Annotated in this window: 49 protein-coding genes (1 of these 49 running past the window's edge); 8 read left to right on the forward strand and 41 right to left on the reverse strand. The window is 46.8% G+C overall.

From position 1 onward, the window contains the following. Positions 1–141: 141 nt before the first annotated feature. The 7 genes from ACMN7X_RS11930 to metK form a co-directional block, all read right to left on the reverse strand. The gene (locus ACMN7X_RS11930) at positions 142–1,233 is read right to left on the reverse strand and encodes a LacI family DNA-binding transcriptional regulator (protein WP_418747686.1); all 1,092 of its coding nucleotides are present in this window, start codon (positions 1,231–1,233) and stop codon (positions 142–144) included. Between the two features lie 154 nt (positions 1,234–1,387). Continuing rightward, entirely contained in the window at positions 1,388–2,176 is a 789-nt protein-coding gene (locus ACMN7X_RS11935) for an ABC transporter ATP-binding protein (RefSeq protein ID WP_418747687.1), read from the reverse strand. Between the two features lie 12 nt (positions 2,177–2,188). Further along, positions 2,189–2,986 (reverse strand): ABC transporter permease, encoded by a 798-nt coding sequence (locus tag ACMN7X_RS11940; RefSeq protein ID WP_418747688.1) that lies wholly within the window; start codon positions 2,984–2,986, stop codon positions 2,189–2,191. A 15-nt stretch (positions 2,987–3,001) separates the two neighbouring features. After that, positions 3,002–3,472 carry a pyridoxamine 5'-phosphate oxidase family protein gene (locus ACMN7X_RS11945; protein WP_418747689.1) on the reverse strand — a complete coding sequence of 157 codons (471 nt, stop codon included), beginning with the start codon at positions 3,470–3,472 and terminating at the stop codon, positions 3,002–3,004. 11 nt (positions 3,473–3,483) lie between these two features. Continuing rightward, complete coding sequence (locus ACMN7X_RS11950; protein ID WP_418747690.1) at positions 3,484–4,746, reverse strand: radical SAM protein; 1,263 nt, start codon at positions 4,744–4,746, stop codon at positions 3,484–3,486. A 20-nt stretch (positions 4,747–4,766) separates the two neighbouring features. Beyond that, a complete protein-coding gene (locus ACMN7X_RS11955; RefSeq protein ID WP_418747691.1) occupies positions 4,767–5,810 on the reverse strand; it encodes an ABC transporter substrate-binding protein in 1,044 nt (347 codons plus the stop codon). Further along, on the reverse strand, positions 5,807–7,012 hold the full coding sequence (metK, locus tag ACMN7X_RS11960) for a methionine adenosyltransferase (RefSeq protein ID WP_418747692.1): 1,206 nt from the start codon (positions 7,010–7,012) through the stop codon (positions 5,807–5,809). The genes ACMN7X_RS11955 and metK overlap by 4 nt, the downstream gene beginning before the upstream one ends. A 317-nt stretch (positions 7,013–7,329) precedes the next feature. Between metK and ACMN7X_RS11965 the strand changes: the two genes are divergently transcribed. Further along, positions 7,330–8,514: a DNA polymerase Y family protein gene (locus ACMN7X_RS11965; protein ID WP_418747693.1), complete on the forward strand. Its 1,185-nt coding sequence runs from the start codon at positions 7,330–7,332 to the stop codon at positions 8,512–8,514. 106 nt (positions 8,515–8,620) lie between these two features. Here ACMN7X_RS11965 and ACMN7X_RS11970 read toward each other — a convergent pair whose 3' ends face one another. The 6 genes from ACMN7X_RS11970 to ACMN7X_RS11995 form a co-directional block, all read right to left on the reverse strand. After that, positions 8,621–9,208: a flavin reductase family protein gene (locus ACMN7X_RS11970; protein ID WP_418747694.1), complete on the reverse strand. Its 588-nt coding sequence runs from the start codon at positions 9,206–9,208 to the stop codon at positions 8,621–8,623. Positions 9,209–9,217: 9 nt separating this feature from the next. Then, positions 9,218–10,864 carry a putative manganese-dependent inorganic diphosphatase gene (locus ACMN7X_RS11975; RefSeq protein WP_418747695.1) on the reverse strand — a complete coding sequence of 549 codons (1,647 nt, stop codon included), beginning with the start codon at positions 10,862–10,864 and terminating at the stop codon, positions 9,218–9,220. A 15-nt stretch (positions 10,865–10,879) separates the two neighbouring features. Continuing rightward, positions 10,880–12,601: a putative manganese-dependent inorganic diphosphatase gene (locus tag ACMN7X_RS11980; RefSeq protein WP_418747696.1), complete on the reverse strand. Its 1,722-nt coding sequence runs from the start codon at positions 12,599–12,601 to the stop codon at positions 10,880–10,882. A 177-nt stretch (positions 12,602–12,778) separates the two neighbouring features. Further along, a complete protein-coding gene (locus ACMN7X_RS11985) occupies positions 12,779–14,128 on the reverse strand; it encodes a glucose-6-phosphate isomerase (RefSeq protein WP_418747697.1) in 1,350 nt (449 codons plus the stop codon). An 83-nt stretch (positions 14,129–14,211) separates the two neighbouring features. Next, positions 14,212–14,934, reverse strand: coding sequence for a hypothetical protein (locus tag ACMN7X_RS11990; RefSeq protein WP_418747698.1), 723 nt, complete (start codon positions 14,932–14,934; stop codon positions 14,212–14,214). Between the two features lie 120 nt (positions 14,935–15,054). Next, complete coding sequence (locus ACMN7X_RS11995) at positions 15,055–15,753, reverse strand: 5'-methylthioadenosine/adenosylhomocysteine nucleosidase (RefSeq protein ID WP_418747699.1); 699 nt, start codon at positions 15,751–15,753, stop codon at positions 15,055–15,057. A 178-nt stretch (positions 15,754–15,931) separates the two neighbouring features. Here ACMN7X_RS11995 and ACMN7X_RS12000 point away from each other — a divergent pair, with 178 nt between their 5' ends. Next, complete coding sequence (locus tag ACMN7X_RS12000) at positions 15,932–16,192, forward strand: TIGR03905 family TSCPD domain-containing protein (RefSeq protein WP_418747700.1); 261 nt, start codon at positions 15,932–15,934, stop codon at positions 16,190–16,192. Between the two features lie 3 nt (positions 16,193–16,195). Then, positions 16,196–17,287: an undecaprenyldiphospho-muramoylpentapeptide beta-N-acetylglucosaminyltransferase gene (locus ACMN7X_RS12005; protein ID WP_418747701.1), complete on the forward strand. Its 1,092-nt coding sequence runs from the start codon at positions 16,196–16,198 to the stop codon at positions 17,285–17,287. A 95-nt stretch (positions 17,288–17,382) separates the two neighbouring features. On the opposite strand, the gene ACMN7X_RS12010 is transcribed toward ACMN7X_RS12005, so the two are convergent. Then, a complete protein-coding gene (locus ACMN7X_RS12010) occupies positions 17,383–18,060 on the reverse strand; it encodes an ATP-binding protein (RefSeq protein ID WP_418747702.1) in 678 nt (225 codons plus the stop codon). 229 nt (positions 18,061–18,289) lie between these two features. On the opposite strand from ACMN7X_RS12010, the gene ACMN7X_RS12015 reads away from it, so the two are divergent. Both ACMN7X_RS12015 and ACMN7X_RS12020 read left to right on the forward strand, forming a co-directional pair. After that, on the forward strand, positions 18,290–18,709 hold the full coding sequence (locus ACMN7X_RS12015) for an HIT family protein (RefSeq protein WP_418747703.1): 420 nt from the start codon (positions 18,290–18,292) through the stop codon (positions 18,707–18,709). A gap of 19 nt (positions 18,710–18,728) precedes the next feature. Continuing rightward, positions 18,729–19,985, forward strand: a complete 1,257-nt coding sequence (locus ACMN7X_RS12020; protein ID WP_418747704.1) for an iron-containing alcohol dehydrogenase — start codon at positions 18,729–18,731, stop codon at positions 19,983–19,985. On the opposite strand, the gene ACMN7X_RS12025 is transcribed toward ACMN7X_RS12020, so the two are convergent. The 20 genes from ACMN7X_RS12025 to ACMN7X_RS12120 form a co-directional block, all read right to left on the reverse strand. Beyond that, entirely contained in the window at positions 19,982–21,073 is a 1,092-nt protein-coding gene (locus ACMN7X_RS12025) for a DUF6382 domain-containing protein (RefSeq protein WP_418747705.1), read from the reverse strand. The two genes, ACMN7X_RS12020 and ACMN7X_RS12025, sit on opposite strands and share 4 nt — an antisense overlap. Beyond that, positions 21,063–21,542 (reverse strand): TadE/TadG family type IV pilus assembly protein, encoded by a 480-nt coding sequence (locus ACMN7X_RS12030; RefSeq protein WP_418747706.1) that lies wholly within the window; start codon positions 21,540–21,542, stop codon positions 21,063–21,065. The genes ACMN7X_RS12025 and ACMN7X_RS12030 overlap by 11 nt, the downstream gene beginning before the upstream one ends. Then, positions 21,539–21,958, reverse strand: coding sequence for a hypothetical protein (locus tag ACMN7X_RS12035; RefSeq protein ID WP_418747707.1), 420 nt, complete (start codon positions 21,956–21,958; stop codon positions 21,539–21,541). Before ACMN7X_RS12035 ends, ACMN7X_RS12030 begins: the two co-directional genes overlap by 4 nt. Position 21,959: 1 nt before the next feature. Beyond that, positions 21,960–22,838: a TadE/TadG family type IV pilus assembly protein gene (locus ACMN7X_RS12040; protein WP_418747708.1), complete on the reverse strand. Its 879-nt coding sequence runs from the start codon at positions 22,836–22,838 to the stop codon at positions 21,960–21,962. Between the two features lie 17 nt (positions 22,839–22,855). Beyond that, positions 22,856–24,400: a DUF5702 domain-containing protein gene (locus tag ACMN7X_RS12045; RefSeq protein ID WP_418747709.1), complete on the reverse strand. Its 1,545-nt coding sequence runs from the start codon at positions 24,398–24,400 to the stop codon at positions 22,856–22,858. Next, positions 24,397–24,576 carry a Flp1 family type IVb pilin gene (locus tag ACMN7X_RS12050; RefSeq protein ID WP_418747710.1) on the reverse strand — a complete coding sequence of 60 codons (180 nt, stop codon included), beginning with the start codon at positions 24,574–24,576 and terminating at the stop codon, positions 24,397–24,399. The genes ACMN7X_RS12045 and ACMN7X_RS12050 overlap by 4 nt, the downstream gene beginning before the upstream one ends. A gap of 15 nt (positions 24,577–24,591) precedes the next feature. Beyond that, on the reverse strand, positions 24,592–25,806 hold the full coding sequence (locus ACMN7X_RS12055; protein ID WP_418747711.1) for a hypothetical protein: 1,215 nt from the start codon (positions 25,804–25,806) through the stop codon (positions 24,592–24,594). An 11-nt stretch (positions 25,807–25,817) separates the two neighbouring features. Continuing rightward, positions 25,818–26,564 (reverse strand): type II secretion system F family protein, encoded by a 747-nt coding sequence (locus ACMN7X_RS12060; RefSeq protein ID WP_418747712.1) that lies wholly within the window; start codon positions 26,562–26,564, stop codon positions 25,818–25,820. Continuing rightward, positions 26,561–27,850 carry a CpaF family protein gene (locus tag ACMN7X_RS12065; RefSeq protein ID WP_418747713.1) on the reverse strand — a complete coding sequence of 430 codons (1,290 nt, stop codon included), beginning with the start codon at positions 27,848–27,850 and terminating at the stop codon, positions 26,561–26,563. The genes ACMN7X_RS12060 and ACMN7X_RS12065 overlap by 4 nt, the downstream gene beginning before the upstream one ends. 12 nt (positions 27,851–27,862) lie before the next feature. Further along, positions 27,863–28,732 carry a hypothetical protein gene (locus ACMN7X_RS12070; RefSeq protein WP_418747714.1) on the reverse strand — a complete coding sequence of 290 codons (870 nt, stop codon included), beginning with the start codon at positions 28,730–28,732 and terminating at the stop codon, positions 27,863–27,865. A gap of 241 nt (positions 28,733–28,973) precedes the next feature. After that, positions 28,974–29,249 carry a pro-sigmaK processing inhibitor BofA family protein gene (locus tag ACMN7X_RS12075; RefSeq protein WP_418747715.1) on the reverse strand — a complete coding sequence of 92 codons (276 nt, stop codon included), beginning with the start codon at positions 29,247–29,249 and terminating at the stop codon, positions 28,974–28,976. Positions 29,250–29,300: 51 nt separating this feature from the next. Next, positions 29,301–31,496, reverse strand: a complete 2,196-nt coding sequence (gene glgB / locus ACMN7X_RS12080) for a 1,4-alpha-glucan branching protein GlgB (RefSeq protein WP_418747716.1) — start codon at positions 31,494–31,496, stop codon at positions 29,301–29,303. A gap of 10 nt (positions 31,497–31,506) precedes the next feature. Beyond that, positions 31,507–32,853 carry an alpha-amylase family glycosyl hydrolase gene (locus ACMN7X_RS12085; RefSeq protein ID WP_418747717.1) on the reverse strand — a complete coding sequence of 449 codons (1,347 nt, stop codon included), beginning with the start codon at positions 32,851–32,853 and terminating at the stop codon, positions 31,507–31,509. Then, complete coding sequence (locus ACMN7X_RS12090; protein WP_418747718.1) at positions 32,853–35,063, reverse strand: tetratricopeptide repeat protein; 2,211 nt, start codon at positions 35,061–35,063, stop codon at positions 32,853–32,855. Before ACMN7X_RS12090 ends, ACMN7X_RS12085 begins: the two co-directional genes overlap by 1 nt. Positions 35,064–35,983: 920 nt before the next feature. Then, positions 35,984–40,372: a hypothetical protein gene (locus ACMN7X_RS12095; protein ID WP_418747719.1), complete on the reverse strand. Its 4,389-nt coding sequence runs from the start codon at positions 40,370–40,372 to the stop codon at positions 35,984–35,986. Continuing rightward, positions 40,359–41,078, reverse strand: a complete 720-nt coding sequence (locus ACMN7X_RS12100; protein WP_418747720.1) for a DUF6063 family protein — start codon at positions 41,076–41,078, stop codon at positions 40,359–40,361. The genes ACMN7X_RS12095 and ACMN7X_RS12100 overlap by 14 nt, the downstream gene beginning before the upstream one ends. After that, entirely contained in the window at positions 41,078–42,601 is a 1,524-nt protein-coding gene (locus tag ACMN7X_RS12105; protein WP_418747721.1) for a hypothetical protein, read from the reverse strand. Before ACMN7X_RS12105 ends, ACMN7X_RS12100 begins: the two co-directional genes overlap by 1 nt. Positions 42,602–42,616: 15 nt before the next feature. Then, positions 42,617–43,153, reverse strand: coding sequence for a hypothetical protein (locus ACMN7X_RS12110; RefSeq protein WP_418747722.1), 537 nt, complete (start codon positions 43,151–43,153; stop codon positions 42,617–42,619). Positions 43,154–43,204: 51 nt separating this feature from the next. After that, complete coding sequence (locus ACMN7X_RS12115; protein ID WP_418747723.1) at positions 43,205–44,275, reverse strand: PTS transporter subunit IIC; 1,071 nt, start codon at positions 44,273–44,275, stop codon at positions 43,205–43,207. A 15-nt stretch (positions 44,276–44,290) separates the two neighbouring features. Continuing rightward, on the reverse strand, positions 44,291–44,812 hold the full coding sequence (locus tag ACMN7X_RS12120) for a transcription repressor NadR (protein ID WP_418747724.1): 522 nt from the start codon (positions 44,810–44,812) through the stop codon (positions 44,291–44,293). A gap of 152 nt (positions 44,813–44,964) precedes the next feature. On the opposite strand from ACMN7X_RS12120, the gene ACMN7X_RS12125 reads away from it, so the two are divergent. The 3 genes from ACMN7X_RS12125 to ACMN7X_RS12135 are packed head-to-tail and all read left to right on the forward strand — an operon-like array spanning position 44,965 to position 46,921. Continuing rightward, positions 44,965–45,234, forward strand: coding sequence for a hypothetical protein (locus tag ACMN7X_RS12125; protein ID WP_418747725.1), 270 nt, complete (start codon positions 44,965–44,967; stop codon positions 45,232–45,234). Positions 45,235–45,240: 6 nt separating this feature from the next. Next, positions 45,241–46,161, forward strand: coding sequence for a calcium/sodium antiporter (locus ACMN7X_RS12130; protein WP_418747726.1), 921 nt, complete (start codon positions 45,241–45,243; stop codon positions 46,159–46,161). A gap of 55 nt (positions 46,162–46,216) precedes the next feature. After that, positions 46,217–46,921 (forward strand): polysaccharide deacetylase family protein, encoded by a 705-nt coding sequence (locus tag ACMN7X_RS12135; protein WP_418747727.1) that lies wholly within the window; start codon positions 46,217–46,219, stop codon positions 46,919–46,921. A gap of 2 nt (positions 46,922–46,923) precedes the next feature. On the opposite strand, the gene ACMN7X_RS12140 is transcribed toward ACMN7X_RS12135, so the two are convergent. From ACMN7X_RS12140 to mfd, 7 genes are all read right to left on the reverse strand, one after another. After that, complete coding sequence (locus tag ACMN7X_RS12140) at positions 46,924–48,363, reverse strand: TrkH family potassium uptake protein (protein ID WP_418747728.1); 1,440 nt, start codon at positions 48,361–48,363, stop codon at positions 46,924–46,926. A gap of 2 nt (positions 48,364–48,365) precedes the next feature. After that, a complete protein-coding gene (trkA, locus tag ACMN7X_RS12145) occupies positions 48,366–49,745 on the reverse strand; it encodes a Trk system potassium transporter TrkA (RefSeq protein ID WP_418747729.1) in 1,380 nt (459 codons plus the stop codon). 32 nt (positions 49,746–49,777) lie between these two features. Continuing rightward, positions 49,778–50,608, reverse strand: a complete 831-nt coding sequence (locus ACMN7X_RS12150) for a purine-nucleoside phosphorylase (protein ID WP_418747730.1) — start codon at positions 50,606–50,608, stop codon at positions 49,778–49,780. 77 nt (positions 50,609–50,685) lie between these two features. Beyond that, on the reverse strand, positions 50,686–51,978 hold the full coding sequence (locus ACMN7X_RS12155) for a homoserine dehydrogenase (protein WP_418747731.1): 1,293 nt from the start codon (positions 51,976–51,978) through the stop codon (positions 50,686–50,688). Between the two features lie 107 nt (positions 51,979–52,085). Continuing rightward, a complete protein-coding gene (locus tag ACMN7X_RS12160; protein ID WP_418747732.1) occupies positions 52,086–52,766 on the reverse strand; it encodes a DUF554 domain-containing protein in 681 nt (226 codons plus the stop codon). A 196-nt stretch (positions 52,767–52,962) separates the two neighbouring features. Beyond that, positions 52,963–54,123 carry a peptidylprolyl isomerase gene (locus tag ACMN7X_RS12165; RefSeq protein ID WP_418747733.1) on the reverse strand — a complete coding sequence of 387 codons (1,161 nt, stop codon included), beginning with the start codon at positions 54,121–54,123 and terminating at the stop codon, positions 52,963–52,965. A 51-nt stretch (positions 54,124–54,174) separates the two neighbouring features. Then, positions 54,175–57,671, reverse strand: partial view of a transcription-repair coupling factor gene (gene mfd, locus ACMN7X_RS12170; protein WP_418747734.1) — the 3' portion only. Its footprint extends 28 nt past the window's final position; only the last 3,497 of its 3,525 coding nucleotides appear in the window; its start codon lies beyond the right edge, outside the window; the stop codon is at positions 54,175–54,177.

The following is a 57,671-nucleotide window of genomic DNA, read 5'->3' on the forward strand; positions in this document are numbered from 1 at the left end:
GTTTGTGAAAGTGCGCTTTTTCATCAAAAATCCTGAAGTTATCCACCATATAGTACCGAAAATACACATAAAGATGCCGCCGCATCTATGATTTATAAAACCATTGATGCGACGGCTCCCATTAAAGAAATAAAACAAAAATCATATATAATAATCACACCAGCGGCTTTCGCTGGCCGGCGTGCAGCTTTCCCTGACCATCAGTTTTCCCTCCAGTTCAACACGCACCGCTCCTTTATGCCCGCCCCGCATATGATCCAGCAATAGAAAAAGCGCAAATCTTCCCATTTCCTCTTTCGGGAGACGAACAGTTGTCAGCATCGGCCTGGAATACTGCGCATCCTCAATATCATCACAGGAAATGATCGAAGGCATAAAGTATCGTTTTTTATGATAAGCCAGGCATTTTAACATACCGATAGCCGTAATATCATTGGCACAATAGATACCCGTTGGGCAATCTTCGGATTTCAATAAATTTTCCATCGCCTCATAGCCCTCCACCTCCGTCTGTTTTGTCTCGATCACACATTCCGGGGCTAATTCAATATTATGTCTGTGCAGTGCATCAAGAAATCCCAGATAACGCGGCTCATTATGGTACCTGCCGACATAAGCTATCCGTTTATGTCCAAGCTGAATCAAATATTCAACAGCCATAGAGGCCACTTTACGCCCATCGCAGACAACCTCATCCACACCATAATCCGCCGAATCTCTGTTCACAGCTACAACGCTCCGATATCCGTGCCTCAGCCTTTTTAGCGCCTCCTTATTACATTTTCCAATGATAATAAGTCCGTCGCATTTTTCTCCGGTCTCATCACGAATTTTCCTGATAATCTTGTCCAGATTTTCCGAACGGCATCTTTTATCATCCGAAAAAAGTGAATAATACCAAACCTTTGTCAACACACACATATGCCTATGGATCTCACTTTCAATAATATGAAGCAGCTCATTAAAAAACGGGTCTGACCGGGAATTATCCACCCGTGTCATCAGTATACTGACATAGTAAGTTTTACCACTCCGCTTTCCAACGCCTTTTTTCAGATTTCTGGCCGCCTCATTCGGTACATAATTCAATTCGCGGGCCAGACGCCAGATCGTCTCCCGGATTTCCGGTCTGGAGCATCTGTAATTCGGGTCGTTCAAAACTCTGGAAACCGTTGAGGGGGATACTCCTGCTCTTCTCGCAATCTCTTTAATTGACATCTTATCCCTCCTCATCTTTTTCCATACAAATTTTTAAATTGAAAAAAGGTTTTAAATCCTTAAATGATTTAAAACCTCCAGCATGTCCGGTCAGTTTTCCTACTTTTTATATGGGTTTTATATGTTTTTATTATCTTATACTTTTTTCATTTCGCTGTCAAGCTTTTTTTCAAATATAATACTCAATATTCAATTCAGAATTGCCTAAAAAGCTTATTAATATCTTCTTACGGATTTCCAGAAACAGATTGTTGCTTCTGTCTCTTGGGCGCGGCAGATTTACGGGAATAATTTCCTTAATCTTTCCCGGTCTTTCCGATAAAATCACAATTCGATCGCTCAAAAATATTGCTTCATCGATATCATGAGTAACCAGTAACATCGTGCGTTTCTCGTGTTCCCATATCCGAAGTATCTCATTTTGCATATTGATACGTGTAAATGCATCCAACGCCCCAAAAGGTTCATCCAGCAGCAAGACCTTTGGTCTGCCGATCAAAGCTCTGGCAATACTTGCCCTTTGCTGCATTCCGCCAGACAATTGGGCCGGATAAGCTTTTTCAAATCCTGTCAGTCCAACCAACGCTATGTATTCTGCGATCCTCTCCTTCTTTTCATTATCCACTTTTCCGGAAATACCAAACTCAATATTTTTCTCTACAGTCAGCCATGGATAAAGCCTGGCCTCCTGAAATACCATGCCGCATTCAATCGACGGTTTATCCACCAAACGACTGCCAATGCGGATTTCTCCCTGTGTACTTTTATCCAATCCGACAATGAGTTTCAAAAGAGTGCTTTTACCACATCCGCTCTTGCCGACAATACTGACAAATTCCCCCGGTCTTACATCCAGATTAATATTATTTAAAACCTTCAGTTCTCCACTGTCAATTTCAAAAAACCGGCTTATATTGTTAATCTCTAAACCTATATTCTCTTTTATTGCTTCATCCAATATGTCCACCACCTATTTGTTTGCATTAACATCCCATTTCAGCAAGTATCTCTGAATTCTTAATATAAACGTATCTATCAATAATCCGATAAAACCAATAGAAAACACTCCAACCAGCATAACATGGGGTTGTGTTAATTCTCTTGCATAAGTGATCATAAAACCGATTCCTTTGGAGGCCGCAATCATTTCGGCAGCTACCACGCAAGTCCATGCCGCGCTGATACCCAAACGTATTCCGGTAAAAACAGAGGGCAAAGCCGCAGGAAAAACAACCTTTGTAACAATCTGCCACCTGCTTTTCTCCAAAATGAACGCTACTTCTAAAAGTTTTCTGTCAACAGACAAAATTCCCTGGATAGTATTTAATAAAACAGGCCAGAAACTCCCGATAGCTATCACCGTTACCTTTGATGACTCTCCGATCCCCATCCAAAGAATCAACATTGGAATCCACGCGATCATTGGAATGGGCCGAAAAATACCAACTAAAAAAATCAACAGTTTATTGATTCGTCTGGAAAAACCCATGATGCTTCCTAAAACGATCCCCGCCGCTCCTCCGATCAAAAATCCCTGCAGCACTCTGATCCCGCTTACCATCAAGTGGCCTTGCAGCTTTCCGGAATTTACCAGGTCGGCAAAGGTTTCCACTTCCCTCTTTGGAGACGGCAGAATATGTTGATTTATATATCCCAGATCACTGCACACCTGCCATAAAATCACCAGTATTACAGGAATGATCAAAAAAGTTACAACATTTTCCACATTCTGTTTCGTCTTTTTTCGTTTATTTTTCCCTCCTGCCATCATATCACCGCCTGATTACCCTCTTGTCAATTTATCCAAATGAATATATAGTGGATGTTTTTCGCGTTCCTCTTTTAAACGGACCGTATAACTCTCATTAATCACTTCTTCTATATCGATATAATATATTGCCGCAAGATTATTCTCCGGATTTCTCTGTTCTGCCTTTATGTAATAATCTTCAAACACTCTTCCTGCAATAACCGACTTCACGGGAGTTCCCTTGATCTGATAGCTTCGCCTGTCTCCGGAAATTATGTTCACCGCAACCTTATTATTAAACCAAATTGCCGCAGTGAGGTTTTTATTTGTCCGGGAACCCTCCAATAATTCCATATATACGAGCTGTTTCCCATCCTCTGAAAGCTCTATACTCCCCTTAGCGACAACATGCGGATTCCCATTCATATCCACGCTTGCCAATATTTTCAGACTCTCTTTATCGGCAATCATCGCTCTCAATTCATCATTTATCACCAATGTCATTTCTTAACCTCCTAGTCATCAAAATCAATCAACCTGTCAAGATCCAGATTTATATGATTGCCGCAGCGCCGATAATCATCAGGAATGATGGATAGTTTATACTTTCTATGTAAATCATTAAATCCCTTTGCAACCCGAACATAATAATCCAACGAAGGATTATTCTGTTTAAATAAAATAGAGCCTTTACATGGTGTCCATACATTAATCGTCAAAGCGACGCCATTTTTCGTTAACTCTTCCGCGCGCCTCATGGTATCCGCATAAGCTTCATCCTCAGATTTAAAACCATTTGGCTCCGCAAGTTCCACGCCAACGACAACTCCTGTATTCACACGGCCGTGCCCGAATATTTCCACGGCCTTATAAAGACGGCTGATCCATTCATTATGACCAATAGCCCGGGCCTTCCCCGGACATATCCATCGGTAAATCTCCGGATTTAACACCTCAATATCTGTATCATAAGTCGTAATACCTGTTTCGTTCTTTAAGCGTTTAAGCTGTCTTTCGTTGAAAGCGCTGGACACAATCTGCATCGGGATCCATTGTTCCCTGAAAGCCTTTCCAACCGCCTGAATCGATTTAATATATATTTCCAATTCATCATCAAAAATTTCTTTTCCGGTGAGTAAAGAACCGGCCGTCATATGAACATTGGCATATCTTCCCTTTTGCTTAAAGGCTTCCACCGCTGTTTCAGTAATATCCTCAAAAAACGAATCCGGATAACCGGTTCCTTTATCGTTATGATGCACAGAAAACAAATTACAATATTTGCAGCCTTCCTTTGGATTATCCCAAAAATGACATACCAGATTCGGATGGACTTCAAAGCGCTGACTTCTAACCTGGGCCACCTGTTCCATCGGCGTGCCGTGACTTGTTATCTTACCGTAAAAATCCGGTCTCTCCCAAGGAAATATCTCTTCTAAAATTTTTCCATTATCCGTTATATAAAATTTACCATCTATATGATCAATGACATAAGGTTCACGATGAAAGGGATACGTTTCAATATGAGTCTCACAGACAGATGAACCGTCCCTAAGCAAAAATCCCAGCGGAGCCGGCATTTCCTCATCCGTATTAATATTTACCGCCTGCACCAAATGAAATTCAGGATCTACTGCTTCCAAAGCACGTTCTGTGTATATAACGCCCCTTCTTTTTATATCAATTTTCAATATGATCAAATATGGAACATCCGGATACTTTGCCGCAACCTGCTCTATATTTAATTCCCTTTCCCGCCAATTTGTTATATCCGCCATTTTCCCGCCTTCCTTTTTCCTTACTGTTCGCTTTCAATTGTCTCAATTGCTTTTTTAATAAATACATCATCATAAAAAACAGATAAGTCTTCAACCTCCGAGGATAATAAATCATGGTTTTTTAAAAAATTATAAGTATATTCAATCTGCTCTTTATCCTCTTCTGTAATATCCAATTGCAAATCTACTTTTGAACGCAATTCCAATACCGCATCATATTTTAAACCTGTATAATCTGAAACCAGTTTTGCCGCTTCTTCCGGATTCTCCTCTTCCCATTTCTGAACACGTACAAGAACATTTGCCAAACGCTGTGTAATTTCCGGATACTTTTCAATAAAGTCCTTTCTAAGCACAAAGAAAGTATACGCGGGGTGAGTAGAAAAATCCGCCAATTGCACAACTCTTCCATCTTTTAAGGAATCATATAAACCAACGAAATTACTCACAAATGCATCTATATCACCATTTTCATAGGCAGACAGCTGTTCGTCCGCCGTATTCAGATTGACCAACTCAATGTCATCCTCTGTCAGTCCCGCATCCTCTAAAACACCGATAAAGCACTTATGAGTAAAGGTTCCGATACCTAATCCGACCCTCTTTCCTTTTAAATCGGCAACCGTTTTAATATCCGAGCCACTCCCGGTATAAACCCCCTGTGTTTCACTCTGTCTGGACTGGGTTGCAATTGCCACCCCCTTTGAACCGCCAACAATCCCTGTGATCATAGGCTGATCTCCAACCGCATGCTCTACATCAAGCTGACCTGCGATCAACGCTTCGTTTGCCGCCGGTCCGTTTGCAAATTCAAAAAATTCGACACTCACATTATCATCCTTAAATTCTTCATCAAATAACCCTGTCTGAACGGCCAGCCAAAGTTGATTATCATATGAAACGGATTTAAAAATCGAAGAACGAATGACAACTCCGTCCGATTCAGTATTCTGATTTTCCTCTGATGCTTCCGATGATACATTCTCTCCCCTGCCCGCACATCCGACCATCATACCTAAAGCTAATATAATAACGCCAAATAATGCCGCTGACTTTTTCCTCATAATTTCCCCTCCTTATATGATTCCTGTAGTTTACTCCGAATTTCTTCCACTCTGTCCAATCGTTCCCATGGAAGATCTAAATCTGTTCTCCCAAAATGTCCGTATGCGGCTGTCTGTTTATAGATCGGTCTTCTCAAATCCAAAGCGTCAATAATGGCCGCCGGCCTTAGATCAAAAATTTTATCAATAATTTCGACAATCTTTTCATCGGATACTTTTCCTGTACCAAAAGTATCGACAGATACCGAAACCGGTTTTGCCACGCCGATGGCATACGCCAATTCAACTTCAAGTTTATCGGCAAGTCCTGCGGCTACCAGATTCTTTGCGACCCATCGTGCCGCATAAGCCGCAGAACGGTCAACCTTTGTCGGATCCTTTCCCGAAAATGCTCCGCCGCCGTGTCGGCCTGTTCCACCATAGGTATCTACGATAATCTTTCTTCCGGTCAGGCCCGCATCTCCCTGTGGTCCTCCGATAACAAACCTCCCTGTCGGATTAACATAGTAAATGGTATTCTCATCCAACAACCCCTGTGGGATGACCGGTTTGATTACATATTCAATAATATCTTTACGAATTTGCTCCAGGGTGATGTTCTCTGCATGTTGAGTGGAAATAACAATGGTATGTATTCTTTTAACCTGCCCATTCTCTCCAAACTCCGCCGTCACCTGGGATTTTCCATCAGGTCTTAAATAATCCAATGTTCCATCTTTTCTGACTTTTGTAAGCTGTCGTGTCAGCCGATGCGCAAATGAAATCGCAGGCGGAAGATATTCCGGAGTCTCATTCGTTGCATAACCAAAAATAATTCCCTGGTCTCCGGCTCCGGTTCCATAATCGATACCGCCGTCTTCCTGTTTTGACTCATAAGCTTTATCCACTCCCAATGCAATATCCGCCGACTGTTCATCAATCGAGGTAAGCACTGCAATAGAATCTGCATCAAAACCACCTGCATTTTTGGTATAACCAATTTCCCGAATCGTATCTCTGGCCACCTTTGCAATATCCACATAAGCTTTTGTCGTAATCTCACCGACAATCAATGCAAGCCCTGTGGCCACGGTTGTCTCTGCAGCCACTCTGGAATAAGGATCCTGCTCGATCAATGCATCCAATATTGCATCTGAAATCTGATCTGCGATTTTATCCGGATGTCCTTCTGTGACTGATTCTGATGTAAATAATTTTCCCATTTTTATAAGCCTCTCTTTCATAATCTGATGTTCCTCTTGTTAATCTTAGGCCGTAGTATACACCGTTTTTTTTCTCCAATTCTACCTTGAATTGAGAAATCGTTTTCACCGGCTTCCCTCAAATTTAAAAATTCACTCAGATTAATCCGCACTTTTTTTAAGAAAAAACTATTTTTATCCCGTTTTTTTATTTATCTGAGAAATCGTTCTCACACGCATTTCTTCGCATGCCCACGGCTTTTTCTCCATATTCATTGACCCTTTTTTCAAATGTGACTATAATAAACTTATATTTTTAGGAAAGAGCAGGTGATTTCATGCCGAATGTCATTTTTCACATTGATGTCAATTCCGCATTTTTAAGCTGGACGGCCATTCGTCTGCTGGCCGAAGGAGAAACAGTGGATATTCGGACGATTCCTGCCGCCATCGGCGGTGATATATCCAAACGCCGGGGTGTTATTCTGGCAAAATCCATTCCGGCCAAATCCTTCGGAGTTACCACCGGAGAACCGATCACAGATGCCCTGAAAAAATGTCCGACACTGCGCATCGTCCAGCCCGACCATACATACTATCGTAAATGCAGCCATCAAATGCTGAATCTTCTGGAAGATTATTCGCCGGACATCCGTCCCTACAGTATTGATGAATGTTTTATAACCTACATACCTTTTAAAAACGGCGGCGAAACACCTCTGACCGCCGCCAATCACATTCGGGAACACATCCGGGATTCCCTGGGCTTTACAGTAAATATCGGCATATCCACCAACAAGCTTCTGGCAAAAATGGCCTCTGATTTTAAAAAACCCGACATGGTGCACACATTATTTCCTGAGGAAATTCAAAAAAAAATGTGGCCCCTGCCGGTGCGGGACCTGTTTATGGTGGGCCGTTCCTCTGCCCGGACTTTGGAATTGCTCGGCATTAAAACCATCGGCGATCTGGCGCAGACGGATCCGGCAATCCTGACTTCTCATCTGAAAAGCCATGGGCAGACCATCTGGGAATACGCCAACGGGCTGGAATATACGCCCATTGATACCCACCATCATGTGGCCAAAGGCATCGGCAATTCGACAACCCTGTCCTCGGACGTCACCGAAACTGCCGACGCCAGAAAAGTGCTTTTATCCCTGGCCGAGTCCGTTTCCCGGCGTCTCCGGGAAGCCGGTCAATGCGCCGGAATGGTGAACGTTGAAATCAAATACAGCGATTTCAGCACAATTTCCCACCAAATGCAGCTTTTGACTCCAACTCAAAATGCCGACATTCTCTATCGCCACGCCTGCCGGCTTTTTGACGAAGCCTGGGACGGCCGCCCTGTACGCCTGCTCGGCATCCGCACTTCAAAGCTTTCCGATGCGGACGCGGTTCAAATGAACCTTTTTGAACCCGAAGAAAACCAGAAACTGCAAAAACTGGATAAGGCTCTGGACAGCATACGGCAAAAATACGGAAAAGACGCCGTTGTCCGGGGGAGCTTTCTGAAATCCTGAGGCGGAGGACATTATGCAGCGCTTTCTTCATTCCGTTGTTCTCTATATAAAAAAATCAGGAAGGAATCTCTGCCTTTGTAGATTCTTTCCTGATTTTTTGCGTATCTTAATAGACCTTCTTCTTTTTCACCGGCTTTTTTCGGACTGTATAGCCAAAGCCGCCCAGATGTTTTCCCATGCCGTAATACTGTCCATGGGAATAGACCAGCGGTTCCGCCTTTTCCAGATGGAAGGTTCCCTTCGCGTCCATATACTGCTCGTCCACATAAACCGCCGTCACCTCAGCGATAAACATGTCATGACTGCCCAGCTCCATGACATTGGTCACCTTACATTCGATGGACACGGGGCTCTCCGCCACCATCGGTGCATATTGAAGCCCGCCCTTCACCGGCGTCAGCTTCATTTCCTTAAATTTATCCATATCCCGGCCGGAGCGCACACCGCAAAAATCAGTGGCCTCCGCCAGCTTTTCCGTTGTCAGATTAATGACATATTCTCCGGTTTCCCGAATCATATGATGGGAGTACCGCTCTTTTCGAACGGACACATACACCATCGGCGGTTCTGAGCAGACAGTCCCCGTCCAGGCAGCAGTCATTAAATTGACATTTCCTTCTTTATCGCCGCAGCTCACAAGCACTGCCGGCAGGGGATAGACCATATTTCCCGGTTTCCATTTCTGTTTTGCCATAAATAACTCCTATTCCTGCAGTGTTCCGACCATTTTCGGAATAAACTGTTTCTTTCTTGATACCATATTATCAACAAATACACTGTCGCCATCCTTTGTCACCGGCACATCAAAGCATCTGGATGCCACGGAAAGGGCCGATTCATCCGAACAGAGCACCAGCGTCGACTCATCCAGAATATTGGTAAGCATAAAGAATATCATATCCAGGCCATGCTCTGACTTCGCCTTCGGAAGCATGGTAGACAAACGGGCATGGATCTTTTTCAATTCACGGGCATCCAGGGATGTGATCTGTCCAACACCAAACTGGGTATCTCCTGCCGAGAATTTCTTGAAATCCTGATAGAAAATATCCGCATCGGATTTGCTCTTTAAATCGCTTCCGGCCTCAAACATCTGCATGGCATAGGCCTCAACTTCAATTCCGGCTATTTTTGCCAGGGCCTCGGCAGCCATCCGGTCCAACGGCGTACATGTCGGCGAGCGGTACATTAATGTGTCTGAAAGAATGGCCGAACACATCAACCCCGCCATATCCTTCGGAATATCCACCTTGTTTTCCCGGTACATCAGATAAATGATCGTTGACGTACAGCCCACCGGCTGGCATCGGAAAAATACCGGCTTCATGCTCTGAACATAACCCAATTTATGATGATCCACAATCTCCATAATCTCACAGTCGAAAATGCCGTCTACAGCCTGTCCCGCTTCATTATGGTCCACCAGGGCCACTTTCTTTTTATCCAGATCAATCAGGTTATGGCGTGTAAACATCCCCAGAACCTTTCCCTGATTGGTCACAATCGGAAAAGCCCGATGGCGGTTTTTCGCCATGACTTCTTTCACATCATCGATAAAATCGTCTTTTTTAAAGGTCTTCATATCTTTAACCATGAAATGGCCAATCGCCATACTCTGGTTGATCAGGCGGGCCGCAATAAAGGTATCATATGGTGTCCGGATGATTGTACAGTGATGCTCCGCGGCCTGCTTTAAAATCGTATCGCTCGGCTGGGTATTCATACTGATGATCAGGCATCCCGCATTCATCTCAATGGCGCACAGCTGGGACTCATAGCGATCCCCGAGCATCACCATATCCCCGTCCTCAATGTATTCTTCCATTAAATCCGGGTTGGCCGCCGCAATTAAAATCTTACCCTTTTCCACAACGCCTTCCGGGTCGCCGACAAGCATCTCGCCGTCCAGCGTTTCCAGAATATTTTTATAAGGCGTTCGATTTTCCGACAGCACACGGCTGTCATAAACGCCCATATAGGTTTTGGCAATATCCCCTTTGGTAATCAGGCCAAGAAGCTTTTTATCATCATCCACGATCGTCAGCGTTGAGACCTCTTCCTTCTGAAGCTGCTGCCAGGCCTCCCGGATCGACATATCCGGCCGTCCGCTGTAAGCCGGTGAAATCTGCACATCTCTCACCTGTGTGCGCACGTCCTGCATATAAATCGGAACTTCTGCCTGAAATCTGTCCAGAACAAAAGCTGTCTCCGAATTAATTTCTCCGGCCCGGGCCGGTATATAATTCATCCCGGTCACATTTTTCCGCAGATAAGCATAGGCAATAGCGGAGCAAATGGAATCTGTGTCCGGATGTTTATGTCCAATGACGTATATTTTTTCCTTTTTCATCTCTGCGCCCTCCTGCTACTGCTGTAATGCAGCGGTCAATTTTGGTATTAACTGCTTTTTCCGGGACACCACGCCCGCCAGATCAATATAATGTTCCTCCGCATCCTGATGGAAACCATTCTCCACAAGCATCTTCGCATCCTTTCCCACAAAAAGCAGCCGCGTCGATTCTTTAAGAATGTCTGTCAGCATAAAGAAGATCATCGGAACTCCCGTCTCTTCCATCGCCGACGCCATATAAGCCAGAAGCCGTTCCTGGACGCTCAGAAGTTCTTCCCGGTTCATAGATGTGATCTGGCCGACGCCGTAAGGAATATCGCTGGCAACAAACTTTTTATAATCCTGATAGAAAATTTCCGAATCGGCTTTCTTTCGAAGCTGACTGCCCTCTTCAAACATTTTCATAGCAAAGCTTTCTATATCGATTTCCGCAATCTCCGCCAACTGTTCAGCCGACATTTTATCCAGTTCCGTGCATGTCGGCGAACGGAACATCAATGTGTCTGATAAAATGGCCGCACACAAAATGCCCGCAATTTCTTTTGTAACGGGAATCTGATTTTCTATATACATCTCATAAACAATTGTTGCCGTGCAGCCCACCGGCTCATTGCGCACCTTCACCGGGCGGATCGTCTCCACCGTGCCCAGTTTATGATGATCAATAATCTCCATGATTTCCGCTTCATCCGCACCGTCCGCCGCCTGATCCACTTCATTATGATCCACGAGAATTACTTTTTTTGTATTCATATCAATCAGTGTCCGGCGTGAGATCATTCCTGAATAATGCCCTTCATCGTCCACGATCAGAAAATCCCGATGCCGCTTTGCCATCATGATCGGCTTAATATCAGCCACATAATCACTCTCTCTGAAGGAAATCAGTCCATCCTTGATCATGAAACGGCTGACCGGAATACTCTGGTTAATGGAACGGGTGACGCTATAAGTATCCGCAGGGGTACAGATCACCGCACAGCCATTCTCCTCCGCCAGTTTGCAAATTGTCCGGGATACCTTCGCTCCATCACATATGATAATGCAGGAAGCCCGGTTTTCAATGGCGCTCAGCTGGGCTTCATAGCGATTGCCCAGAATAACCAGGTCATCCTCTTTGATAAATTTATCAATAACACTGAGGGTGGCCGTCGATACGACCAGCTTCCCCTTTGTCAGCCGTTTCGCCGCATCCCCGACAATCAGCTCGCCCTTCAATGTCTCAAGAATATTGGCAATCGGCGTACATGCCTCAGATAATATCCGATTATCCAAAACCGACATATAAGCTCCCGCAATATCCGAAATGGTGATCAAGCCCTGAAGCTTTCTGTCATCATCCACCACCGCCAGCGTGGACGTTTCCATCCGGCGCATAGTCTCCCAGGCCTTTTTCAACGAATCGTCCGCCGATATTCCCGGGATCCGACGGATATCGATATCCCCCACCTGTGTCCGGATAGCATTCATATACACCGGGACTTTCTGCTGAAACTTTCGCAGAACATAATTTGTTTCCGTATTGATCTGGCCTGCACGGGCCGGTACATAGACGGCCTGGCCGCTTTCCTCACCTTCAATCAGGAAATCCTGATAATGCTCAATGGAATCTCCCTGATGAACCCTGGAAAGAATTTCATTTTTGAGCGAGGCATAGGCAATCGCCGAACATACCGAGTCCGTATCCGGATTCTTATGCCCAATGACATAGATTTCCTTTTGTCTCTTAACTTCCATAATGTTACTTCTCCTTTGAATCAACCTAAGCGTATTTTAGCATATATACACTGATTTCACCGTATTTTTTTCAAAACAATACTACTGTTCCGAAGCCGGCTTTTCTTCAGATTATGTCCCGCCTGCCGTAGAAAAAAGCTCTGTCCGGCTTCCCGAACAGAGCTTGTCCAACCATACTTACAGGCGTTTCAACAATGCTTCTGTCAAATCTTCATATCCAGGTTTTCCAAGAAGCGCAAACATATTTTTCTTATAACTTTCAACGCCCGGCTGATTAAATGGATTAACTCCGAGCACATATCCGCTGACGCCGCAGGCAAATTCATAGAAATAGAATAATTCACCAAGATAGAATTCGTTCTGCTCAGGAATATGCACCATCAGGTTTGGAACATTGCCATCGGTATGCGCCAGAACCGTGCCGTTCATCGCGCTCTTATTGATGAAATCCACATTCTTTCCGGCCAGATAATTCAGGCCGTCCAGATCTACCGGCTCCTCCTCAATCAGTATCTCATGTTTCGGTTTCTCCACTTCCAGAACTGTTTCAAACATAATCCGCGCGCCATCCTGAATGAACTGGCCCATGGAATGTAAATCTGCTGTCAGTGTCACTGAAGCCGGGAAAATACCTCTCTGATCTTTACCTTCACTCTCTCCATAAAGCTGCTTCCACCACTCGCCGATATATAAAAGAGACGGCTCATAGCTGCATGTGATCTCTATGGATTTGCCCTTGCGGAGCAAAATGTTTCGGATCGCCGCATACTGCAAAGCATCATTTTCCTCAAATTCATTTTCAAGGCAGCGTTTTCTGGCGCTGGCGGCCCCGGCCATTAACTGATCAATATCCGCACCGCTGACCGCGATCGGCAGAAGTCCCACCGCTGTCAGTACGGAAAAACGTCCGCCCACATCATCCGGCACAACAAAGGTTTCATAGCCTTCCTCTGTCGCCAGATTTTTCAAAGCGCCCTTCGCTTTATCCGTTGTGCAGTAAATACGTTTTGCAGCTTCTTCCTTGCCGTATTTATTCTCGATCATTTTCTTGAAAACCCGGAAAGCCACCGCCGGTTCCGTTGTTGTCCCGGACTTTGAAATCATGTTAATGGAGAAATCTCTGTCCCCGATGACATCCATCAAATTACTTATATAAGAACTGCTCAGATTATTTCCCACAAAATAAATCTCCGGTGTCTTACGCTGTTCTTTTGGCAGTATATTGTAAAAATTATGCTGTAAAAATTCAATCGCAGCCCGGGCCCCGAGGTAGGAACCGCCGATACCGATAACAAGCAGGACGTCGGAATCACTCTGAATCTTAGCGGCCGCCTTTTTTATTCGTGCAAATTCTTCTTTGTCATAATCTACCGGGAGGTCAATCCAACCTAAAAAGTCATTTCCGGCACCGGTTTTGCTGACAAGCACTTCTTTTGCATCTCCAACCAGTTTTTTCATCAATTCCACTTCATCAGCCCGGATAAACGGTGATGTTTTAGAATAATCAAATGTAACTCCTTTTGCCATGTTTCTTACCTCCATTAGTATTTAAATATTCTTATCTATCATAATACCAAAATGACAGGATTTTATCAATGATTTAATCCTTTTCAGCATAAAAATTCTTTCAGGACATCCTCCACGATCTTCGCGTCCACCGCGTCATTTTTCCGGTTCAGACCGTCCTCTCCGTCAAAGCCGTCATAATAATACTGGCTGTTTCTTTCCTTACGCCGCCCCGTACCCGTGGCTGCAATCTCCTGAAGCGCCCGCTTATACTGCTCCGGCGCCACCTTCCCGGCCTGCTCCTTATAATCCTGGGCCAGTTTATTGCCGAGATAATTGTCTACATAATCCGCGATACTGTTTGTCAGCAGCCTTTCCTTTGCCCCAAAATCCATAAACATCAAAAGACCGCCGAGAATCACCGTACCGAGAACCGACATTCCGAATACAACAGCTATCCGGTACAGGGCTTCGCCCCTGGTCCATCGATACATCAGGCTGCCGCCGCCGACAGCGAGCATCACTGTCATCAAAAGATAAGGCAGACGGCTCCATCCCTGCAGCGAAAAAGGCCCTACCCGGAATTTCTTTATGTAGCGGCCGATCAACGCCTGTGTATCTTCCGGATGCATACCGATTTTGTAATAACTGGTTACCTTCAATTTAATGTATTTGATCAGGCGCTGATTCGAAGTTCCCATCAAATCCGCCTCGCGTATCAATCTTTTGTAAATTCTTCCTGTCATCCATAAAGTAAGCAAACCGGCAACCATCAATACGGCTTCCGCATACATTGGAATACCCTGTCCCAAAAACCAGTTCCTCATTTTTATGAGCTCCTTTCATTGATTATGATAGTTCCATTATAATATCAATGAAAAGACAAAATCTATTCAAATTGGTCGGGCCCATTTTACATATTTCTCAGAAGGCTGTCACCGGATACTTTACATATTCCTCAACATTCCTGTCACCAGATGTACCGTATGCTCAATCGCCTTCATTTCAAATTCACTGTAAGCCATCTCCGCACTGCCGTCGGCCTTATCGGAAATCGCCCGGATGATCACAAAAGGCACCCGATTCAGCCAAGCAGTCTGAGCAATCGCCGCGCCCTCCATCTCTGCGCAATAACCGTCGAACATCCGGATCAGACGCTGTTTTACCGCCCGGTCAGAAATAAACTGATCGCCACTGACAACACGGCCTCTGAAAACCTGAATATCCGGGTTCACTTCCCGGCAGACCTTCTCCGCCAAGTCGAGGAGAGCCTCATCCGCTTTAAATACCGAAGTCTCCATTCGTGGAATCTCTCCCGGTTCATGGCCGCAGCCGCTCACATCCACATCATGCTGAAGCGCATCCGAAGAAAGCACGATATCCCCGATATTGATCGCATTTCTCAGACTTCCGGCCACACCGGTATTAATGATCGCCTCTGCCCGGAAAACATCGCAGAGAATCTGAGTACAGACAGCCGCATTGACCTTTCCGATCCCGCTCCGCACAACAATAATTCTCTGATCTTCAAAAATCCCCCGGCAAAATTCCATTCCGGCGATACTCCGCACCTCCTGAACTTCCATCAATTCTTTTAAAGCAGCTACCTCTTCCTCCATAGCTCCGATAATTCCTGTCGTTCTCATATACTTTCGTCTCCCGATTTTATTTTTGATTAATTTTTTTATTATGATAACACAATATAATGCCAACGAGAAGTTTTATATCTTTTTCTTTTCCGGGAACTTGAAAATTTTACTGGCCTATACATATTGCTTCTGCTATAATAGGATGGAAATTAATTTAAGAACAGGAGTGATTTACATGCGACATTTAAATAAACATACATGTTCCAGGGCTGTTGATTTTGAAGTAGAGAACGGTATTGTCACAAGCTGCCAGTTCATCGGCGGATGCGACGGAAATACAAAGGGAGTTGCCGCCCTTGTTGTCGGCCGCCCGGTGGACGATGTGATTCAGCTTCTTTCAGGTATTGACTGCGGAGGCCGCGGCACATCATGCCCGGATCAGCTGGCAAAAGCGCTGCAGGAATATAAAAACTCCGCTTCTTCTCAGGAGGTCTGAAAAATGAAAAAAATTGTCCTTACCGGCGGCGGTACAGCCGGACACGTCACGCCGAACATTGCTCTGATGCCCGCTTTGAAAAAGGACGGCTATCAGATTTCTTACATCGGCTCCTATGATGGCATTGAACGCCGGCTGATTGAAGAACTCAATGTCCCTTATTACGGAATTTCCTCCGGGAAACTCCGCCGATATTTTGATTTAAAAAATTTCACGGATCCCTTTAAAGTCGTCAAAGGATATTTTGAAGCACGAAAATATTTAAAAAAGCTGAAACCGGATGTTGTTTTTTCGAAGGGCGGTTTTGTAAGCGTACCTGTTGTTCTGGCAGCCAAAAGCTGTAAGATTCCGGCAATCATCCATGAATCGGATATGACGCCCGGACTGGCAAACAAACTGGCCATTCCTTCGGCCTATAAAATCTGTCATAATTTTCCGGAAACCGCAGACAATCTGCCGGAGGGCAAGGCAGTGCTTTCCGGTTCCCCGATCCGTCAGGAACTTTTTAACGGAAACCGTCTCAAAGGACTGCAGCTCTGCGGATTCAACGATGAAAAACCGGTAATTCTTGTCATCGGCGGAAGTCTCGGAGCCGCGGCCATCAACGAGGCCGTGCGCAGGGCTCTTCCAATCCTTCTGCCTTCCTATCAGATCATTCATGTCTGCGGTAAAGGCAAGGTGGATACATCCATTCAGAATCAGCCGGGATATATTCAGTTTGACTATGTAAAAGAAGAATTAAGCGATCTGCTGGCAGCCGCTGACCTTGTTATCTCCCGGGCCGGATCCAATGCCATCTGTGAATTTCTGGCCTTAAATAAGCCAAACATTTTAATTCCGTTGCCTGCCAACGCCAGCCGCGGAGACCAGATTCTCAACGCTGCCTCCTTCGAAAAACAGGGCTTCAGCTTTCTTCTTCCCGAAGAAATGGTCAACAGCGAATCCCTGTCCAATGCAGTCAACGAAGTATTTGAAAATCGGGAGACTTATATTCAGGCCATGAAAGCGGCCCCTGCTTCCGGCGCCATCGACATTATTGTCAACCTGTGTGATGAAGCTGTCCGAAGCCGCAAAAAACACAAAAAATCCAAATAAAACCAACCATGCAAAATTTTCTGTCCTTTCCCCTGTGTTTTTCAACATGGGGAAAAGGACTCTTTTTTTATTCCGGACATCTTCCTCCAAAGCGCTCATTTTGTCCCGGATGCTTTTTCCGGCGGCCTAAGCGGTAAAATCACAATAAATTTTGTTCCGATCCCCGGTTTGGAATAGACCTGAATGGCGCCGCCATGAGCATTAATAATATTTTTCACAATCGTCAGCCCAAGGCCGGTTCCATCCGGCTTATAGGTGACAAAAGGCTCAAAAATCGTCGATAACCGGCAGGCATCCATGCCGCTGCCCGAATCACTGACAGTCACAACCAGCCGATTCCATCGGGATTTTACCTCCATCCAGATCTGATCTCCTTCCCGGGTGGCTTCCAAAGCATTCTTTATCAGATTTATAAAAACTTCCCGGATTTTTACCGAATCTCCCATAAGGAATTGTTCATCCGTTTCAAAACTTAATCGTATTTCTTTTGTCTGCAACCGGGCTGTGGATTGGAAAGCTGACACAATATTTGTCAGAAATTGTCGAATATCTATTTGGGAATAATGAAGGGTTTGACTTGAATTTAAAGAAGACAACTCAGAAAGTAACTGGGACATATAGTTGATATCTGAAAGAAGCTGAGGCCACAGAGGATCGTTAGTCACCTCCGGATAATGGCGTGCAATAAGCTGCAGTGTGCTGTGAATCAATGTCAGCGGATTTCTCAATTCATGAGAGATCGTCGACAGAGAAAGCACCTTTGATTCGTGCATAAAGGTCTTCCTTTCTGATTTTTTTTCCAATTTATCATAATTTATGCGCAGAATCAATCGAATTTGCCTGACATTTCCCGACACAATGCGGCAGAGCTGCTGAAATTTTCCGCCCCGCACAGCAGGACCGCTAAAATTTATTTTCAATTCGGAATAGACATTTTGCGAAAGGTGAACTATTATTAAAGTATCCCAAGTTTATATCGATGAGATTGGAGGATTAAAAACAATGGATAACGATTGTATTTTTTGTAAAATAGCCAATGGGGAAATTCCTTCCTCAACCATTTATGAAGATGACCTGTTTCGGGTGATTCTGGATTTATCTCCGGCCACCAAAGGTCATGCCCTCATCCTTCCGAAAAAACATATGGCAAATATTTTTGAAATGGATGAAGAAACCGCTGAAAAAGTTTTTGTTCTGGCTTCCCGGATTGCAAAAGCCATGAAAGAAGCGCTGAACTGCGATGGACTTAATATCGTTCAAAACAACGGTGAAATTGCCGGACAGACAGTGTTCCACTTCCATATGCATATCATTCCCCGCTATAATGACGACGGTCAGCAGATCAACTGGGTTCCAAAAACCTCGGAAGCTGCCGAAAGAGATATGATTGCTGAACAAATTAAAAATGTCTTAAATAAATAAGCAGGGGGAAAAGTCACCCATGAAAGTTAATCTTGAAGAAATCAGCAGCTTATGCGGCAGAACTTCCAAAAATCACGCCTTTATTCGCGGTATGTGGATTGAACCCGGCGCTATTTCAAAGATAAAAAATATAATGAATCAGGAAGGCTGGCAGGAGCCCGTCATCATATGTGACCAAAATACCTATTTTCTCGGAGATTCTCTTCTGGAAGCTATGGACAATTATGACCTGATCTGCCTGGACCCGGATGGGCTGGCCGCCGATGAGCGCAGCGTTTCTCTGGCCCAAAATAAAATTCCCGAGACCGCGGACTGCATGATCGCCCTCGGCAGCGTAACCATTCATGATATTACCCGATACCTCAGCTGGCAATATCACCTTCCTTTTATATCTGTGCCGACAGCCGCCAGCGGCGAAGGATATACCACCTGTATATCCGCTGTCGTCCGCAAAGGTGTGAAGGGAAATGTCCGTGCCTCCGCTCCAACCTATCTGTTTGCAGATACAGATATTTTTGCCGCGGCGCCGCAGCGGCTGACCGCAGCAGGATTCAGCGACCTTATGGGGAATTATATAGCTCTGGCCGATGCGCAGATATATGCCCTCCTCACAGGTTCTCCATTTAATCAGGCCCTGCACAGCGCCGAAATTACACTGATGCAGCAGGTAATCCGGCAAATCGAAACTCTGGCTGCAGGAGATGCTTCCGGCTGTGAGCAATTGCTGTACGCCCTGATTCTCCCTGATATGGAAATTGGGTTTTGCGATACGGCCCGGCCATTAATGGGGGCTGAACATCATCTGTCCCGATACCTTGATATTGCTGTGAAAAAGCCGAAGCAGGATGTGGTTCACGGAGAAAAAGTCGGCATCGGCACTCTGCTCTGCCTGAAGGCCTATGAATCCTTCCGAACTGCTCTGGAAGATAACCGGCTCATCCCTGCGAAACATTTTCCATCTGCGAAACGGGAAATCGAAAAGGGATTTCACGATGCAGAGGTCCGCGAGGCCGTCACTTCGCTCAACACGCCGGATCCGATGAAAGATATCACCGCCGAACAGGTACTTTCACACCGCGGAGAGATTCTTGAAATTCTTAAAAAACTTCCTTCCGCCGCGGATATTGAAGCCTGTTTTCATAAAATGGACTGTAAAGTTTATATTGAAGAACTCGGTATCTCCAGCGCCGTCATTCCGGAGGCCATGACCGCTTCTCCATATGTATCCCGGGATATTACCCTGCTTCGTTTAATGAAGCTGTTTGAAAAATTCTAACACCACTGGCAGATGAATTCCAAATCTGCCAGTTTTAATATATCCCCCGTATTTAACGTATAAGCCAGGCCCGGCATCAGGCTTTCATCATTCCGATAAGTACCATTGGCAGAGCTCATATCAACCACCTTTACTTCTTTTTTGTCTTCCTCCAGCCGGGCATGGACCCGGCTGATCTTCGGGCTGCCCAGACACGCATCCGCCTCGCCTTCCGCCCGTCCCAGCAAAAAAGGAAACTTTTCTATGCGAATTACAGGTGTCTCTGTATCTCCGATTGGAATCAGCACAAACATTTTTTTATTCTCTGTCTCCACATCCAAAGCTTCTGAAAGGCCGTCAAGCATCGGACAGGTATCTTCTCCATTTTTATTTTCTGTATAAAATCCGTCAAAAATATCCTCTTCTTTTTTACTTTTCCATGAGACGGCTTTTTTTATTTTCTCCGCCAGGCGATCCATCCATTTTTCCTTTACCGCCTTTGCCGAAAACTCTGTTTCCCTGGAGGCCCTTTCCTCCTGAATCACTGCAGCCGCCGGCTCCGGCACCGGACATTCCATGCTCAAAATATCCATAAGCGCCTCCACAGAACAGTTTTCTCCGTGGACCTTCTGATAAAACGTGTAAGCCCATAAAACCGCTTTCTCATTGGAATAATCCACATAATTCAGCCATTCCTCCGATAATTTTTCCATTTGACGCCAAAAATTTTCACCATATCCCGGAATATAAACATACTCCCAACTGCATCCGTCCCCAAAAATATAAGCCATTTCTATCACCAGATTTGAAGGGTCCAAAAGATATTCGTCGATCGTTCCCATCAACCGAAGGAACGATTTAATAAAACACTCTATATGTTCACAATTCATCCGGCCTCCGGCCAGTGTTTCCAAGTAGGAAAGCTGATGATTCAGCTGATAAATCAGGCCTTTTTCCTCATTTTCCTCGGCTTCATAAAAAGTGAGCAGGCCGGGAATGGAATTCTTATACAATAATATTTCCTCATACCTTTCCCCATAATGACCTTCCCGATTCACCCACAAATAGGTATTCTTTAAATCTTTACTTCGCTGATTTTCACGATTCATGGGCTTGTTCCTCCTGATCTTTCTCATTTTTCCGAGGCAGATCCCGGCTTCGGAAGATCAGAGCCGACGCTTTCACCGTACACGGTATCTCGTATTTTCCAAGCTGAAAATCTGTCTGAATTTCAATCAGCATTTCCCTTCCCGAAAGGCTTTGCGCGGCCCGAATACTTTGTAATTGTCCGCAAAAAAGCCTTCCCTGAAGCATCCGGCTGCCCATCTCCTCTATTTCGGAAAAGTCCGCTGTCCCATTCTGCTTCATGCGCTCATAGTCTATCTCCCTGATTTCCGGCTGCATATATCTTCCGGCCCATAAGCTCCCATATATGGATAATTCATCCGCCGTACTCTGCATAACCGCCCGATCATGCCCATAAAATCCCAGCAGTATCACCATTCCTGTCATCAGACATATCAAACTGATAATCACTGTCCCCTCCACAGTATAACTGCCACGTCCTTTCCATTTCATAATAACCACGCTCCCAAATAACCCAAAACCAGAAACGGCGTACCGGGAACCTTTGATTTTCTCCGAAGTTTTCCAGCCGCCATCATTCCCACTGAAAAAGCAAGGATAAGGCCGCCGGAAACAGCCAGCATACGCCAGCAAAAACACACGCCCTCCAGCAGTCCGACGCCGCCGATCAAAAAACTATCGCCGCCTCCGATACAGCCTCCAAACAATTTGCCGATCAAAAAGCTGAGAACTCCCGGCAGTCCTCCAAGAAGCCAGACGGCGCCGGATATATCCCCGGCAGCCGCCCGGGCCAGCACCCCCGCAGCGATCAGACACAGTCCCGGAAAAATCCGGATTTTCTGTGTTCTTATATCTTCATACACGGGATAAAGAATAAACATCAGACTGCATATATGTATTACAACCATTTCACTCTCCACCTCCGCTGCACCGGCTGCACGGTCCATAACCTCCGGCAGCCGCTTCTTCCACGGTCATCCTCCGAACGGTGCGCTTTAATCCGCTGCACCCCAGACGACAATGATAACATTCCCCCGATTCCGTGACATAATAAGTGCTGCCCGTGTCCACTGAATTTTGAGCGCACCGCTCACAGGGCGGATAATGCTTCGCCTCATCGGCTCCAACCATATAGATTTTTAAATGGATATGGCTGCACATCCGGTCCTCATGGTATACATTGCCATACTCGGTCACATATACATTGGTATGCGCCTCTCCTGACCCGCCAAAACTGTTTCCCGGATCATAACCTGTCCATGCCCGTACAATAACATAATTTTTTACAGGAATACCCGGAATGGGTATGATTCCTTCCAGCAGTTCAACCTTATATTTCACCTGCAAAATCAACCATTCATTCCCGTTTAATATATCTGAACCGGAAAAATCATAGCCGGATATTCTCTGAATCCCGCCTGTCTCCAATCCATCAAGGGATTGAAGTCTCAGCCATGCCCTCGCCGGGCCGCCGATCCGCACCATATCTTCATTCTCTCCGGCTTCCACGGCCAGTTCCAATGCGGTATCTGCCAATGACTGTTGTATACTCTCATAAACCTTCACCACGGAAGTCAATGAAATAAAAGCCGTCCAGACAAAAAATACCATTGGAAACACCAGGGCCGCCTCAACGGTCATACTGCCCGGAAGGGAGTGACGGCGGAATGTCCCCTGAACATGGTGTGTGTATGTGTTTTTTATATGGTTTTTATTGACATCCATTTTTTGTAAAGCAGGTATCGCCTTTTCGTTTATATGTTTATTTAAATGTGTCCAAAAAGACATTCCGCCCTCACCCCCTTCTAATAGGACAATGCCGTCTGCACCCGCTGCATGCCTCCCTGTCCAAAATCACAATCAAATACAACCTGTACGCCATAAATACAGTTGTCCATTCGGAACCCTGAATACTCCGGCAGTAACCGTATATTCTTTTCCATAAGATGCGTCATCCGCCGGTATTTTGTGTCCCGCTTCATAAGAAGCAAAAATATCTGCAGATATCCCTGATAATCGATGCCCTCCGTGCCGCTGTTCCCATCCAGCATTTGACTGTCCAAATGAAGCATCTGTTCCCAGGTTAAATACCATGTGGTATCATCCTTCATCAACGGAACCTTCCCGCCCTTCAGCAATGTCCGGCAGTCTGACAGAGATTCCGCAAAGGCCCAGGCGCATTTCAGCAGGAAAGCCACGACTTCCGTAAACTGAGGGATCAATAAGGCCGTAGACAGCAGCGCCGCCGTCTGCCCGGCCTGAAGTCCCTTTTCCCCGGACATAAGAATATGCGACAGGTTCATAACACAGCGAAAGGCCAAAAGTTTCCACAGCACAGTCTTTAAATTTTCACTGTCGCTCTCATTGCCTGCCAGAATATACTCCACCTCATAGTCAAGCACCCGGTCATGGCCGACCCGGCTTTCCGCCGCAGCCGCATGATCAAAGACTTCCATGATATACAGCTGGACCGCTCCGTCCGACACCGTTTCCCGAAGCCCTGCCTCCGGTTCCAGAATACCGTCCCATCCTTCAAATAAGTCTTGAATACTGGCATCATCCTTAAAATCAATAAACCTCTGAATTTTCTGCCCCGCCTCAGAGAAAGAAACATCCGTCATCGGACATTGCTTTTCAGATACGGCAAAATCTTCCGGACAGGCTGCGGCTAAAATCCCCTGATTCCATATCTCCGCCACAAAATCCCGGGGATCTGTCACGGGCTCCCGGCTGCTGTCCGGCTGTCCGGCATCCTCTGCCTGCTCATTGTTCCCTTCCTGTCCGGCCGCTCCATTCGCATCGGCCGACGCACTTTCTGCTTCAACCCTGGCCTCCGCCTCGGCCCGTTTTCGGCTTAAATCCCCGGCCGCCCTGTCATTTTTTTCTTTCCACTGCTCCATAATATAAGCGATTCCGTCAGAGACCGCGGCATCCATTCTGTTTAATTGAATTTCCCTAAGAAAAAAATCCCAGTCTCCGTCAATCAAAAGAGTAAATACCGGTTCTTCCATCTCTGTATCCGCACTATTTCCCGCGCCAAAACCGGCCTTCACATTCTTTTCAAATACATACCGAAGCTGCTCTTCAAGCATTTCCTCCTGAAATGTATCCTGTCCGAAACCGCCGTCCACCGCCAGTATCTGATAATAATCCCTCAATGGCCGACTATAACCGGCCAGGAAGCTTTCCGCGCTCAAACCGGCCGCCCTTTCCGCATCCGCCCGGCGTACATAAAATACTGCCGAGCGGTACTGGGCCATCAACAGGCTCACAACCAGGAAAAACACTAAAGCCATAAATACCGTGAGCTGTCCTTCAGCTTTGCGAAAAAGCATTTTATGATTTTTCATATTCCGGCGCTCTGACTGGTGATCCGGCTGAAAATGTCATTGACAAGGGCTGTCAGCTGAGATTTAAAAATCAGCACAAGCCCGATCAGCACGACCAGTATCAAAATCATCTCCACAACGCCGACTCCGGATTCATCCCGAAAAATGCCTTTTAAATATTCTTTTAATAATCCCATAAAAAATACCTCCCGTTATAAATTCATTGATAAAAATGCCGGAATCATCAGAACAGCAAATACAACTGTCATCAATAAGATCATCGGCAAAATCAGTCGCGTTCCCGCTTCCTCCGCGGATTTCCGGGCATTTTCCCGGCGAAGCACCTCCGCCTCGCCGACTTCCTGGGCAAGCAGACTGTTCATTCCTCTGGCGCCCCGTTTTACCTGCTGGATCAGCAGTGAAGATAAGCGGATATATCCCTGTGTCCCGCAGCGCTTTCCAAAGCTTTCATAGGCTTTTAACTCAGGAATCCCGTAATTCATCTCCCGCAGGGCCATCTCCATTTCCTCATATCCCCACCGGTTTTCTCCGGTGCGCTCCCGCCATTTCTGATAATCGGTAATAACCTTTTCCCATGCAGCCCGAACCGTCATCCCTGAACCGATCAAAAGCACAAGGCGATATACGATTTCCGGGTAATCCCGCCTCAATCCTTCCTCTCTGGCCTTCATCCTCTCAAATTTCCGTTCCTCCTGCTGGAAATAAAGCAGAACCAGACAAATATTCCCGAAAATAAAGATTTTTGACCAAATCGAATTTTGTCTGCCATACCAACGGATGGACACATCACCGATTTTCTCCGGAAGCGCCAGTTCCGAAGCTGTTTTCTGCTCAGTCTGAAGATGATCCAGCACTTCTGTCACCGCATCCCCAAAAGCTGTCTTTGCATCCTTTTCCGGCATTACGATCCGAATCGGATAATCCACAATATGTTCTGAATCTCCATAGCTCAGAACCGCTCGGACGGTCGTATCCAAAGGCGCTGTTTCTCTGGCCTCCGCTGTAAGCGTCCCATCGGTATGGATCCAGCGATAATTTTCTGTCTCCCAGTGAATATCCAATCCAAGACTTTCTATGCGCGTTGGAAAGACCAAATTATCCGTCACCGCCTCTGCGGATACATTTTCCCCCAGCCAGACATCATCCAGCCATTGAACACCCCGCTCAAACACAGCTTCCAGTTCCTCCTCCCGGTAGCTTCGCTCCGCCAGCTGAAAATTCACCGGAAAATTTCCCAGCTCCGTCCGCAATTCCATTTGAACTTCTTCATCTCCCCCGCCCGGCGGGTTCCTTTCAAGCACGCGGACAGGCTCCTGCACTTCCAGATACCCCTTCAGCCACACTGCCGCAGCCACGCCGCTGACGACGAGACATCCTGCCAGCAGCCACTTTTTTCGCTTATCCATTTTGCTTCACCTCACCACTTTAACTGTAAAATTTTTATTCCTAGACAAAACACGGCGATATAGAGGCCAAGACAGGCGGTCATCAATCCCGCGCCCACCGGATTTCCATAAAGCACCGCCATAAACTCCGGTGAAAACAGGCGCATATATAAAACAATAGCCGCCGGGATCATACTCATAAAAAGGAACTCCTTTCTTTTTGCCCCGATCAGTCCCTCGATTTCATAGGACGTTTCAATGCGCCGCTGGATTTTATCGACATTGTCCCGGACAAACAGGGCCAGATTGCCTCCCTGCTTTTTTCCCAGAATCAGAATCTGTACAAAGCTTTCCAAATCCTCATCTCCGCACCGCTCAGCCATTTCCTCCAATCCCTGAGTCATCGATATGTTCCGCTCCATTTTCCGATTTAATATCTCCAGTTCCTGAAGCATCCGCGCCTCCGGCCTGAGGCTCCGCCCCATATCCTCCCAGGCCCTCCTCAGACTCTGCTCCACGGTTGCTCCCGCGGAAAGCGAGCTGTAAATAGAAAGCATCACATCTTTAAACTCAAGCTGCATCTGTTTTTTCTCTTTATTCACTTTCAATTTATAAATTTTTTGAAAAAACAACAGATATCCCGGCCATCCGGCAACAGAAAAAAGAATTGTATCATAAAACAGCCATCCGGCCGCCGCACAGATTCCTACCCACAAAAGCGCAATCTGCAAATGCTCAAAAAATGTCAAACGATACCTTCCCTCATTTGTAAGCTTCACAGTCCATCCTCCAGACGGATAGCCGCCGCTTCCAGCTTTTTCCTGTGTACCAGCATATTGCCCGAACGGATGAGCCTTCCCGAAACCGAAATTTCACCGGAAGCATAACTTGTTTCCTCCCGAATCATATTGGCGCCGGTCTCCTCATAAGTCTCTTTAAAAACAAACAGGGGGTTCAGGCGGATCTCACCATTCTCACAGTCCACCACCTCCGTTATTTCCGTCACTCTCCGGCTCTTATCCCGAAGCCGCTCCAACTGGACAATAATATCGATGGCCGATGCGATCTGCTTCCGTATCGCCACCAGCGGAATATCCGTTCCCATAAGTACCATCGTTTCAAGGCGGCTTAACATTTCCTCCGGCGAACCGGAATGTCCCGTTGAAATGGAGCCGTCATGACCGCTGGACATCGCCTGAATCATATCCACACTTTCGGCCCCGCGGACCTCTCCCACGATTATTCGATCCGGCCTCATACGCATGGCACTCTTAATTAAATCCCGGATCGTCACCTGATGTTCGCCGTCGGCCGTGGCATTTCTTGCCTCAAGCTTGACCAGATTCGTAATATTATGTATCTGCAGTTCTGCCGAATCTTCAATGGTAATGACCCTCTCATCCGCTTGTACATACCCCATCAGCGCGTTGAGCAGGGTCGTCTTTCCCGTGCCGGTGCCGCCCGAAATGAATATATTATATTTTGCCCGTACAAGCTTTTCCAAAAAGGCTGCCGCCTCCTCCGTTAACGCCCCCTGCCGTATGAGATGCTCCATACTCATCGGCTGTTCGGGAAACTTCCGAATGGTAAGGATCGGTCCGTTTAAAGCCACCGGTTTCAGAACAACATTCACTCTTGAGCCATCCGCCAGGCGGGCATCCACAATGGGCGAAGCTTCATTTACCTGCCGGTTCGCCCCCGCCACGATCTGCTGAATAACGTCCTCCAGTTTTTCATTTGACTCAAAGGACTTATCCCACCGGCATATATGACCGTGCTTTTCATAAAATATATCCCCGGCGCCGTTCACCATAATCTCCGTGATCTCCTTGTCATCCACAAGTTCCTGCAGCAGATCCAGTCTGCGGACCGAATTAAACAGTTCCTGCTTCATCATCAGTTTTTTGTAACCGCTCAAATATACATTTTTACTTGCCGAAACGATCAGCGCGTCAATCTGGCCCATAATATCTTCATCGGACCATTCGCCGCCTGATTCCAGAGCTTCCAGCAATTCCTTCTGAAGCTGCTTTTTCAGCAGCTGATAATTTTCTTTATTTTCCATACCTTACTCCCTTTATTCCTCCGTCATTTTATCCATTAATTCGTCCATTCCCATATAAACTGTCATCTTTTTAAATTCCTGTTTTCTAAAATCTCCAAATCCATCCTGCCCCCACTGCACATACAGCCGGTCGCACCATGTAAAAAGTTCCATATATTCCGGCAATCGGTCAAACACTAAAATAACCGTCCCATATCTGCTTTTCCGCAAAGTATTCACGTAAAAAGAATTCCACGCCGGAAGCTTCACCTCCATACGGTCATATACGGTTCGAAAACCCTTGAGGTAATCCATATCTCCCTCTGAATACACCCAATCGCTGATTCGTTTTCCTTCCTCCTGTCTCTGCATTTGATAATAAAACCACTCACCCAATCCATTTTGTTCCGAATTTCCTGTCGGAAATGTGGAAAATTCCGCAAAGGAAATAAGCAGCACCTCCCCTTTTTTTATACGTTCTTTTGCCGTCCGCACAGCAAAGGCTTCCGCCTCCGGCCCGCTGGACGGGCCATAAACTCCGATAATCTCTGCGCTTCCGGAGCCTTCACCCCCAAGTATCTCCAATAAATCCTCATAAAACCGCTTCGCCGACTGATATTTATTGATAGACGGCCAGCTTCCCTGATAACCGCTGTCATCTTCCAGTAAAATGATCCGGCATCCGGCATCCTCCAAAGGCTTTTCGTGTCCTCCTGCCCTGTCATATTCCGCCAGGGCCGCCCCGGAAACAATCAAAACCTCCGGCACTTCCCTGAGACACCCGCCTAAATTGGCAGATGTCCGGATCCGCCATAAAAACCCGGGATGACGATTCAAATAGGCAGCCAGCCTTCTCAGATACACCGGCTCCACATCGCATATACACATACGTCGATACATCATAATCCCTCTCCGTTTCCAGAGATGACATTTATACTTTTTTGCTTCATAAATGGAATTTTTTATTCAGAATTGAATGGATAAGCTCATTATAGACGCCGTCATAATATTTGTAAAGCCTTCGAAGCTACCAATCCTTCGAAGGCTTTCGGCCTTTTTCCCCAAAAAAGGGGGGAATTCATTTTTTTCCGATGTTATGTCTTATCAAAATTTGTCTTTTTTTATTTTCTGCCGCAGAAAATTGTCAATGAAATATCTGCCAGAAACCGATACCGTACAGGGCAACGATCCCGGGAATTCCCAGAAGAGCCGCCACGGCAAAGTTCATCACATTGATCCCCACCGGCACAAGAATACCAAATCCCGAAAAGATAACATTTGCCAGCCCGATGACGATCATCCCCAATACTCCCCGGAAGAGCCCGTTCAGCACGCAGCGGCCCTGCTGAAAAATAAGACTTCCGATAAAAAAGCAGGCGCTTATGATAATAATCGTCATTAAAAGCTGATTCTGCGTCATAGCCTCACCCAAAATCATTGATTATTAAATCATACGCTCCTGCTTTATATTTTATACCTTATCGCGCGGAGCTTGACGAAGCGCGCCCATGCGCAGCATTTGATATGCGGGATGCCCGAATGGGTATACCTTATCGCGCAGAGTTTGACGAAGCGCACCCATGCGCAGCATCTGACATACGGGATGCCCGAATGGGTATACCTTATCGCGCGGAGCTTGACGAAGCGCGCCCATGCGCAGCATTTGATATGCGGGATGCCCGAATGGGTATACCCTTTTCGCTCCCGCTTTGCGAGAACCGGCTTTCCGCGTTCGTCCCTTCTTTGCCTTCGGCTTCTTCGGCGGCACGTAATCAAACTGAAATGCGACCATTCCAAAGGCAGGTAAGTCATATTGAATGGAGTTTTCCTGATAATCCCAGGCCACCGGCTCGGAAGAAATCGGCGCTTCATTCAGCATGCCGTCTCCGCCGTATTCCTTTTGACTGTTATTAAAAATTTCCGTATAAGTTCCCGGGCATGGAACGCCGGAACGGAAATTCTCATAAACCACCGGAGAAAAATTGAAGTGGAATAACAGACATTTTTTGCCGCTTTTTGTCATCCGGCAGAAGGTAAGCATATTTCTCTCCGTATCACCGCCGTTGATCCACATAAATCCGGCTTTATCATCATCCAGCTCATAGAGCGCCGGCTGACTTCTGTAAAAATGAAGCAGATCCCGATAATAATTGTTCAGCGCCCGGTGGGCGGGTTCATTATCCAAAAGGAACCAGTCAATACTGCGCTCTTCGCTCCACTCCCGGATCTGGGCAAAATCCTGGCCCATAAACAACAGTTTCTTTCCCGGATGCGCTGTCATGAAGCCGTAGGCCACACGAAGGTTTCCAAATTTATCCGGCATTTCTCCCGGCATTTTGCCGATCATGGAACCCTTCATATGTACGACCTCATCATGGGACAGTACAAGAATATATTTTTCACTGTAAGCATATTCAAAGCTGAAGGTCAGCTTGTGATGGTCATACTTTCTGAAATACGGGTCAACTTTCATATATTCCAGAAAGTCGTTCATCCATCCCATATTCCATTTATAGGTGAATCCAAGCCCGCCCTTCTCCGGTATTTCCGTCACCTTCGGCCACGCTGTCGATTCCTCCGCGATCATCATGGCTCCCGGACATCTGCGATGAATAATGGAGTTCAAATGCTTCAAAAATTCTACAGCCTCTTTATTTTCACGGCCGCCCTCATCATTCGGCACCCACTGTCCGGCCTGACGTCCATAATCCAGATACAGCATAGAAGCCACCGCATCCACCCTCAGACCGTCCACATGGAATTTTTCCAGCCAGAACAAAGCGTTTGCCACGAGAAAATTGCTGACCTCCGGCCGCTGATAATTAAAAATATAAGTTCCCCAGTCCGGGTGTTCTCCCCGGCGCGGATCCGGATGCTCATATAAAGCCATGCCGTCAAAATGGGCCAGTCCATGCTCATCCTTCGGGAAATGAGCCGGTACCCAATCCAGGATCACACCGATCCCCTGACTGTGCATGTAATCGATAAAATACATGAAATCCTCCGGCGTTCCATATCTGGAAGTCGGCGCATAATATCCGGTCACCTGATATCCCCAGGATGCGTCCAGCGGATGTTCCGCAATACCAATCAACTCGACATGGGTATAGCCCATATAATTGACATATTCCGCCAATTCCCGGGCCAACCGGCGATAACCCACAAAACCGTTGTTTTCACCGTCGAAGCTCTTTTTCCACGAACCGAGATGCACTTCATAAACCGCCATCGGCTGATTCGTTTCATGCACTTTTTTCTTTTTTGCTTCCCAGGCCCCATCCGTCCAATGATAGTCCCGGATATCCGTAACGATCGACGCATTTTCCGGCCGCACCTGGCACAGATTGCCATAAGGGTCCGCCTTATAGAGTATCTCGCCGGATTTGGTTTTAATCACATATTTATAAAGTTCACCTTTCCCCACTTCCGGGACAAATGTATCATAAATTCCAAGGCCCTCCACCGGTTCCATCGGATTTTTTTCCATATTCCATCCATTAAAATCGCCAACCACCGAGACACCGGCCGCATTCGGAGCCCATACAGCAAAATAAGTGCCGGCTTCTCCATTCTCCTCCGCCAGATGAGCGCCCAGCTTTTCATAGATTTCATAATGTCTCCCGGCCTTAAACAGATAATTGTCAAACCCCGTAATTCTATGTTCCATATCAAACCCCTCATTTCACTTGATAGATCCGGCCCTCATGTCCTCGAAGAACAACGTGCACCCGGCCATTTTCCGCCGGAATCCTCTCTCCCGACATTAAATCCTCGATGCCGTTTCCCGGCACCGGAAGATTTATATCCATGCCGGCTTCCGAATCATCATTATTTAAAGCCACCACACAGGCCTCATCCCGCAAACGGCGGCTGTATACATACTGGCGATTTGTCAGCAATAATTCCACATATTCCCCATAAATTAATTCTTTTCTGGAAGAACGCAGCCGGGCCAGACTTCGGATCCAACGGGTCAGATCCGTTTCCTCCATATCCTCAAGAATCAGTTTCGGCCTCAGCGGCGCGTCGCTGCCATCCGCTTTGCGCCCATGGATTCCGAATTCCGAACCGTAATAGACGGAAGGTATTCCCTGAATTGTAAATAAAAACATATACACAGGAAACAGATCCTCCGCCACATCCAGTTTATCCGCAATCCGATCCACATCATGGTTATCCACAAAATTATATAAAACCGCATCCCGGCACAGTCCATATTCGCCAAAGAGACGACGCAGTGTATGAGCCATCTCAAAATAATTATGGCTGTTATGGGCGGAATAAATACCTTTATGCAGCTCATAATTTGTCACGGAATGCAGCATACCCGGAGCAACCCACCGACCGTAATCGCCGTGGATCACCTCTCCCATAAGCCAGAAATCCGGTTTCATGCTTTCCGTCTCTCTTCGGAGCCGGCGCATAAACTCAAAATCCAGCACATCCGCACAATCCAGACGGATGCCGTCAATATCAAAATTTTCAATCCAGAATCGCACAACATCCATCAGTTCGTCTGCCACCTTCGGATTCCAGACATTCAACCTCGGAAGTTCCGGATACCCTCTCCAGGATTCATACCAGAAGTCATCCCCCAGAGGGCTGGTCCCATCAAAATTCACCTGGCAGTACCAATCCTTCCCCCAGGAATCCCATTTCTTCTCCCGAAGATTTTTAAACGCCGGAAATTCCCGGCCCGTATGATTAAATACGCCGTCAACAACCACTTTGATCCCCCGCTCGTGGCAGGCATCCACCCACCGGCGGAACCCGGCATTATTGCCGAGGCGCCGGTCCACCCGGCGATAATCCCTTGTGTCATAGCCGTGGCTTGTCGATTCAAACAGGGGACCGATATAGACCGCATTACATCCCAGAGACTGCATGTGGTCCGCCCATGCTTCGCTGACGGCAAAAAACGGAACATCCCCCGACTCTGTAAGGGGCGCCGCGTCATTTCTTTCCGGCGCCCCGCACAGTCCGAGGGGATAAATATGATAAAATATTCTGTCTTGAAATAGCATCAGTCAAAATCCTCCGGAAGCAGTGTGAACATACTCGCCTCTTTATAGGCATTATCCAGCACCGTCATAAATAAATTCTTCATATTTCGTTTTTCCAGATTCACGACGGCTTCATCAATGACAGCCATAACATCCTCATAATTCACATCCTTGCCCGACACCATTCGCGCCTCAAAGATATCCCGAAGCGTGACTACCCTCACCTCATCCGAAATATCATAGCCGCGCCGCTTTGCATAGGATTCGGCCAGTTTGATCAGCTCACTCACATCATATTTGGAAATATTGATCACATTAAGGAATTTCGAACGCAGCTTCGGATATTTTTTCCATAATCCGTGCAGATCCGATTCGGAATCCTCAAGCACGATAGCCACTTTCTGTCCATCCCGGTTCACATAATCAGAGATGATGGCCACCGATCTCTCATTCAGCATCCCTGCGCCGCTGATAATAAGACAGCCGCCCGATATTTTTTCAAATACCGGTGAAAAATCCATACTGTTCAATTCATCCGAGGATGCCCGGACGATTTTTCCCTTATCACACATGCCATAAGTATTCAGCGCCTTGGCTATACCGATGGAAATCTGCGATTTCATACTTTCATCCCTGCCGGAAACCACAAAGTTAATATCATAAGGCGCCAGAATATCTTCTTTTTCCAACAGCGAAGATTCCAGCTTTGTAAATGTTTTCGCCAACTGTTCCTTAACATTCTTAATATCTACGGCTGTCGAGAAAATATCCAGAACCGTATCCGGCACCGGTATATCCTCCGTCACAATTTCATCCTCATCCTCCATGGATGATACCTCTTCCGATATCGCCGGAGCCTCTTCCGGTGTCGTTCCGGCCTCTGTTTCTTCCTCTTCCGGCGTCACGCTTTCCTCTTCAGCACTCGCATCTTTTGTCTCAGCCTCCTCGGCGGTTTCCGACAGTTTATCTCCGAAAAACAAATCATAAGCCGTCTTATCCAGCCTGTTTTCAATAATTTCGTCTTCTTCTCCATCCCCGGCAACATCTTCCGGCGTTACCACACGCATACGGCTGCTGAAATCTTCATGGGCAGCCGTATGTTCAGCCGGTCTGCCGCTCACTACTTTTTTCTGGATTCTTGTGATAAAATCATGGGCCTCGGAAATTCCTTCACCCTCACGAATAATCTCATCCTTTTCTTCCTCTTCTTCATCCTGCCCCGACAAAATTGCGGCCGCCCTCGCCGCAATAACCGAGGAATCGAGAACCATCGTAGCGCCCATATCGCCGCTATTTTCCTCAATCTCAGAAACAGCCGCCTCTGCCTTCGGCTCTTCGGTTTCCGGCTCCGACTCTTCGACTTCCGGCTTCGGCTCCCCGGCTTCCGGCTTCAGCTCCTCGACTCCCGGCTTCGGCTCTTCAGCCATTGCCTCTGTCAAAATATCTTCTTCTGTTTTGGTTTTCGGAGAAACAGCCATTGCCTCCGTGCAGCCGCCTTCCTCCAGATCATACACATCCGAATATTCATCGTCCTTCATATATTCGTCCACATTTAACGGTACATTCAGACCGCTGCGCTCCAAAAGCCCTTCCGAATCAAACATATAGGTGGCGCCCACCGTCTGCTGCATGGATTCGCTGACAGCTCCGGCGCTGCTGCTGCCGCTCACTTCCGCCTTCAGTTCATTGGCCAGATCCACATACTCACCGTGCCCAAACCACAAAATAATCTCATCACATTCCCGGATGCATTTCTTATCTTCACCGGCTTCATGATAAAGCTTCGCCAGTTCGTAAGCCCATTCTTCAATATATTCATAATCTTTTAACTGCTCCAGAGTATGAATAAGTACAGATGTCCGCTCTCCCTTGCCTTTATCCAGGCGATACCGCAGAATATAACGATGCAGATCCCTTGAAGCCACAGAAATAAATTCTTTATAATAATATTCCGCTTCCGAATAGCTGCCCTTTTCAATATATAAACTGGTCAGCAGATCCAGGGCCCGGCGCCCCTTCGGCATTTTTTCATAGGCCTTTAAAAGAACCTTTTCCGCTAAATCTTTCTCTCCCTCATGCAAAAATACCTCTCCCAGCAAACAAAGAGAAGATACATTTTTCATTTTATTTAAATCCAACTTTTCAGCAAGTTTTACTGCCGTCACATAATCTTGTTCATAGGTACAGCTTTTAATTTCCTTCATCAAATCTGCTTCATTAAATTTTTCCACGGTTTCATCTCCTTACAACTATATGCAATAATTACCCAAAATAATTTTAACATAATTGAAATTCATTGACAATAGTCGATAGTTCAGGCTTCAAAAGGCCTGCCCAATGAAACGGAGTATTCTATCAAAAAACGCAAAAAAAGCAGTCATCCTATCTTTTATTGATACGAATGACTGCTTAACAATGAACTGGTTCAATCATACTTAGTTTCCTTTCTTACTATGAATCGATATATACTTAATATCAACAATAGTAGTTTTATTTCTCTATTCAGTTTTCCGGTATCCTAATTTATAAAAAATAATACCTTTATCATTTAACTTTCATACTTTTTTATTTATATCGGAGCATTTTTTACAATCAACTTCTTTGCTACTCTTGTAACATTTTTTTGTTCTTACAATAATTGGATGATTATTTATAATTGATGAACTTCTTCCAGGCTTTCTCCGAATTATTTATCATATACTGACATGTATCTGGACTTTCTAACTATCTTTCTCAATTTAAATTTTTATCTCTTAAGCTTTTTCAATACCCTGTAAACACTCTATCTGTTATTTACAAAACATCGATTCCTTAAATCTTACTCTCTCGCAAAGAATATAATCATCTGAATTATTGAGCAATTACTATTTCATTGGACTCACCTCTTATTTTTTTATTACTTCTATGATTTAGAAGTTTCTTTGTTTGTTTATGTCTATATTATAATCACCCTCCGCATATTTGTCAATACATTTTTTGAAATTTTTTTGATTTATTTTTTAATTTATTTTTATTTTGCTTTTTATCTGTTTTTATTGTGTATATTTTTTGTTTTATCTGTCAATTCCAGACAATATCCGATGCCCGTCACCATCATCCTCAGGCATAAAATGCCGGGGCCTTTGATTTCTCTGCCGGCCCCGGCCCACTCTTAAATAAAATCAAATACTTCCTGTTCAAATTCCAGCTTTTCATATTCCATCGCCGTCACATCCACATTGGAGCTGTAGTCCACAACAACCGTCTGCTGCATTTTATCAATCAGCTTCTGTCCCAAAATATAGTTCACATCAAACTTGCCTGTAATGGCCGGGGTTGCTCCCCGGGTCGGAACGATCAGCTGCACATTGTTTGTCCGAAGCAATTCGAAAATCGGCTGCCAGATATAGATGTCCTTGGCGGCTCCGAAAGGATTATCAATAAAGATGACCTTCGCCAGGCCGGAACCATCACCGCCGCCCGAATAGACCATGGAAATATAGTTGATAACGCCGATCAGAAACTGAATATAGATTCCCTGGGACTGCCCCGTACTTCCAACAGCTTCCTCATATTTTAAATACCGGCTCTGCTCTTTGACCCGCTCCCGCTTATAAAGACTCAGGCGGATGCTGTTCATATCCGTCACGATCACCGAGAACAGGCGTTTCCAGGAAAGCTGCTGGCGAATATAAGCCACCCGCTCCTCCTGAGTCGCATACATATCCGTTTTTGCCACAATGGCATCTATATATTCCGACATGCGCTGTTCGTACATCTCTTCTTTGACATACGGGATCTTCAGCATAACCATTGGTATCTGACGTCCGTCCAGGGAGATCCGGGAATAAGCCGGAAAACGTTCCAATTCCGCCCGAATACTGACGCAGCGCTGCAGACACTGCTTTTCAAAATTTGCCTTTATCTGCACCATGTCATGAATCGTTTTCTCGATCCGTTCCTTTTCAAGCCGGACAATGCGAACGGTTTCCAGAAGCTGCTGTACCAGTTCCCCGGCCCCTGCCGCAGATGACGGTGTGACCGCTTCCGTGCGGACGGCTTCTGACAATTCGGCGGCAGAGAGCAGTCTGAGACTTTCAACTGTCTTTTCCTTATCCCTCTCAAAGCCTTCCCTCTTTCTCTGGAGTTCCGGACGGAGCCGCTGATATTTTTCATTAATCTCACGATATTTTCTCCGTATATCCACATCCGCAGGCCAGGTTTCCTTTGTCCGATTAAACGGTATATTTTCATTGCGGATCATCCGCTCCAAATCCCGTTTTATATCATCATAAACTCTCAGCTCCCGATAAGCGCTCTGAATACCTTCCTCTGTCTTCCGGCTTTTTCCCTTCATCTCGGCCAGCGCCTGCCTCTGCTGCTCTGCATAGGCCCCGTAATCGGCATAAGGCATTTGTATCTGCTGAAAAGTTCCATACTTCTCCTCAATAGTACTCACGCCGTGGGCCACACTGCCGAAAAGTTTATTTTTATCTTCCCTGTATTGAAGAAGAGCTGCCTCCCTGCGCCCGATATCTTCTTTTAACGCCGCCAGTTCCCGCTCCATTGTTTCAAATGTCGCCTCATCCGGCGGTGTCAGGCGGTGTTCCTCCGCCATCTGTTCCAACATTCCTTTGTTCACACCGCGTTTTTGAATCATCCGCAGACCGGTATCCATCATCTGCCGGTAACTTTCCAAAAGCTGTTTCTTATCTTCCAAATCCGAATGTTCTTTTTCATAGGATTCTTTCAACGCGGTAAACCGGGCGTCAATCTCTTCCCCGGCCAGATCATTTTCTCCGACATCGCCCGGCACATAATAGACCTCATAAAGGGAATGCCAGCGCTCCTCCGTCTGTTTCAGAGCATCCCGCAAAGCTTTCTTCTGAGCCGACAGATTCGCGCCCGTTTCTTCAGCCCACTGAAGTTTTTCCGCCGCCAGCTTCTGCTGACCGGCATTTTTCTGCGCCGATGCTTCCAGCTGAACCTTTCGGCTCTGAACTGCCGTCAGATGCTCTTCCAAAGCTTTCATCTGCTCCAGCACATCAATATCGTCATCCAGCCCTTCATTTTCTTTAGAAATCCGCTTCAATTCCTCATAGATTTCATTTTTCTTTACCTCGCAGTCCTTTAAGGCTTCGCCATCCCGGCAAATTTCCACTTCAAGATCATTCAGCTCCGATCCGATCCTGGACCACCGCTCCGATTTTTTCGGGTAATCCTGCTGAAAATTCAGCGCAAAACGGATCATATATTTTTTGTCGGCTTCCATCGTCTGCTCCCGGTCCTTCAGCCGTTCCAGCCCTCTCCGGCTCTCCGCCAACGCCTGCTCCAGCCGCTGGCAGGCCTCCCGGCGCACCGAAGCATCCTTATACCACTCCGGATTCTGAGACAGGAAAAGAACCTCTTCCCCTGCCGCGACTTCTTCCTGACGCATCACCTGGGCCAGCGAGACCACCGGGACAAATCCGTCGTCAAAATCCATCTCCCGAAGCACCCTGTCCTCCTTTATTTTAGACAGACTGCTCTCCAGAATCACAGCCCCCGGCAAGAACGGAATCCGCTCCAGCAATATCTTTCTATCATAATCACCGGCATCTTTCAGATAATCACCGCCGAACACGCAATTTATCCCATGACACTTGCGGATATATTCGATCACCTTCCCGGCCGCATCACTCATGAGCGCCGGGCTGCCCTGCCGCAGATTTTCAAGCTTTTTCTCCGCACGCCCGATCTGCTGCCGCTTCAATTCGCCGTCCAGAATAACCTTCCGAAGCTGACTGTCGATCAGCGCCGTCAACGCCTCGCTATTCTCCGCACGGTAAATTTGCATAAGCTTGTCCCTTTTCTCTTTCTCCACGGCGTATTGATCGAGAAACGCCTTGATCTCCGCTTTCTCGGCTTCCAGATATTCTTTATGACGCTGATTTTCCTCCTGCGCCAATATCAAATTCTGTATTTCCGCATCCTGCTTTGCCTGATCATCCGTCAATTCCCGATATTTCAGTTCATTTGCCCCGCGCTGCTGTTTTTTCTCCCGCAGTGTCCGGCCGACATTTTCCATAAACAATACCGGCACCTTCCGGCAAAGAGCGCTGTAGTTTTTATTATCCTCCGCCTCTATGACATCGATCTCTTTCAGCTGACTCTGCAGAACCGCGCCGTCGCTGAATAATTTCCGCTCTTTTTCCCGGGCTTCTGCCAGCAGATCCGCAGTCTCCCCGGCTGCCTTTTCCACTGCCCATATTTTTTTATTTAATTCCCGGCTCTCTTTCTGATTCATGGCAAACCGCATGCGTGCCAGCCGCTGTAACTCTTCCAGAAGTCCCTCGCTGTCCTCTTTATCCTGAGACAGATAGACTTTCAGTTTTTCCCATTTTTCCCGCACCTGAAGATAATCAGAATAATCCCTCATACTTTCGGCCAGGGCCAGGGCCTGCGTTTTCTTGTCCAGCGTTTCCTTCATCTGCTCCAGCTCCGCCGCATACTTTTCCGTATCCGCCTCCAGCCGTTTTAAATGTTCCTGGTTCTCCTGGATTTTAACCGTATCCAGCTTCCTGGAAATCTCAAGAATATGTTTCTCCGCATATTCTTTTTCCTTCTGAAAAAGGGCCAGTTCCTTATCCTTTCTCCGGTTTACCGCAGTTACCGTGTTATAGGCCCGAACCATATCCGTATCCAGCCCTTCTTTTTCCGCATAGACCTTTCTCAGCAGTTCAACACGCCCGGAAAAGCTTTCGAGAATCTCCGCCTGCCGATCATAATAGCTCATTTCTTCCTTCCGGCCGGCCAGCTCCGCCAATTTATCCTTAATCCGGACAAGGGTATCCGCCATATCTGCATCAGCGCCGCCATTCTGCTGGAAGGCCCGCTGAATCACTTCCTCTATCAGTAAATCCTCGACGACTCTCCGAGTCGTCTTATAGCGATTTTCAAAATAAGTCCGCACATGTCCCTCGGTTTTATTGATTCCCCGAAGGATCTCCCAGTGACTCTCATAAAGCCCATACCGGCTGATAAACCGCTGATACTCGCCCTTGCGCTCAAAAACACGGACTTCTATACCCATATCCCGGCGGCCGAGCTCTTTTAAATAGTTTTTCAGACCGCTGTAGGTGACCCGCTCCTCGCCGTCACTCAGCGGAAGGTTGACCAAATCATTATCATTATACCCCCGGTAAAATAAAACATAATTAAAGTACTCGACAGCCGCCGTCTCCCGAAGCTCCTCCCGGGCCTTCCGGGCGCAAAAACCCGTCAGCATATATTTATAGCCATCATGAATAAACCGTTCATCCAGCTTCCATTCGATCAGCGAATGGATTGTTTTGCTTCCCTGTTCTGTCCGAAACAGCTTTTCAATCGGCTGCTTGTCATCCAGCGTACAATTTGGAATAAGATTCTGAAACAGAAGGAGCATTAAGACGCTCTTGCCGCCGCCGTTTGCCAGGTCATACAAGGCATTTCTGCCGTCAAACCGAAGAATAAAGTCGTCATAAAACTGGGTTCCAAAATTATATTTCACATTATTGACACGAATCCGATTAATATGAGGCATCCTTATCCCCTCCCGTCACTATGTTGTACAACCGGCTTCGGTTTTCCTCATAATAGTTCTCCGCCAACGCACGAAACCGCGGTTTAATATAGTACCGTCCCTGGGATTCGAAAAATAAATCCTGGGAAATCAAAAAGTTAAATACCAGCTTAATAAATCCGGTCTTAGAGCCCCGGGCCGCTTTCAGTGATGCCATATCATCATTGCCCGGCACAAGAGGCATATCCTCCCACAAAGCAGCCAGCGTCTGAAAGCTGTTCTCCTCCACCGCATTCAACGCCCGGTCATGCAGAGCTTTCATTGCCTTCTGCAGAGAACCGTCCGTCTGGGCGACAACCTCCTCGCACCGCACATATTCCGCATAGGAAAAACTTCCGGAATCCTTATAAAATATAAGAATGATATTATAAATAATAAAATAGGCCAGATACAATTCCCGGTTCAGCCGCAGCCCGATGGCGCGTTTCAGCTCATCATTCGTAAAACCAAAAATCCGGTTTCCCTCCCCCGCGGTCACATACAGACTGTTGCCGAATTCATAAAGGCTCAGATTGGATTTTTTCAAAACAGACATGAGAATATCGTAGACCTCACTATTGTTCTGATACGCCTCATATAAATCCACATGCTGAGCGCTGCTGATCTCTTCACCTGTAATAAGCAAAGCAAACAGCTCCATCGCCTTATCCAGATTTCCGTGGTCCATCACATTCCCTGCCTTTCAAACCGTATATTTGTCAAATAATCTTCTTTGCCGACGGCAATCCTTTCCTCCGGCAAAAATTTTAAAGTAAATTTCAAATCCTCATACTCTCTTTTTCTGTCCCGGGCGACCATTTCCGCCATGATCTGCTCCAAAAATGTATCCGGATTCTCCCGGATGCGGGACATGTCATACTGCTCCTTCTGGCTTAAATGCACAAGAAAAGAATAATAATCGCCGTTTCTCAGAATAGTGTCCGTAAACTTCATCACATAAAAATAATGGAGTTCGGACAGGGTAAAGCTTTTCCGCTGAAGAAGCATGTCAAACAAAATCTTCAAAAGCATCCGATGATTGTGGCGGATGCGTTCTTCTTCCAGTTCATCCTCAAAAACATAGTTTTCTTCTTCCCCGGACAAAATCTCTTCGCCTGCCTCTTCATCCTCCGGCCGGCAGGACAGCAGATCCTCCAACCGCCCAAGCTGAAATGTTTTTCGGATTTTCAGGCCAAACAGGGGCGGTACCGCCGCCTCCAGCAGACGAATATCATCCTGCTCCATAACCCTTCGGAGAAAATCCGAGAAATCCATAGTCCGGCGGAACCGGCTCCGCTTTGCTTTTATGAGCATCTCATCCGCCTGAATCTGAAGAGCGGTGCAGGCCGAAAGCAGCGCTTCATGGCGGTCCATGGCCTTTTTAAGCTCCTGATTCAGATAATAAATCTCTTCCATATCCCGGGGCTCATAATGCTCTTCCCTTGCTTTTAAAAGGGCCGTCTCCACCAATTCCAGATTGGCGTCAAAAAGCTTCTGCTCCTCTTCAAACCATCGAAGTCCCTTCTTTGAAAAGTTTTCCAAAGCTTCCATGCCCTCAAAAATATTATGGCTCAACAGGTTTACGATCTCTCCCTGCTGAAGCATCAGCCGGGTCACCTCACTGTTAATGCGCCGAATGACATCCGCTCCGCCCCGGAAATTCCTGGAGCGAATCATTTTCTCCAGAAGGAGCTGCTGAATACTGATCTTGCTCTCTTCCTTTACTTCTTTTGTTTCCAGATAAAATTCAATGCCATCCGTGGAAATGCTGTAGCGGATCTCCCCTTCCTGATAGCTGCCCTCAATAAGCCGGGTTCTTCCCTGCTTCATGCACTTTTCCTTCGGCGCATAATAGTTAAAATAAAAAGGACGTCCGTCATTGGTCAGCTTATCAAATATATAAGCGATCAACTCCTCCAGCGTATCATCCGTTTCCGGACATTCAAAATCCCGAACAAGAAGCCTTTTCAGAAAATCCTCATAGTCCCCATAGGAAACCTTTTTTTCATTAAAACTGTTTTCTTCAATAAAAAAACGGAGGACTGCCATGACAACATAGCCCATATCAACCCCTTCATAACGACCTTCTCTGAAGGAACTCAGCGAATAATCGCAGAGCTTAAAGAACGGATAAAACTTTTTCAGATTCATCATCCGTTCTTCATGTTCATCAATGATATCGTGGATTAAAATATGAGATTCTGTCCCCATGGGAGCCTCCTTACATTAACATATATATTTTTGAATAATGCCGATCAATTCTTCTTCCTGAGAAGCATCGTATCGGATCAAAAAGTTATCGCCTCTGAACTGGCGCGACTTAAAGAGATAAGCCTTAAATCCCCCCTTCGGCAGCCTGTCAACAGATTTAATCTCCGTCCATGACACATAACCGAAATCGTGCACTAAAATACCATTCGTAAAAAGCTTTGTCGGGCTGATCGTCCGCACGGACAGGAAAATGAGCAGCCCGGCAATGAGGATCATCGCCCCCGTCAGCACCGAATAGTAACTTTCCGGCATGTTTGTACTCGGCGTATTTCTCTCGATAAAAAGCCGGATGATCACAACAATGCCGACAGCCACAATAAATATCAACGTCAGCCATTCATTTCTCGGCTGTTTCACCGTCGCCAGTTTTTCTCCATATGACTCATCTACACGAACGGCTTTCCGGATCTGAGTCAGGAAAAAAATAAGAAAACCGATGGCCGCCAGAATAAACGCCCCGCCGTGGGCCAGTTGACTAATGATTTCATTCACTGCATCTTTCCCCTTTCACTTCTGCATATTTAACTTCTATGTATTTTGCTTCTATACGTTTAATTTCATATCGCCATTTCGAATATAACCCATCTTGCGCAGTCCCTGCGCAACGCCCATGGTCACAACCGCAGGAAGAAGGAAATGGAAAACCATAATTTTTATAAGAACGAGGATCGGAGATTCCACAGCCGCCATTGTCTGATAAGTCATGATCGGCCCAACCAGCCCGGAGGTTCCCATCCCGGAGCCCGTCGCATTATTCACCATATGGAACAGAGGCGAAATGGCAATCGGCCCGAGAATCGCCGAAGATATGATCGGCGGGATCCATATCAGAGGCCTTCGGACAATATTCGGCACCTGAAGCATGCTCGTTCCAAGCCCCTGAGATAAAAGTCCGCCGAAGCCGTTATCCCGATAGCTGGTCACAGCAAAACCAACCATCTGACAACAGCATCCAATGGTGGCCGCCCCGGCCGCCACACCGTTTAAACCGAGAATAATTCCCAGAGCTGCCGAACTGATCGGCAGCGTCAGCACCATTCCCATAACCACAGACACAACGATTCCCATCACGATCGGCTGCTGTTCTGTTCCCCAGTTAATAATTCCGCCAAGCCATGTCATAAATCTGGAGATCGGCGGACCAACAATAATTCCCACAGTTCCGCCGGTTAAAATCGTCACCGCCGGAGTGACCAGCAAATCTATCTTTGTCCGCCCGGCAACCAGATGTCCCAGCTCAATCCCCACATAGGCCGCAATAAAAGCGCCGAGGGGTTCTCCCGGCCCGGAAAGCACCAGCGCCCCGTTTTCCGCAAATAGGGTACCGGCAGATATGGCGCTGGCATAAGCGCCGATCATCCCCGCCGTCGCCGCCGAAAGGGTGACGTACACCGATTCCTTAAACTTATAAGCCACGCCCACGCCGATGCCGGCGCCGGTCAGCCTCTGGGCCACCAGGGCAAAAGCCGATATGTACATTCCGATATCGCCGCCGATCAAATCTCCGACCTGCTTCATAATGGTTCCAATGATCAGCGTTGAAAATAACCCCAGGCCCATACCGCTCAGCCCGTCAATAAAAATATGGGACAAAAATTTCTGAATCGTTTTCATATGAATGTCTCTCCTCTACTGCATGATCAAATAGCCCCGGTCCTTCAAATCCCTTTCAATATTATCAAGGATCCGTTCCGACGCCGCTTCTACCGTATGAATATGGATACCGTTGGAAAGCTGCAGCAGCGGTCCCGCCTTGCTGGAGCCCATACGCTCATAAAAATCCATAACATCCTTCTTATTTTCCAGGATCAAATCCGCCTGTATCTGTCCGTAAACATCATGGGCCACGATAACATTCAATACCTTTCCCCCGTTCTCCACAATCAAAGAAAGCTCATCCACGATCTGCTCCTTTGTATGATTTACCATAAAAGAACGGCGGTATTTTTTCATAATTCCCTGCGTATATAAAATATAACCCTTCGGCGTGGCAAAGATTTCCACATTGCCTGCCCGTAAAAGAGCAATATCCTGAACAATAACCTGACGGCTGACCCCCAACTGCCTGGCAAGAGCACTGCCGGAAACAGGCGCTGAACTATTTTTTAAAATATCCAGCAGCTTTTCTCTGCGGATATCACTTTCAACCATAGATTTCACCCTCCCTATACTGTCTTGTCACATAGTTTCTTTATGATTATAGCACAGGAAACGCCATATGTAACATACTTTTTCACGAAATAATCCTTGCCTCTCCGCCCACTCTCCGCTATAATTCAGTAGTGTGGAAGGAGTTGTCATCGATGTTTCGCATGTGGATGAAAATATTTAAGGAAAACCGGCTGCTCCGGGATACAGTTATCGCCCTGGACGACCCTGAAATGAGCCGGACCGCCAAAGTCTTTCAGGCTGTAGCGGATGCCAGCCTGATTTTTGATCTATCTCAGCCGATCTGGCTGGATTCTAACATTCGTGAATTTAAAAGACATAATAAAACCCGATTTAATCAGGATAATTTTGTTGAAGAAATTTCTTTTGATTTTTTAGAAATTCAAATCATTGAAGAGGATTGAAAGCATATGATGTATCTATTATTAATTATTGGTTTTTTTCTGTTAGTTAAGGGCGCTGATTATTTTGTTGAAGGTAGTTCGGCCGTTGCCAGACTGCTGAAAGTCCCCTCCGTGGTTATCGGGCTGACGATCGTCGCCATGGGAACCAGCGCTCCCGAAGCCGCCGTCAGCATAACCGCCGGTCTGGCCGGAAGCAATGAGCTGGCGCTAAGCAACGTCATCGGCTCCAATCTTTTCAACCTGGTACTCATTGTCGGCATATGCGCCCTCATCCGGCCTTTTATTGTCGACCAAAGCATTATGAAAAGAGATTTTCCGGTGGCGATCCTCAGCTCGATTTTATTATTGTTTTTTATACGGGATAATTTTCTGTCCCGAATCGAAGGGGTGATACTCCTTATTTTGATGGCAGCCTATCTTATAGCGACGGTCATTTCCGCCATCCGCAATCCGATCGATATGGACGAGGCGGCAAAGTATCTTCCGATGCACACCAGCCTTCTCTATATTCTTCTTGGGCTGGCCGGCATTATTGTCGGCGGAAACCTGGTTGTGGATAACGCCTGCCGCGTCGCCGCCGCCTTCGGGCTCAGCGAGACTCTCATCGGCCTGACGATCGTTGCCATCGGCACTTCCCTGCCGGAGCTGGTGACCTCCATCACAGCTTCCAGAAAAGGCGAGAGCGGTCTGGCCCTCGGAAATGTCGTTGGTTCCAACATATTCAATATTATGTTTATCCTCGGCATGTCTTCCACGCTTCATCCGATCGCCGCCGATGGGGTTGCCTTTACGGATATTTTAATTTTGATCATTTTAACACTGATCATCTATGTTTTCTGTAAGCTCCGCGGACAAATGGGACGATTGATGGGCGCGGCCTGCACGGCCGCCTATCTGGTTTATTTTGTCTATATTACATTGCGCTGATCTGAATATTCCCCGAAGGGATTTCATATGCTGTTAAAAAAAGAAGGTTCCAAATATGAAAATATTTCTCAAAACCGGCTGTGTCGTCTGCACAGCCTTCCTTCTGACAGCGCTTTTCTATGAATGGATCTTCCCTGAAATCTCTGTCACCGCCTCCGCCAACGCTGATGAACAGCCTGTCCGTCGGCTGGACAGCGATACCCCCGTCCTCGCTCTGACCTTCGATGTGCTCGGCGACGGCGATACCGCGGATCTGATATTGGATATCCTTGAAAAATACCAAATCCGGGCCGCTTTTTTTGTCACCGGCGCCTGGGTCGATACCCATCCCGATGACATCAAAAAAATTGCCGATGCCGGTCATACTCTCGGCAGCAGCGGAGAAAATCACAAAAATATGCTCCAATTGACAGAAAACGAATGCTGTGATGAACTTCTGACCCTCCATGAAAAGATCAAAAATCTGACCGGCATTGATATGCATCTTTTCCGGCCGCCCTATGACGCCTGTACGCCGGAACTCATTCATACCGCTAAAAAATGCGGCTATACTACCCTTTCCTGGGACTGCGACGCCATGGACTGGAAAGGCTACTCCGTCGAAGCTGTCGTCAATGCCGTCTGCCGGAACTCCCGGCTAAAAAACGGTTCCATCATCCGAATGTGCCTTGGACCGGAAAATACCGCGGAAGCATTGGAAACAATTATCCAAAATTTAAAAGAAAGAGGCTACGACTTCGTGCCTCTTTCTGAATTCTAAAATTATTTTTTCCATGTTGACGGTGCAAACAACAGTAAAATCGGGAAAATTTCAAGACGTCCGATCAGCATATCCAAAGATAAAACGATTTTGGACAACATCGAATAGGCGCTGAAATTAGATACCGGCCCGACAGCTCCGAGTCCCGGCCCGATATTATTGAACGTTGCCGCTACGGCTGAAAAATTTGTCTCCAGATCAAATCCGTCCAGACTGATCACCAGCAGAGAAACGACAAAAATCACCAGATAGGCGGACAAAAATGCGAAAACCGACCGCATCATGACATCGTCCACGACCTTCCCTTCCAGCTTTGTCACCTTCACACTCCGCGGGTGTATAAGTGCCGCCATTTCTTTTTTCACCGATTTCAGATAAATAATCACCCTGGATACCTTCATACCGCCGCCGGTACTTCCCGCACAGGCCCCGATAAACATGAGCACAAGCAGGATCGCTTTTGAAAAAGACGGCCACAGATTAAAATCCGTGGTGGAAAAGCCTGTTGTCGTCATTACCGAAGCTGCCTGAAAAGCTGCATGATGAAAATTATGCAGAATTCCTCCGCCCCGGACACATAAATTGGCGGTTATCAAAAACACCGCTCCAAAATAAATGCCGAAATACCAGCGAACCTCCTCCATGGAAAAGGCATCCTTCGCTTTTCGATATAAAATCAAAAAATAAAACGAGAAATTTACGCCAAAAAGCATCATAAAGACGGTTGTCACCGCCTGCAGAAACGGGCTGTAACTGCCCATACTGGAATTTAACACGCCGAAGCCTCCGGTGCCCGCCGTTCCAAAGGAAATACAGAGGGCTTCAAAAACCGGCATTCCCCCAATTACCAGCAAAATGAGCATGGCAACCGTCATTCCAAGATATATTTTATAAAGCATGATCGCCGTCGCCCTCAGCTTTGGAACTAATTTGGACACGGACGGTCCCGGCGACTCGGCCTTCATCAACTGAAGATTATGCTCTCCTCCGGCCAGCGGCAGGATAGCCAGAATAAAAACAAGAACACCCATTCCGCCGACCCAGTGGGAAAAACTCCGCCAGAGCAGCATGCATCTGGACATGGCCTCCACATCCGGCAGAATACTGGCCCCTGTTGTCGTAAAGCCGGAAATTATTTCAAACAGGGCGTCAACAAATGACGGGATCTCGCCGCAGAATACAAAAGGCAGACATCCCATGATACTCATTACGATCCATCCAAGGGCCACGGAAATATAACCTTCCTTGGCATAATATGTCGTCTTTTTAGGTTTTTTCAGAGAAAGTAATGTTCCAATAACCAGGCAGAGGGCCGCGCAGATCAGAAAAGCAAAACCGCTGCTTTCCTGATAAACTACAGCCGCAGCCATCGGAAGCAGCATCAGAAGCGCCTCCACCTTTAAAATACAGCCGATTATGTATCGAATACTTCCATAATTCATAATTATCTCACCGCTCCGTCCAAAATATCTTCCAATCGATTCAAATGAGCGCCCGTAGCCACAACAACTACCTTATCTCCGGAAAGAATACGATCCTGGCCGGAAGGTATGATGACCCTGTTGGCACGCATGATACTGCACAGCAGCAGATTTGGTTTCAGTTTCAAATCCATGATCGGAATATCGGTCACTCTGGACTGCTCTTCCACGGTAAATTCCAGAGCTTCAGCCTTGTTGTCGGCAACCTTATAGACCATATCCACCTTGCTGTCCCTTTCACTGATCCGGCTGTTTTCCAGATCACGGACATACTGGATAATATGCTCAGCGGTCAAATGTTTCGGACTGATGATACTTCCCACCGGTATGCTCTTTACAATTCCCTCAAAAGCAATTTTATTTACTTTTGTAATTAACTTTGCTTTCGACACCTGATGGGCATAAAGGGAAAGCATGATATTCTCCTCATCAAAGTTCGTCAGCGCCACAAACGCATCCATCTGCTCCAATCCCTCTTCCAGAAGAAGCTTGCTGTCCGCCGCGTCGCCATGAATGATCATTGCCCGGTCAAGCTTCTCGCTCAATTCATTACAGCGCTGCAGATTTGACTCTATAATGGTCGTTTTCACCTTTGCCCGTGTCAGCCTCTCGGCCAGATAATAGGCAATCGTGCCTCCGCCGGCAATCATAACATTGCGAATCGGCCGTGCCGAAATACCAATAATGTTAAAGAGGGTATTCATAGCCTCCGTCGGCGCGATCATAGAGATCTTATCGCCCTCCATCAGCACGGTATTGCCGCTCGGAATGACAACTTCTCCTTCCCTCTCAAGAATACATACAAGAAAATGATTTCCGTATTTCACCGCCGCATCCATGACCCGAAGCTGATGCCATGGGGACCCCTTCGGTATTTCAAAACGTACCATATACGCCCGTCCTTTGGCAAAGGTGTCAAGATCCAATGCCGACGGCACCTGGATCAGCCGTTCAATATCCCTGGCCGTCGCAAGTTCCGGATTGATCGAAAGGGACAGTCCAAGTTCCTCTCTGATAAATCCGATCTCATCCACATATTCCGGATTCCGCACACGGGCGATCGTTTTGCAGTCGCCCGCTTTTTTCGCGATCAGACAGCTTAAAAGATTAACTTCATCATGGCCGGTGACCGCAATAAGCAGATCTGCATCCTCAACCCCGGCCTCTTTCTGCATTTTGTAACTGTTGCCATTGCCAATGTAACCAATGATATCCAGCGCGTCCACCGCAGCCTGAACTCTATCCGCCCGCGGTTCAATTACTGTAATTTCATGCCCTTCTTCACTGAGCTGTTCGGCCAGAGTATAACCCACCTTGCCGCAGCCTGCAATAATAATTTTCATAGCTCTACCTCAAAAATATACCCTTAGTAAATTTAAAGCTCTCCCAAACATCGAATACTTTCCGTAACAAGCTTTTTAAACAGCGGCGCCACCCTGTCTGCCGCCTCCTGTACTTCTGTATGATTTAATGGTTTTCGGGAAATTCCTGCCGCCATATTGGATATGCAGGATATACCGCAGATTTTCATCCCCATGTGATTGGCGGCAACCGCCTCACAGGCCGTACTCATTCCCACCGCATCCGCACCGAGGATCCGGCTCATACGGATTTCCGCCGGGGATTCATAATTGGGACCGGTGAACTGGAGATAAGTTCCTTCTTTTAAAGGAATATCCAACGCCGCCGCCCCGCTCCGCAAAATCTCCTGGAGATCTTCATCATAAATATGACTCATATCCGGAAAACGCGGTCCGAATTCCTCAATATTCTCTCCAATCAACGGTGAAGGCACAAAATCTGAAATCTGATCCCGAATCAGCATCAAATCCCCTGCCGTAAAGGTCTCATTGACTCCTCCGGCGGCATTGGTCAAAAACAGGATCTCCGCCCCCATCAGCTTCATCAGCCGAACCGGGAGCACCACATCCGCCATCGAATAGCCTTCATAGTAGTGCACTCTTCCCTGCATAGCCACTATTGGGACCCCCGCCGCATAGCCGAATAAAAAACGCCCTTTATGTCCCGGCACGGTAGACACCGGAAAGCCTTCAATCTCCGAATAATCCAGCGCACACTCCAATTGTATGCTCTCGCCGTAATTCCCCAGGCCGGAGCCGAGAATTAAGGCCACTTTGGGATGAAAATCCGTCCTGGCCCGCACACATTCCAGGCACTTCAAAATTCTTTCATATTCCCTTCCCATGTCACCCTTCCTTTCACCAACAATTTCATCTGATAGAAGTATAAAGTGAAAAAGGGACGCCCTGCGGCGCCCCCGGATTATGCGTACACACGAATCATTGACGATATCTCCTGAACAAAGGACATATCATTTAAAGTCTGCATGGCCGCCTTAAAATTCTTTTCCTGTACCACATCCGTGATAGCTACGATTTCCGCCGTATCACAACCGGCCGGTTTCTGAATGATCTTTTCAATGCTGACATGATTATTTCCCAAAATGCTTGCCACATTTCCAAGCACTCCGGCGCAATCTCTGACGATCATACGCACGAAATATTTACTTTCGATATCGCCGATCTGCTTAATCGGCAATTCTCTGTAACATGTGCAGCCAAACATGCCGAGACAGTTACTTACAATATTCCGGGCCACCTCAAGCACATCGCCTACAACGGCGCTGGCCGTCGGCATCTCCCCGGCGCCCCGGCCGTAAAACATGGTGTCATCCACCGCATCGCCGTGTACAAACACTGCATTGAAAACATCGTTGACCGAAGCCAGAGGATGCTCTTTATTGATCAATGTCGGATGGACCCGCACTTCCACGCCGCTGGCCGTATTTCGCGCAATGCCGAGCAGCTTGATCACACAATCCATATCCTTTGCATATTTGATATCCTTTGAAGTGATATGGGTGATTCCCTCGGTATACACATCATCAAAAGTAATCCGGGAATGAAAACCGATGGAACCCATGATTGCCATCTTACGGCCGGCATCCAATCCTTCCACATCCGCTGTCGGATCCGCTTCCGCATAGCCAAGCTCTGTGGCCTTTGCGAGAGCCTCGTCAAATTCCATACCCTCCTGGGCCATTTTTGTCAGAATATAATTGGTTGTTCCATTGACGATCCCCATGATCTCGGTAATCTCATTGGCGATCAGACACTGTTTCAGCGGCCGGATAATAGGAATTCCGCCGGCGCAGGAAGCCTCAAACATAAAGTCCACATGATTTTCCTCCGCCGCATCCAGAAGCTCTCTGCCGTGAACGGCGATCAGATCCTTATTGGCGGATACTACGCTCTTTCCCGAATTCAGGCAGCGCAAAATGAAGGTTCTGGCCGGTTCAATGCCGCCCATGACCTCGACAACCATCTGTATACTGTCATCATTTATAATATCTTCAAAATTCTCAGTCAGCAAAGACGCATCCACATCTTTACGAGTTTCAGGAATACTCTTGACAAGAATCTTTGCAATTTCAATATCAGTGCCCACTCTCTGGCACATATCATTCCTGCGCATCTGGAGCAGTTTATAAACGCCGCCGCCGACAGTTCCTGCGCCCATGATCGCAATCTTAATCGATTTTATCTCTTTTTCCATGGTAAATCTCCTCTGTTTTTACATTTCCACGTGTACTATTCTATCATGATTTTTTTATTTGTACACAGGTAAATTGATAAAAATCACCAGTTTCCAATGTTTCCCCTCTACATGATCATACATAAAAAAGGCGGGATCAAAATTACAGGAAGATAATTCGCCACCTTGATTTTAGTCACCCCGATCAGATTCAGGCCCAGAGCGATAATGAGCACCGATCCCGCGCAGGTCATCTCACCGATGGCATAATCCGTCAGAAACGGCGCAATAAATCCGGCCAAAAGCACAAGTCCGCCCTGAAACACCAGCACAAAAATATCCGCCAGAAGAACGCCGATCCCCAGACTGGCTGACAAAACACAGGAAGAGATCAGATCCAGCGTTGCCTTGGTATAAAGCATTTCGCAGTCCCCGGTCAAACCGGCCTGCAGAGAACCGACGATCGTCATCGCCCCCACACAGAATAAAAGGCTTGCCGTCACAAAACCCTCGGCCACCGTAACCTGTCCGTCTTTCTGCTTAAAGCGGTTTTCCACGTAAGCGGCCAGCCGATTTAACTGCCTGTCAATATCCAGCAGTGTTCCGATCACTGTGCCGATGGCCATGGATAAAATAAGCACCAGCGTATTTTCCCCCTGAAGCGCACCGGAAATTCCGATAAACACCGTGCACAGGCCAATTCCTATCATCAAAGCCTCTGTGACCTTCTCCGGAATCCCCCGTTTTAAGAACAGGCCGACCAAACTTCCAAGCAGCACGGTTCCCACATTTACTATAACGCCTAACATTTCTATCCCCCGATTCGTAAATATCTTCAGTATTAATACTATACATAACGTTTATTTCATTGTCAATCAAATTCTTTATTTAGGTAACGTATTTATGTATAGAAGCAACGTACAAAAAAAGAAAGTACCGCCTCTCTCTGCAAAACGATACTTTCTGTTTGAACTGTAACTTTGAATGGTAACACGAAACTGAAAACTAGGATTCGGATTCTGTCTCAGCCTTTGTTTCGGATTCCGAGGAAGTTTCTGTTTCTGTTGAAGTTTCCCCGGTTTCCGCCGAGGTCTCTCCGGTTTCATCCTCCGCTGCCTCTGACGCCAGCTTATATTCCTTCCAGGCATCAGATTCAGTGTACGCTGCCTCATCCATCAGCTTATTCAGCTTTTCATCCAGGCTTTCCGCCTTTTTATTATCCTCAGCTGTTTTCATCGACGCCTCGGTTGCTTCCTCATCATTTAAAGAAATACATTTAATAATATGATAACCATACTGGCTTTCTACAAGTTCACTGATCTCGCCCTCTCCGAGCGCCCAGGCCGCTGTATAGAACGGCTCCACCATAGAAGACATATTTATCGGATCATAGCCGTTTTTATCAAATGCAAATTCAAATCCGGCATTTTCTGAACTGTACTCATCAGCCAGCGCTTTGAAATCCTCGCCGTTCTTTGCTCTGGCCAGAGCTTCCTCCGCCTTTGCTTTCTGCTCTGCAAGATAAGTCTCCTTCTCTTCATCCGTCATATCCACATTATTGCCTTCAGCATCCTTTTTGGTTGTATCTGTGGTGGAGATCAGCACATGCTGAACCTTGATGCAGGCAGCTTCCGCTTTTTCCTCTTCCGTCAGCTCCACCTCTTCCGCATCGAGCATGGCCTGATACACATATCCGGCCAGCGTACTCTGCTGAACAACGGCGCGGACATCATCCTCGGTGATACCTTCTTTTTCCATCACATCCTCACCGATATTGGTTTTAAAATTTTCCACATACTCTTCAACGGCCTCATTATCCTCTTCACTCAGCGATACGCCATAATCCTCAGCCTGACTGTTCAAAATGATCATCTGGGCAAGCTGCTTTGTGATCATATCCTTTGTCATATCGCCGAAGGTCGTACCATCCTCAACTTCCATATCCCAGATGGAAGAACCGTAATAAGCCTCATACTGGCTCTTCATCACATAGGCATACAGCCGGGCTTCACCCATGGATACACTGCCCTGCTCCATCGTTATCGCCGCTTCTTCTGCCGCACCGCCGCCGGACGCACCGTTGTTGCTGCCGCAGCCAACCAAAAGTGCCGCAGTCATCGCACCGACTGCCACTGCGGAAATCATTCGCTTCATAAATGCTTTCATATAATCTGATTCCTCCTGATTTATGTTAATGCTCACTTTGTTCATTATAGATTATTTCATATTTTCAAGCAATCCCTTTATCTCTTTTATCACATTTTTTTCACATTTCAAAATATCCTGCTGCTCCTCTTTACGCATTTTCAACAGAAAATACGGATTATCCCCCGGTTTAAACCGAAGGCGCTGCCCGTATTTCTGAATGAGCGCCGGAATCCGGTCAACACATACGGCTGCCTGCTTATACATAAATATTTTTGTTTCATCGCCCCGGCAGGAAAGCTGGGTAATACATGCCTCATGGGCCTGGGCTTTTAACAGCGCAATATCCAAAAGATTCTGAGCCGACTTCGGAAGTTCCCCAAAACGGTCATTCAGCTCATCAACCATCTCGTCGTATTCTTCCTCATTGGTTATGGCAGCGATCCGCTTATAAATTTCCAGTTTCTGAACCTCATTTTTGATATAGGAAGCCGGGATGTAAGCATCCAGATTCAGGTCCAGCACAGTCTCAAAATCATCCTCTGCCACCGTCTCGCCCTTCAGCTTTAACACCGCCTCATTCAGCAACTTACAATATAGATCATAACCCACCGATTCCATGTGTCCGCTCTGCTGCTGTCCGAGAAGATTTCCGGCGCCCCGGATCTCCAAATCCCGCATGGCGATCTTAAAGCCTGAACCAAATTCCGTAAATTCCCGGATAGCCGCCAGCCGCTTTTCGGCAACCTCCCGGAGAATCGTATTCCGGCGGTAAAGCAGAAACGCATAGGATGTACGGCTGGAACGGCCGACCCTGCCCCTGAGCTGATACAACTGGGACAGCCCGAGACGGTCCGCATCATGAATAATGATCGTATTCACATTAGAAATATCCAGTCCGGTTTCGATAATTGTTGTGGAAACAAGAACATCGATCTCTCCGTTGATAAAGCGGTACATAACCCTCTCCAGCTCCCGCTCGCTCATCTGCCCGTGGGCAAAGGCCACCTCCGCCTCCGGGGCCAGCTTCTGGATCGCCGCCGTCATCTCCACGATGCCGTTTACCCGGTTAAACACATAATATACCTGGCCTCCCCGGCCGATCTCCCTGGCTATGGCCTCCCTCACCATCTCCTCATTATATTCCATGACATAGGTCTGCACCGGCATTCTGTCCAGAGGAGGTTCACTCAGCGTGCTCATATCCCGAATACCGATCAAACTCATATGAAGAGTTCTCGGGATCGGTGTGGCCGACAAGGTAAGCACATCCACATTCTCCCGGAGTTTTTTAATCTTCTCTTTATGGGTCACGCCAAAACGCTGTTCCTCATCAACGATGAGAAGCCCCAGATTCTTAAATTCGATGTCTTTCGACAATATCCGATGAGTCCCGATCAGAATATCCACCATGCCCTTTTTCAATTCTCTGACCGTCTCCGCCTGCTCTGTTTTCGTGCGGAACCGGGACAGGGCGCGGATCACCACCGGATAATCCTGCATCCTCTGGACAAACGTATTATAATGCTGTTGGGCCAGAATAGTTGTCGGCACAAGCAAGGCCACCTGCTTTCCGTCCTGCACCGCCTTAAAAGCCGCCCGGATGGCCACCTCCGTCTTGCCATAACCCACATCGCCGCAGATGAGTCTATCCATGATTCGATGACTTTCCATGTCCCGCTTTGTAGCCTCGATCGCCAGAAGCTGGTCATCCGTTTCTTCATAGGGAAAAGCCTCCTCAAACTCCCGCTGCCAGATGGTATCCGGCCCGTAGGCAAAACCCTCCTGAGACTGGCGGGCCGCATAGAGCTTTAATAAATCCTCGGCCAGATCCTTCACCGCTCCCCGCACCCGGCTTTTTGTCCGATGCCACTCCTGTCCGCCAAGCTTATTGAGCTTCGGCTGTTTTGCTTCGGCCCCCGCATACTTCTGGATCATATCCAGCTGGGTTGCCAGTATATAAAGATTATCCCCGCCGGAATATTCAATTTTAATATAATCCTTTTCAACTTTATCGACTTCAATCTTTTCTATGCCCTTATATACGCCGAGGCCGTGATTCTCATGCACCACATAGTCGCCGATATTCAGATCCATAAAGCTGTTCAATTTCTGTCCGCTGTATTCCCTTTTCTTCTTCCGCCGTTTTTTTGTCTCTCCGAAAATATCGCTCTCAGACAAAATAACAAACTTGATCAGCGGATATTCCACACCGCTGTGGAGATTTCCAAAGCAGATCACGATTTGCCCCGGCTCAGCTGTCCGCTCCATGGATTCGGTGACAACAGCCGGAAGCTCATGCTCCTGCAGATCCCTTGCCAGATGTTCCGCCCGTGTTCTGGAATTCGCCACCAGCACCATCCGGTACTTGCTCCTCTTCCATCGTTTCAAATCCCGGACAAGAAGTTCAAAATTCCGATGATAGGACTGGATGGACTGAACTTCCAGATGATACTTCCGCGCCGGAGTCATATAAACTGTTTTCTGCTCCAGGGTGCTTAAAAGCAGACACCGCTGCTTTTCCAGACAATGAAATAAATCTTTTCCCGAATAGAGAATATCCATCTGTCCCGGAATAATATAGCCCTTTTCCAGTCGTCCCTTCATGCTCTCCCCGAATTCCCGGGCAACACCCTCCGCCTTTTCCTGCAGTCTCGCCGGTTCATCCAGAAAAATAAGGGTTTCCGCCTTTGGAAAATAATCCAGAAAAGATACTGTATCTTCGTAAAAATAGCGGATCAGACTGTCCATATTCGCACCGCTGAAGGAATACTCAAAGGCTTCCTTTGCCTCTTCATAAATGTGTTTCAGGTGTCCGGCCTCCTCCGCTCTTCCCTCTTTTTGAAATGTCCGCACACCCTTATCCACATCTTTTTTTATCTTCGCCAGACCCTTCCGGATCCGAGCCTCCGTAAAAACCATTTCCGCCGCCGGATATATGGAAATTTCCTCATGCCGCTCAATAGAACGCTGGCTGTCCGCATCGAAGCTCCGAATGGTATCAATTTCATCATCCCAGAATTCAATTCGATAAGGGCAGTCATCCGCCAGATTATAAATATCCAGGATCCCGCCCCGAACCGAAAATTGTCCCGGTCCCTCGACCTGCACTGTCCGCTCAAAACCCATATAAACGAGCCGCCGAACCAAATCCTCCTGATCGCATATGCCGCCTTCCCGCAGACGGATGATCTGCTGCTGCAGCTTTTTCACCGGCAGAAGACTGTCCATCAGACCATCCACCGTCGTTACAACCGTCACCGGCTCCCGCTCCAACAACTTCTGAACGACTGACAGTCTCTGGCGCACAAGGGCCTGCCCGTGGACATCCGCACTGTAGAAAATGATGTCTCTGGCCGGATATACAAACACATTTTTATCAAAAAAACGATACCCCTCATAAATATCAGTCGCCCGTTTTTCACTGTGAGTAACGATAAGTTTAAAGGGATAATCTTCGGAAAAGCTGGCCATCCAATGGGTTTTCTGGGCGTCCACACAGCCCTCCGCATAAATCGGCCCTGCGTTATCCGCCAGATCCCTCCGGATATTCTCATATTCACTCAGCT

The sequence above is a fragment of the Frisingicoccus sp. genome (genome assembly GCF_048388605.1).
Taxonomy (GTDB): Bacteria; Bacillota; Clostridia; order Lachnospirales; family Lachnospiraceae; genus Frisingicoccus.

Coding starts and splice junctions, on each gene's coding strand:
- ACMN7X_RS12135 (WP_418747727.1), top strand. CDS start 46,217: ATGAAAATATTTCTCAAAACCGGCTGTGTCGTCTGCACAGCCTTCCTT.
- ACMN7X_RS11970 (WP_418747694.1), bottom strand. CDS start 9,208: ATGGCAAAACAGAAATGGAAACCGGGAAATATGGTCTATCCCCTGCCG.
- ACMN7X_RS12085 (WP_418747717.1), bottom strand. CDS start 32,853: ATGCTATTTCAAGACAGAATATTTTATCATATTTATCCCCTCGGACTG.
- ACMN7X_RS12050 (WP_418747710.1), bottom strand. CDS start 24,576: ATGGGATTATTAAAAGAATATTTAAAAGGCATTTTTCGGGATGAATCC.
- ACMN7X_RS12130 (WP_418747726.1), top strand. CDS start 45,241: ATGATGTATCTATTATTAATTATTGGTTTTTTTCTGTTAGTTAAGGGC.
- ACMN7X_RS11975 (WP_418747695.1), bottom strand. CDS start 10,864: ATGAAAAAGGAAAAAATATACGTCATTGGACATAAACATCCGGACACA.
- ACMN7X_RS12075 (WP_418747715.1), bottom strand. CDS start 29,249: ATGACGCAGAATCAGCTTTTAATGACGATTATTATCATAAGCGCCTGC.
- ACMN7X_RS12005 (WP_418747701.1), top strand. CDS start 16,196: ATGAAAAAAATTGTCCTTACCGGCGGCGGTACAGCCGGACACGTCACG.
- ACMN7X_RS11955 (WP_418747691.1), bottom strand. CDS start 5,810: ATGAGGAAAAAGTCAGCGGCATTATTTGGCGTTATTATATTAGCTTTA.
- ACMN7X_RS11940 (WP_418747688.1), bottom strand. CDS start 2,986: ATGGCAGGAGGGAAAAATAAACGAAAAAAGACGAAACAGAATGTGGAA.
- trkA (WP_418747729.1), bottom strand. CDS start 49,745: ATGAAAATTATTATTGCAGGCTGCGGCAAGGTGGGTTATACTCTGGCC.
- ACMN7X_RS12095 (WP_418747719.1), bottom strand. CDS start 40,372: ATGCCTCATATTAATCGGATTCGTGTCAATAATGTGAAATATAATTTT.
- ACMN7X_RS12035 (WP_418747707.1), bottom strand. CDS start 21,958: ATGGTTGTAATACATATATGCAGTCTGATGTTTATTCTTTATCCCGTG.
- ACMN7X_RS12015 (WP_418747703.1), top strand. CDS start 18,290: ATGGATAACGATTGTATTTTTTGTAAAATAGCCAATGGGGAAATTCCT.
- ACMN7X_RS12010 (WP_418747702.1), bottom strand. CDS start 18,060: ATGCACGAATCAAAGGTGCTTTCTCTGTCGACGATCTCTCATGAATTG.
- ACMN7X_RS11990 (WP_418747698.1), bottom strand. CDS start 14,934: ATGAGGAACTGGTTTTTGGGACAGGGTATTCCAATGTATGCGGAAGCC.
- metK (WP_418747692.1), bottom strand. CDS start 7,012: ATGGGAAAATTATTTACATCAGAATCAGTCACAGAAGGACATCCGGAT.
- ACMN7X_RS12030 (WP_418747706.1), bottom strand. CDS start 21,542: ATGAAATGGAAAGGACGTGGCAGTTATACTGTGGAGGGGACAGTGATT.
- ACMN7X_RS12065 (WP_418747713.1), bottom strand. CDS start 27,850: ATGGAAAATAAAGAAAATTATCAGCTGCTGAAAAAGCAGCTTCAGAAG.
- ACMN7X_RS12160 (WP_418747732.1), bottom strand. CDS start 52,766: ATGTTAGGCGTTATAGTAAATGTGGGAACCGTGCTGCTTGGAAGTTTG.
- ACMN7X_RS11945 (WP_418747689.1), bottom strand. CDS start 3,472: ATGACATTGGTGATAAATGATGAATTGAGAGCGATGATTGCCGATAAA.
- ACMN7X_RS12025 (WP_418747705.1), bottom strand. CDS start 21,073: ATGAATCGTGAAAATCAGCGAAGTAAAGATTTAAAGAATACCTATTTG.
- ACMN7X_RS12120 (WP_418747724.1), bottom strand. CDS start 44,812: ATGGTTGAAAGTGATATCCGCAGAGAAAAGCTGCTGGATATTTTAAAA.
- ACMN7X_RS12140 (WP_418747728.1), bottom strand. CDS start 48,363: ATGAATTATGGAAGTATTCGATACATAATCGGCTGTATTTTAAAGGTG.
- ACMN7X_RS11950 (WP_418747690.1), bottom strand. CDS start 4,746: ATGGCGGATATAACAAATTGGCGGGAAAGGGAATTAAATATAGAGCAG.
- ACMN7X_RS12020 (WP_418747704.1), top strand. CDS start 18,729: ATGAAAGTTAATCTTGAAGAAATCAGCAGCTTATGCGGCAGAACTTCC.
- ACMN7X_RS12070 (WP_418747714.1), bottom strand. CDS start 28,732: ATGATGTATCGACGTATGTGTATATGCGATGTGGAGCCGGTGTATCTG.
- ACMN7X_RS12105 (WP_418747721.1), bottom strand. CDS start 42,601: ATGGGGACAGAATCTCATATTTTAATCCACGATATCATTGATGAACAT.
- ACMN7X_RS11995 (WP_418747699.1), bottom strand. CDS start 15,753: ATGAGAACGACAGGAATTATCGGAGCTATGGAGGAAGAGGTAGCTGCT.
- ACMN7X_RS12045 (WP_418747709.1), bottom strand. CDS start 24,400: ATGAAAAATCATAAAATGCTTTTTCGCAAAGCTGAAGGACAGCTCACG.
- ACMN7X_RS11965 (WP_418747693.1), top strand. CDS start 7,330: ATGCCGAATGTCATTTTTCACATTGATGTCAATTCCGCATTTTTAAGC.
- ACMN7X_RS12165 (WP_418747733.1), bottom strand. CDS start 54,123: ATGAAAGCATTTATGAAGCGAATGATTTCCGCAGTGGCAGTCGGTGCG.
- ACMN7X_RS12125 (WP_418747725.1), top strand. CDS start 44,965: ATGTTTCGCATGTGGATGAAAATATTTAAGGAAAACCGGCTGCTCCGG.
- ACMN7X_RS12055 (WP_418747711.1), bottom strand. CDS start 25,806: ATGGATAAGCGAAAAAAGTGGCTGCTGGCAGGATGTCTCGTCGTCAGC.
- ACMN7X_RS12155 (WP_418747731.1), bottom strand. CDS start 51,978: ATGGAAAAAGAGATAAAATCGATTAAGATTGCGATCATGGGCGCAGGA.
- ACMN7X_RS11980 (WP_418747696.1), bottom strand. CDS start 12,601: ATGGAAGTTAAGAGACAAAAGGAAATCTATGTCATTGGGCATAAGAAT.
- ACMN7X_RS11985 (WP_418747697.1), bottom strand. CDS start 14,128: ATGGCAAAAGGAGTTACATTTGATTATTCTAAAACATCACCGTTTATC.
- ACMN7X_RS11930 (WP_418747686.1), bottom strand. CDS start 1,233: ATGAGGAGGGATAAGATGTCAATTAAAGAGATTGCGAGAAGAGCAGGA.
- ACMN7X_RS12100 (WP_418747720.1), bottom strand. CDS start 41,078: ATGGACCACGGAAATCTGGATAAGGCGATGGAGCTGTTTGCTTTGCTT.
- glgB (WP_418747716.1), bottom strand. CDS start 31,496: ATGGAACATAGAATTACGGGGTTTGACAATTATCTGTTTAAGGCCGGG.
- ACMN7X_RS12040 (WP_418747708.1), bottom strand. CDS start 22,838: ATGTCTTTTTGGACACATTTAAATAAACATATAAACGAAAAGGCGATA.
- ACMN7X_RS12150 (WP_418747730.1), bottom strand. CDS start 50,608: ATGGGAAGGGAATATGAAAGAATTTTGAAGTGCCTGGAATGTGTGCGG.
- ACMN7X_RS12000 (WP_418747700.1), top strand. CDS start 15,932: ATGCGACATTTAAATAAACATACATGTTCCAGGGCTGTTGATTTTGAA.
- ACMN7X_RS12115 (WP_418747723.1), bottom strand. CDS start 44,275: ATGAAAACGATTCAGAAATTTTTGTCCCATATTTTTATTGACGGGCTG.